We start from the raw sequence: 56,024 nt of genomic DNA on the forward strand, positions 1-56,024 counted from the left end.
TCAACAAAGAAGCACGCAAGGATCTCGCCGCCGACATCTTCGGGCGACTCGCCGACGACGACCTGGAGTTCCTCTTCCAAGCCCAGTTCTTCGAGGACGAGCGGCGCACGCCGATCGAGGACTCCTCGGTCCGCTGGGACGCGCCGTGGCTCACCGTGGCGCGCCTGTGCCTTCCTCGGCAAGCACCTGACGAGGCGTTGGCCGAGACCATCGAGAAGAGCAGCTTCAACCCGTGGATCGCGGCCACCGAGCATCGGCCCCTCGGAGAGTTGATGCGTGCCCGCCAGGCCGCGTATGCGCTCAGCTGGCACAACCGGGGCGTAGCGCCCTGACCGTGATCCATCCCAAAATCGCGAACCTCGTCGGCAACTCCACGTGCCCGCAAGAGGGTTGATGCCGGACCGGCATGCCGAACCCCCGGATAGGCATTGGCGCCGCGTGATCGGCCCGGGCCAGGATGTTCGACGTGCCCCACTTCGACCTCGGGGTCCCGGCGCGGCTGCGGTAACGCACTGCGTGGCGAGGACCCTGCGCGCCTGAGCGCAGCGATCGTCGAGCCGGAGCCGCTCAGACGGAGCGCGCGTCAACGACGGCACACCAACTCCCAGTCGGCGAGGCATCGCCATGCCTTGCCCTGCCCATCCCTCACGAAAGGCCCCTCGATGTCCCACCACCAGGATTCAGCCGTCGCGAAACAGGACCCTCGTCTGGACATCAGCGATGTCTACCTGTTCAAAGGGCGCAACGGCACCGTCTTCGTCATGAACACCAACCCGGTGTCGGCCGACAAGGGCTTCCACCCCGAGGCGCTGTACGAGTTCCACATCGACACCGACAACGACGCCGTGCAGGATCTGACGTTCCGGTTCAGATTCCTCGCGCCCGAACCCGACGGTCGGCAGGCTTGGGTGCTCGACCGGCTGACTGGTGCCGAGGCCGCCGACCGCAACGCCCCGGGGACTCCCGTGGCGACCGGCAGTACGGAGGAGATCGTCACCACGCCCGATAGCCTCAAAGCCTTCGTCGGCCGGGCCGGAGACCCGTTCTACCTCGACGGCACCGTCATCACGGCGGTCGTGACCGCGCTCCGGAACGGCGAAGCGGTGGACCTCTCCGCGTTCGACCCACAGCGGGCCTCGAACCTGTTCGCCGGCACGAACGTGACCGCCATCGTCCTCGAAGTACCTGACGACCTCGTCGGATCGGACACGATCGGTCTCTGGACCACCACCGCGCTGGACGACCACCACGGCGGCTGGCTGCAGATCAACCGGTGCGCGAAGCCGCTCGTCAGCACGCTGTTCGACGTCACCGAGGCCGGCTTCGACGATTACAACGCCACCGATCCGCGGGACGACCTCGACAACTACGGAGACCTCGTACGCCGGAAGGTCGCGGGTCTCGTGTCCGCCAACGACACGCACTCCGATCCGCAGGGCTACGGCGCCGCAACGCGGGACATCATCTTCCCGGATGTCCTGCACTACCAGGTGGGCACCGAAGCCGGCTTCGGTGCGAAGGCCCGCAACGGCAGGGGACTCACCGAGTCCGTTCCCGAAGCGATGTTCGAGATGGTGCTGAACGCTCCCGTCTCCATGGGCTTGGACGCCGGCTACGCCACTGGGACGCTGCGCGCCGAGTTCCCGTACTTGAGCGCACCGGCCTGATGCAACCAGGGCATCGGCCAGACGCCGAGCCCCGAACCTCATGGCACCCGGCCCGGCGGCCCTTTCCGAGTCGATCGCCGGGCCGGCTGCCTCACCACGTCCTCAGGTCCGAGCGGCGAAACCCGCTCCGTACCCGTCCCTTCCGGAACGAGGAAATTCCACCATGTCCCGCCGAATCCTGATCGCCTGCGCGAGCTTCGGTTACCTGTTCATCGCACTGTTCTTCGCTGCCCTGTTGATCGCCCACTGGATACCGCCGATGGCGCCGAACTGGTCGGCGGAGCGGGTGGCGGCCTTCTATACGGACCACGCGAACTCGATCCGTACCGGCCTCGTGGTCATGCTCGTCGGGGCGGTGGCGACCGCCCCCTTCGTCGCGGCGCTGTCGAGTCTGATCCGGCGTATCGACTCGCGGCTGGCGCCGTTGGCTGCCATACAACTCGTCTGTGGTGCCGCGAATGTGGCCGCGATCTTCGTACCGGTCCTGATCTTCACCGCGACGGCTTACCGGCCGGACCGTTCGCCCGACATCACGATGGCGCTCAACGACCTGGGCTGGATCAGCTTGGTCATGAACGCCTTTCCGGCGATCGGACAGGCCACCGTGGTCGGAGTGGCGATCCTGGCCGACAAGCGCCCCACGCCGCTTCTGCCCCGCTGGGCCGCGTACCTGAACTTCTGGATGGCCTTCCTCTTCCTGCCGAGCATCCTGCTGACCTACTTCAAGACCGGTCCCTTCGCCTGGAACGGCATCCTCTCGTTCTGGGTCGCGGCCAGCGCCTTCGGCGCCTGGTTCCTCGTCATGACGTACCTGATGGTGCGGGCCGCGAGCCGGGTGGACGACGACCGGGCCCCGGCCGTCCTCGAACCCGTGGCATGACCGCCACCGCGGCCGAGACCGAGCACTCGGCACCACCGCACCACCGCCACATCCCCGGCGAGCCGGGTCTGTGGATCTTCCTCCTCGGCGACATGATCATGTTCTCGGTGTTCTTCGGCTTCATCGCGGTACTGCACGGCCGCCACCCGAGGATGTTCCGGGCCTCCCAACAGGCCCTCCATCCAGACCTGGGACTGCTGAACACTCTGCTCCTGCTGACCGCCTCGGCGCTGGTGGCCCGCGGGCTGCGACAGCTGCGATCCGGCAGATCCGCGCGAACACTGCCATGGGCGCTTCTGTGCGCGCTCGGCTTCGCCGCCGTCAAGGGTTGTGAATACGCGCTGGTGATTCGCGACGGGCATACACCGAGCAGCAACGACTTCTTCATGTACTACTTCGTCTTCACCGGAATCCACCTGGCCCACCTGACGATCGGGATAGGCGCCCTGACGGTCCTCGTCGTCCTGTCCCGTCGGCAGGCCCTGAGCCCGGGCCACCTGCTGGTCGCCGAGGGGGCGGCTGCGTACTGGCACATGGTGGACCTGCTCTGGCTCGTCCTCTTCCCGCTCTTCTACCTGGTGGCGTGACGCATGTGGGTCTTTCCGGCACTCGTCCTGGCCACGCTGTCGAGTTGGCTGCTGGGCGTCGAAGGCAGCACGTCGACCGCGATCGGCTGCGCGGTCGTGGCGATCGCGCTGATCAAGGTACGCCTGGTCGGCCTGCACTTCATGGAGCTACGCAATGCCCCGGCGGCCCTCCGCGTCGCCTTCGAGATCTATGTCGCGGTCACGGGCACCACCTTGCTCACGCTCTATCTGGTCCTCTGAAAGGTCAATGCCCATTCGGCATGAGCGGCGACATCATCGGCATTGGCCATATTCGACGAATTCCTCAATAATTTCCTCAGCGACTCCCCAATAGAAGGGAGTTGAAGAGAATCGGAGGTGAAAAAATGAGGAAGCAGCACTCCTGGTAAATCGACCGACCGCTCCGGTTCCCTTTCATCGGTTCCGGAGCGGTCGCGCATTCCGCGCAATATCCACCATCGCGAGAAACAGGATCCATCACCTTGCGGGCCCCACGTCCTTCGATGCCGGCGCCGCTGCGCCATTCCGCATTCAGAAAACTCTGGTCCGCCACCACTCTGGCCGCCCTGGGCGATGCCATCTCCTCGGTGGCCCTGCCGCTGGCCGCGATCGAGGTCCTGGACGCCGACGCCGTCCAAAGCGCGGTTCTGTCGGCCGTGATCTGGCTCCCGAGCCTGTTCCTGGCCATACCGGCCGGCTCCTACGCCGACCGGACGGGATACCACCGCAGACTCCTGGCCGGTGCCAATCTCCTGCGGGTCGCCACCCTGAGCAGCGTGCCGATCGCAACGGCCTTCGGCGTGCTCTCGCTCATCCAACTGGCCTTCGTCCTGGCCGTCATCGGCCTGTGCTCGGTGCTGTCGAATGTCAGCGAGAGCGGCCTGTTCGCCACCACCCTGCCGTCCGAGCTCTACGTGGCAGGGCAGGCGGCCTCCTACACAGGCCAGACCGCCGCGATCCTTGCCGGTCCCGCCATCGGTGGATTGCTGGTCCAGCTCGCGGGTGTACCGGCAGCGGTAGGAGTGGACGCAGGCACCGCCGTCACGGCGGCCCTGTTCCTCCTCCGGCTGCGCACGGTCGAGCGCCACCACGAACCCGACTCCACGCAGAGCCGTGACCGGCGGCCGGGTCTGGCCTTCATCCGGCGAAATCCGCTGATCAGAACCGCCCTCTCGGTCACCGCCACCGGCAACTTCTTCAACATGCTCTTCCTGTCGGTGCTCGTCTGGTACTACGTCCACAAGCTGTCCCTGACCAGCGCCCAGATCGGGTTCGTCTTCAGCGTGCAGGCCATCGGGGGACTCGCCGGCGCGGCGCTGGCCTCCCGGCTCGCCCGCCGCATCGGCCTGGGCCGGATGCTCCTGGTCGGTTGCGTGCTGTCACACGCTCCGCTCCTCGTGATCCCCGCCGTCGGCGCCACCGGCAGCCTCGTCTTCGCTCTGGTCCTGGCCTCGACACTGCTGGGCGGCGTCGGTGAGTCCGTTCAGGACATCTCCGTCGGCTCCGTGTTCGCGCTGGTGGTGCCCCCACACCTCCGGTCACAGACCCGGGGCGCGTACCAGACCGTGAGCTTCGGACTCCGGCCGCTGGGCTCGGTCGCCGGTGCCCTCATCGCCGCGACAGCGGGAATCCCCGTGGCGCTGTGGGTCGGCGCGATCGGCGGAACCCTTGCCTGCCTCTGGCTTCTTCCCTCACGCCTGCTGTCGTTCCGCGGACAGGACGAGACGTCCGAGCAGCCGGAAGGCGCCACCGCTCTCTCGCAATGACGCGGGGAACCCCAGGGCGGGCGGCACGCCTGACCCGAGTGGGTAAAGTCCCGGCGAGCCGAACGGAGCCGGGGGCGGTATGAGTAGCTCAATCAGCCAGATCATGGTCGTGATTCTGGGGATCGGCGGCACCCTCGCGTCCGCCTTGCTCACCCAGCGCAGCGCCAACCGCGCCAGGGACCGTGAGCTGCAGCATGCGAGACAACTCCAGGCGGATGAGCGCGAATACGTCACTCGACAGACTCAGCTCGAAACGCGGCGCACCTGCTACGCCGCTCTCAACGCCGGCACTCGCGACTTCGTCAACGTGATGACGAAGCTCGTCCATGCTCTGGACAGGGGCGAGGTGACCGAGGAACTGCGGGCAGAACTGGACCGATCACGCCGGGACCATCGCTTGCGTCACGCGGAGGCCCAGATGGTCCTGCCTGACGCCGTCATGGCGGCAGCCAGCACCGCCAACCGTCATTTTGGTGATCTCTACGGTCTGTTGATGCGGCTTGACAGAGGTATCGCCGAACCGGGAGAGAGCGTCGAAGCCGCCCGGGAGAGCATGAACCGGCTGTGGGACTCCCTATGGAAAATGCGCCACATCATGCGCGTCGACCTCGGGATCACACCACCCGATCCGGGCTCGTAGACCTGTTTCCACAGGCCATCACGGCCCACTGGGCAGGCTCATATGAGTTTGTTGCGGATGGCGTAGGAGACGGCGTGGACGCGGTTGCGCAGTCCGAGACGGTTGATGACTCCGTAGAGGATCTTCTTGATGTTGCGTTCGGAATAGCACATCGTGTCGGCCACCTCGGCGAGGTCCAGGCCCTGCGCCACCAGGCGGAGTACGTCGATCTCCCGGGTGCTCAGGCCGGACGACGTCAGGCCCCTGGGTACCAGCACATTGCGCTGGAGGCGGTCCGCCTGGTCGAGCAGTTCGCCCTGTACCGCGGACGGCAACAGCGCTTCACCGGCGGCGACCGCCAGCACGGCACGGATCAGGACCTGCGGCTGTGCCTCGGCCCGCCAGAGCACGGCCCGTATTCCGCACTGGGCCGCCACCGTCAAGTCGGCGTACCAGCCGTCGCTGACGACGAGCACGATCCGTGTCGGAGGCGGCATGGGCAGGCTCCGCAGGGCTTCCAGAGTGGAGTTGTCGGCGGTCTGGACCGCGGCCACCACGACGTCCGCCTCCGCCACCGTGGTGAGCGCCATTTTCGGTCCGCGGCTCAGCCCGGCCGCCAACCCGGCGTGTGTCACCGGGTCCGCGGCGTCCACGGCCACCGGGACCGAGGTCGTGGGCAGCTGTCTGACGACGTCTGCACGCGGCCGGAGCATCGGTCTGCTCGCATTCTGCGGACGTCTGATCCTCGGCGAGTCGGTGGCTGCCGGGCCGATCGGGGGACGCCGGTCCGTTTCGGCCTGGCGCTGCGTCGGCACCAGCCGTGCCGGGGCTCCCGTCGAGTGGCTGCTCATCGCTGCTCGCTTTCTGAAGTGAACGTGCCTGTCGGGTCAGCGCCGTTGGGCGCGGCCGACAGCCGGTGGGTGGACACCGATCGCGATCCGACCGGTCGGGAGGAGACCTGCGCCCAGACGACCGCGAGCCACACCAGCGCGCGGTCGCTGTGTCTTTGCAGGTCGAGGCCGGTGAGCTTCTCGATCTGCCTGATCCGGTACAGCAGGGTGTTGCGGTGCAGATGAAGGGCGGCCGTGGTGGAGGCGTTGTCGAACTGGTTCTCGGCCAGGCAGGCGAGAGTCGCCGTCAGTGCGCCGTTGTCCCCGCCTGTCAGCGGGCCGAAGACCCGGCGGGTCACCGCGTCCGCGAGTTCGGGAGAGTGCGCCAGGAGCAGCTGGGGCAGGAAATCCTCGACCCGGACCCGTCCACGCCGGTTGGACCGCGACGCGACAGCGACCAGGAGACGCAGATTGTCGACAGCGGTCCGAAGGCCGGTCCGGCCGGTCGGCAAGTCCTGTGCCAGGAGCAGCCGTTGGTCTGCCACGAACACGGACCAGTCGAACGTGAGACTGGTGAGTCCGGTGACGCGGGCGTCCTCGACGAAGGCCAGGGCTCCGGCGCCGCGCAGACGGGCCGCCAGTTCGGCGCGCTCGGCGGGGGCGGACTTGTCGAGCAGCACGACGAAAGGGACGTACGGAGGTGTCAGGTCGAAGCCGAGCCGAGCGGCACGTTCTTGGTCCTCCACCGTGATGGGCAGGTCGGCGCAGAGCCGGTCGAAGACCGTGTGCGCCCGGCGGTCGCCTCGCGCGGACGGCAGGTCGGCCTGGTCCTCGTATGCCTGCGTGTACATCCGCGTCACCATGTCGAGGTAGCTGTCGAGGTGACGCAGCCCCTGGTCTGTCCAGTCCGCCGGCTGCGCGCGTTCCCTCTCGGTGGCCAGGCCGAGCACGGCGTCCCAGAAGGCGCGCACGCCCCTGCGTTGGAGCAGCAGGCCGCCTTCAAGCGGCTGTCCGGCGGCGGCGCACTCCCGCGCCCGCTCGTACATCTCTGACAGGACGCACGAGTCCGGGGGCGTGCCCGTCACCATCCAGTGCAGGAGCAGGCCGACGTGCCGGCGCAGCGAGGCACGAAGAGCGGAAGCCTCACAATGGCGTGCCAGGCTCGCGTATTCGGACGTATGGCGAAGTACGGGTTCCATGCGCTGGGCCACGGCATCGGCGTCGAGATGTTCCAGGACGTCACGCAAAGCCGCTGTCGCGACGGCGGTGTGCTCGGATCCGTCGGTCATGACGGACAGGCACGAACCGGGGAGAGGAGCGAGCGCCACGCGGTGACGTCGTGTGCCACAGCGCTCGGGGTGTGCCCGGTGGACGGCGTGGCCCTTCCCCGGTGCCGGCGCGATCCCATGGTGATTCCTTTCGTGGGGCACATCCGCCCCGCAGGCCCGACGTCCCGGTGTGGGGCCGATGCCCGAAGGCGTGCCTGTCGGGTGTTCGTGCACAACTGCCTTGGCAGCAGCGGCTGTTGCTGCCCTTCGCACCGGTCTGACCATGGTGGACCGGTCGGGCGCGACCGCGCCAATGCCTATCTGTTCGATTCTGAAGCCGTTTCGGCATATGCCGTGATGGGCGTGGCTACGATGAGCCTCATGGACCTCGACATACGCCGGATGCGCTACTTCGTGGCCGTGGCCGAGGAGTGCAGCTTCGTGCGGGCGGCGAGCCGTCTCTACATGACCCAGCCTGCGCTCAGCCGTCAGATCCGCGCACTGGAGGAGGATCTGGACGTGGTCCTCTTCCTGCGTGACCGGCAGGGCACCGTACTCACGCGGGCGGGGCACCAGTTGCTGGAGGACGCCCGGCCGATGCTGGCGATGGCGCAGGCGGTGCAGCAGCGGGTGCGGACGGCGAACCGGGAGGTGAACCAGTTCACCATCGGCTTCATGCCGGGTGTCACGGTCACCCCCATCGTGCGGGAGTTCGCACGCATGGCGCCGCAACTCGACATCGATGTCGTGCACACGTCGATCACCGACCAGGTCGACTTCCTCCTCGACGGGCGGGTCGACGTCTGCTACGTCCGACTGCCCTTGCCGGAAGGCATGTTCGAGGTGGTCCCCCTCTTCCCGGAGCCCCGTGTGGTGGCGCTGTCGAGTGAGCATCCCCTCGCGGAACTCAAGGCGGTGCACGTCGAGGAACTACGGGACATGACCTTGTTGCAGGACCCGCGGGACGTACCGGAGTGGCGGGGGCGTGTCCCGCGCGATCCGGTGACGCCGCAGGGGGACACCGGACGCTTCCCGGCGACGATCGAGGAGTGCCTGCAGACCGTCGCCTTCGGGTCCGGTTGCTATGTCATGCCGGCCGGCACAGCCGGCTTCTACCACCGTGACGACGTCGTCTACCTGACGCTGGAGGGCGTCGCTCCGCGCATGGTCGCCCTGGCCTACTCCAAACACCGGACCATGCCCGAGCTGCTGCAGTTCGCGGAACTCTCGCGTCGCATGCTCGGCCCGGGCCCGGAGTAACGCCCGGCTCCAGTTCCTCACAACAGGGCCCGTGATCGGTGAACGCACGCCACCGGCAAGGTCGTTGTGCCGGTGCCCAAAGAATCGAGATCATGCTGGTCCTGTGCACGTTGCCCATGGCTGTGTCACGCGGCGAGACTGACACACAGGCATCTGCGGTCGTGGGACCCGGCATCTCGGACGGGCGCGCGGCAAGGTGCCCTCACCGTCTCCGCGTCGCGAGGGGGTGACCGGCACCGGACGTCGCTCACGGGCGGCGCAGTGGGCGGGCGCCGAGTCCGCCGCCTCCTGGTCCGGTCGAATGTCGAACGGCAACTGCGCTGGAGTTCCGCCCTCATGTCAACACTCGTCACTGTCGGACGTCACCGCCTGCAGCGCCTTCTTGGCCGCGGAGGTTTCGGTCTGGTCTGGCTCGCCCATGACGACCTGCTCGACGCCCCGGTCGCGGTGAAGGTCATGGCGGAGAAGTGGGTTCACCGGGCCGATCTCCGGGAGCGTTTCCTGGACGAGGCCCGGCTGCTGCGCCAGGCCGCGTCGGATCGTGTGGTGCAGGTGTACGACATCGGTCAACTGCCGGACGGGCGGCCGTACTTCGTCATGACCTACGCCGACAGGGGAACCCTGGCCGACCGCGTGGCCCAGGGGCCCCTGGGCGTGGACCAGGCGCTGCGGTTCGCGGTGCAGGCCGCACGGGGCGTGGCCGACCTGCACGCGGTCGGCATCGTGCACCGTGACATCAAGCCGTCCAACATCCTGCTCCAGACGGTGTCGGGCGGCCGTGAGCGGCTGCTGGTGGCCGATCTCGGCCTGGCCAAGAGTCTGGCGCAGTCCGCGGGACTGACACAGGGCGTGGGATCGCCCGGCTACATGGCTCCGGAGCAGGTCCCGGAGGACATGTTGGTCGATGTCGACGAGCGGGCCGACGTCTACGGTCTGGGCGTACTCACCTACGAGTTGCTGACCGGGACCCTGCCGGGCTCGACGCAACAACTCGACTGGCCCGGACCGCCGCACCCCCAGGTGCCGACGCCAGTCCGGCGCGTGACGCGACGCGCCCTCGACCCCGAGCGGGAGCGGCGCTGGGCAGATGCCGCCGAGTTCGCGGACGCACTCGAAGCCGCCGGTGCCACGACCACCCGCAGCCGCCTGTCCCGAACCGCCGCAACCGGCAAGCGCACCCGCGCACGGAGAGTGGGGGCCGCTCTCGCCGGTACCGCCGTCCTCGTGACCGCGGGGCTGGCCACACGCGCGGCCTTCGAAGCGGACTCCGCCGCCGACACGAAACCCCGCGCGGGGGCCGGCGGCACAGCGATCGCCGAGCCGTACGCGACCTCCTCCACGGCCTCGACATCACCGTCCCCGCACCGAGCACCCGCCGTTTCGGCTTCGTCGGCTTCACCCACACCGTCGGCCACACGGCCATCAAGCCCCTCGGCGGGACTGGGCACCCAAGCGACGAAAACGACGAGTCCCACGGGCAAGGCGGCAGCCCCGGACCCGAGCAACCCTGCATCGACCCCGCCCGTATGGACGACGCTGACCGTGCGCCATGACCAGCAGTTGATGCCGGGCGAGTCCTGGCAGACCAACCGGACGACCATGACGATGCAGACCGACGGCAACCTCGTCATCTACGACGAGGACCACCACCGGCGCTGGTCCTCGGGCACCACCGGCACCGGATATCGCGCCATCATGCAGGCCGACGGCAACCTCGTCGTCTACGACAAGGACACCTGGGGCGTCTGGAGCTCCGCCACTTCCGGGCACGACGGCGCCTATCTGTACTTCGGCACCGACGGCGACGTCAGCGTGGTCTACCAGGGCACCACCCTTTGGTCCGCCGACACCCGGCACTGACCCGGTGACGGTGTCAGGGGACATCCAGGGAGTAATTCCTCCCTCCTCCTCCGCACGTCATCGGTGTCATGCTGAGCGGTATGACCAGCAACGTCCCCCTCAACGAGCTGGGAGAATTCCTCAAGTAGCGCCGTACCGAGCTGAGCCCGCGCACCGTCGGACTGCCCGACACCGGACGGCCCCGCCGGGTGGCGGGGCTGCGCCGCGAGGAGGTCGCCCAGCTCGCCAACATCAGCACCGACTACTACACGCGGCTCGAGCAGGGACGTATGCAGGCGTCCGCTCCCGTGCTCGACGTCCTGGCCCGGGTGTGCTCCACCTGGGCGACGACGAGCGCGGTTACCTCTTCCAGCTCGCCGGCAGGGCCACTGCCCGCACCGGGAGCCGAGGCCGGCAGAAGGTCCAGCCGCAGCCCCAGCGGGTGCTGGACGATCTCACCGCGACCCCGGCCATCGTGCAGGGGCGACGCGGCGACATCCTCGCCTGGAACGCACTGGCCGCCGCCCTGGTCACCGACTTCTCCCGGGTCCCGGAGAAGCACCGCAACTATCCCCGGATCCAGTTCACCGATCCGGCGATGCGCACCCTGTACGCCGACTGGGAGATGTCCGCGCAGATCTCCGTGGCGCAGCTGCGGATGGAGGCCGCGAAGTATCCCGAGGACCCCCGTCTGGTCGAGCTGGTCGGCGAACTGTCGCTGCGCGACGAGCAGTTCGCCCAGTGGTGGGGCGATCACCGCGTCGCCGCACGCACCGTGGGCACCAAGACCCTCAACCACCCGGTCGTCGGTGAACTCACCCTGGACTGGGACACGTTGACCGCCAACACCGACCAGGACCAGCACCTGACCGTCTGGACCGCGGCCCCCGGCTCCGCCACCCACGACTGCCTGCGCATCCTCGCCTCCTGGGCCGCCGGCCAGAACCTGCCCGCGTCCGCGCGACCGGCCTGACCACCGGGACGGTGTCTGCCGGACAGGAGACGAGCCGCACAGTGGTCAGGCGGAGTTGCTGCTCCTGACCGCGTGGCCGGGGTCCGCCGCCCAGGAGGCCAGCATGCGGAGGCTGTCGTGGGTCGGGGTGCCGGATTCGGCGGTCCAGACGATGATCTGGAGGTTGGTGTCGGCGGCCCAGGTGACGGCGTTCCAGTCCAGGTGCAGGTCGCCGACGACCGGGTGGCGCAGGTGCTTGGTGCCGGTGTCGCGGACGGCGACGTTGTGGGCGCCCCACCACTTGCGGAACTGTTCGTCCCGGATCGACAACTCGCCTACCAGAGCGGCGAGTTGTGTGTCCCCGGGGTTGTTCGTGTTGTGCATCCGCAGCTGTGCGATGGCCAGCCGGGTGACGCCCTCCCAGTCCGCGTACAGCTCGCGCATCGTGGGGTCGGTGATGAGCAGCCTTATGTAGTAGCGCTGCTTCTCCGGGATCTTCCCGAAGTCGGTGATCAGAGCGGCGCCCATCGTGTTCCAGGCGACGATCTCGGTGCGCGGTCCGATCACGAAGGCTGGGGTGTGCGCCATGTCGTCGAGCATGCGCTGCAGTTGCGGCTGTGCCTTGGGACGCGGCTGACGGCGGGGCGGCCGGAATTCGTCCTTGGCCGCAAGCTCGTACAGATAGGCGCGCTGGTCCTCGTCCAAGTGCAGGACCCCTGCGCCCTGCCTGTCACCTACGGATACTTCTGCGCCTACAGCGGTACGAATTGGCATGGTACGTCCATACCCATGGACAAGTGCGCCCGCTACAGGATCCCGTGGACGGCTGACGGATCGTGGGTCGACAACCAGACCACAGGTACCGTTGCCAACTTCTTGGACGACAGTGGCGTCTCACGCTGGAATGACGGAGGCGCTTTCAACATGGACGACGACGCGCCCTGGTACTGGGTCCACTGGGTGCAGAACTGCTGAGTGGCGGTCAGCAGCCCTCCGAATAGGGGCGCACCTGCACAGGACTCGCCCTGGCCGAGACCACCCCGGGGCCGCTGATCACGGTGGTGCGGTTCGTCGCGTTCGTCGGCGTCTATTGCGATCCGGGCGCCCGCAACCCCTGGGCCGCCGCCCCGCTCGGTCGCCGCCGTCGTCGGTGCCATCGCCAACCTCGCCCTCTGCTTCGCGCAGCACACGCTCTTCAGCAGGGTCGACGACGCCTCGTGGGGAACTCTGCGCCTCCAACTGCTCGGCCTGGCGACCGTTCGGCCCACCGCTCTGTTCATCACGCTCGCGGCCCTCGTCGTGATTTCCGGAACCCGCATCCGGCTCGGCCGGGTGATGCCCGATGATGGTCGGGCCATGACCATGCCCTGTACGACGACGCACCGTGCGCCTCTGCCCGTTCTGCGGGCCGCGGTGTTCGCCGCCGTAGGGACGGTGCTGGGCGTGAGCGCCCATCATCTGATCGCCGAGGGGCCGGCGCCGTGGCGGCAGAGTGCCTGGGCGGCCGCCGTGCTCTTCGGTATCGGGCTCGCCGGTGCCCGGCGTCCGCGCACACTGGGCGCGGTGACGGCGTCGAGCGCCGCCGCCCAAACGGGCCTGCATCTGTGGCTGTCGACGACGCACGCGCACACCGCGATGCCGGCGACCAGGGATGTCCACCACCCCATGGACGCCCATGGTGCCTGGCACGAACGGCTGCACGGTTCGCTCACGATGACCGCCATACACGCCGTCGCCGTCGTATTCGTCGCGGTACTGCTGCACCGCGCGGACGCGGCGTGCTGGTCGCTGGCGCGCGGACTGACGCGGGTGGGGGACGGTGTTCGGGCGCGGATCGCCACGGTCTGGGCGTTGCTGAGCGACCGCGCGGCTCCGCCGACGGGAAATCTGCCGACACTCGACCCCGCGTGGCGGGAACGTCCGCCGCCCCAGGGAGTGGCGCTCACGGATGCAGTGGTGCGGCGGGGTCCTCCGCCGTCGGGGTTCGTCCTCGCCAACTGACCCCGCCGGACGGCACTTTCGCCGCTCCGCGCACCATCACGCCTGGAGACACCCATGTCCCACCACAGCAGTACCCGTATCCTCGCCCGGCGCCTGACGATCGCCACCGCCACGGCCGTCACCGCCGTCCTCCTCACCGCCGGTCCGGTCGCCGCCCACGTGGAGGTCGAGTCGGAGAAGGCCCAGGCCCTCGCCGAGAACGTCGGGATCAGCTTCGACGCCGAGTCTGAGTCCAGCACCGCCGGGATCACCGAGATCCGGGTCGTCCTGCCCGAGGGCATCGACCCTGCCGGAGTGACGTACGGCGAAGGCCCCAAGGGCTGGAAGTTCACCGCCGCCGCCGACGGCTACACCGTCAAGGGCCCCGCGGTGAAGGCCGGCGTGAACGCCGAGTACTCGGTCGTCGTCAAGCAGCTCCCCGACGCGAAGGAGCTGGCCTTCAAGACGCTTCAGTCCTACAGCGACGGGCGCACCGACCGCTGGATCGAACTGGACGACAGCGGCGAGAACCCGGCCCCGGTCCTCAAGCTGAAGGCAGCCGCACCGGGCGCCGAAGCCGCCGACTCCTCTCCCAGCCCGTCGGCGTCCCCGACTCCGTCCCCGACGCCTTCGGCCGAGGAGACCACTACCGCCCCCTCCACCTCGCAGGCGGCCGACACGACGAAGGACGACGACAGCGGGCTGTCGGCCGGTGCCTGGACGGGCATCGTCGCGGCGATCCTCGCCGTGGCCGCGGTCGTCGCCTTCGCCCTACGGCGTCGCGGCGGCGCGACGCAGGAGTGAGCCGTCGCTGAAGCCGCGCTGAGCCGTGGGCTCCGCCACCCCTCACCGTGGAGGGTGGAGCCCACGTACTCCGCACGGTCAACAGTGCTCTCAGCGGCCCGCCGAGACCAGATGTGCCGTGTCCGCCGGCAGGACGGCCGGAGCGATGGCCACCGCCACCGGCAGCAACGCCACCGCCAGCGTCGCGACCAGCATCGTCGCCGACAGCAACCGGCTCGCGGGACGCAATGCCGCGCCGATCAGACGATGGACACGGCCAGCAGGATGGGATCCCGTCATGGCCGGCAGGCCCGGCCCGCCCGGACCTGAGCCGGGCGCGGCGGACATCTCCAGCAGGGCCTTGGCGAGACGCCGTACCTCGTCGGCATATCCGCGCAGCAGTCCGGTCCGGCCGAGGGCGGCGGCGAGTTCGTCGCCGGAGAGCAGCTCCAGGGCGGCAGTGGTCACGACGATGCGGGAGCCGCGGCGCGAACCGGGGATGCAGAAGGCCGCCGGGGCGGGATGGTCCAGGACACGGACCGCGGGCTCGGATCCGTCTCGCTTCCCTTCGGTGCACGCGCCTTGCCCGGACTGCGCGTCGGCGGTCAACCGGTACCGGTCGCGGTCATGGCGCGGCCGCAGTGAGCGGCGCAGGGTGAGTACGGACAGAGTTCCGGCACCGAGCAGCAGAGTGGGTACGGACAGAGTTCCAGCACCGAGCAGCAGGGCGAGGAGGGCCGCCTCGGCGATGCCGGCGGCCTGCCAGGCGTCCCCGTAGGCGGCGTGGACCTGGTACTTGTCGGCTTTGAAGAGCCAGACCATGCCGTGTTCCCACTGGTTATGGGTCGTCAGGACGAGGGCGAGGGGAAGATCCTCCAAGGGGGTTCGGTCTGGCGGACGTTCGTCGACGAAGGCTGGATCTGGCAGGACATCGGCGTGGCGGACTCCATGCACTTCGACACCGGCTACCCGTCGAAGCCGTACGCCGGTCCCGCGCCAACTCGCCGTCGCGGACCGCCGATCCGACCTCGTGAACATGTGCGGTACCTGAGAGTTTCCGCGGCGGAGTCACGCGCCGGGAGCGACAGGAACAGCCCAGCGCCCACATGCCGACCGCGCCTGACCCGCCTCTCGTGAAATCCCTGTGCCCGCGCTGTCCGCTCCTCACAGCCGCGCGTGCCATCAATGTGCGGTGACGTAGATCCCCGGGTCTTCGCCGTCGCGAACATCTCACGAGAGCGGGTGCGCACAGCATGCTGAGTCTCCTCAAGCCGGCCGCCGGGCTCGCCTGTCTGGTGGCTCTCGCCTGTGCGGGCTGTTCGTCGGGCGGCGGTGGGTCCTCTGCCACGGCGACGCAGGCAAGCACGCCGGCCTCTTCCCCGCCGCGGCAGTTGTCGAGCGGCTTCCAGCCGTACGTCAGCGCCATCACGGCCTCGGACCTCGACTCCGCCGGCTCCCCGTCGACGTACAACCTGGCCTTCGTGCTGGCCGGCGGCAGCGGCTGTACGCCGAAATGGAACGGCAACTACGCCATCGGCACCAAGGCGGTGAAGTCGAGGATCTCGGCTCTGACGCGGATCGCGAACTCGAAGACGCCGGACGCCTTGGTGCGTGTCTCGTTCGGCGGGGCCACCGGTACGGAACTGGCCCAGACCTGCGACAGCGCGGCGGACCTCGCGAAGGCGTATGGGACCGCTCTGGACGCCGCGGGTGCCGCCCAGGCCGACTTCGACATCGAGGGCACCGCCCTCACCGACACCGCCTCGATCGAACTGCGCTCCAGGGCGATCGCGCTGCTGCGGAAGCAACGGCCCGAGCTGAAGGTGTCGTTCACCCTGCCCGTCACTCCGACCGGCCTGACGGACGACGCGGTCGCCGTGCTCAACTCGGCGAACGACAACGGGGTTTCGGTCTCCACCGTCAACATCATGGCGATGAACTACGGCACTTCGTACACCGGCGACATGGGCGACTACGCCGTCTCCGCCGCGAAAGCCGTCCATGACCAGCTGGCCCATGTCTTCGGCCTCTCCTCGGCCGCCGCCTGGCGGGGTCTCGCCGTGACGGTGATGATCGGGAAGAACGACGTCGCCGGAGAGACGTTCTCCCTGTCCGACGCGGCCCAGGTGCACGCCCTGGCGACCGAGAAGAGCCTGGCCCGGGTCTCGATGTGGGCGACTTTCCGGGACCGGCAGTGCGCCGACAGTTCCTCGTCCGGTACCGCGAGCAGCGAGTGCAGCGGAGTCAGCCAGCAGGACGGCGCCTTCGCGAAGGCCCTGGCGGGCTGAGCAACGCGAGAACGGGCGGGCGGCGCAGGCACGAGCCCTGCGCCGCCCGCCCGTTTCATCGCCGCTTCCTCCTCAGCTCAGCAGAGCGACCGGTCGCGGCGAGGTGAGATGCCCCACCCGGTGCAGCCGCGCCACCAGCCCCGCGCACGCGAAGCCGGTACCGGCGAGCGCCGCCCACGGCAGCCAGCGCACCCCCGTGTCGAACAGCGCCCCGACGGCGAGGTTGCCCAGCGAGATCGCGATGCCGGAGGCGGTGTTGTAGGCGCCGTAGTACGTCGCCACCAGCCGGTCGCCGGAGAGCCGTACGACGGTGTCCATCTCGAAGGGGTAGAGCAGGGCCCCGCCCCAGGCCAGCAGAGCCGCACACACAGCGAGGGCGAGGACGCCGGTCACCACACCCGGCTCACCGGGCAGCAGCGGCAGGAAGGCAGCCCCCATCACCACCAGCCCGCACACGATGGCACGCGGACCGGACAGGGTCCGTTTCGCCCACGCCGTCAGTTTCAGCTGGCCCGACAGCGCGGCCAGCGCCGAGACCGCGAAGACCGCGCCGGTCACCAACCCCGTGCGCTCGCCGAAGAGTTCACGGGCGCGCAGCGGGAGGGCGAGATAGACCTGGAAGGCGAGGACGTACGAGCCGGTCATGGCGGCGGCGAAGAGGAGGAAGGGCCGGTTGGCGGCGACGGTACGCCAGTCGGCGGCGACCGCGCGCCAGGCGGGTTCGGCGCTCCGGTCCTTCGGTGGGCGGGCCGGGAGCGCGCGGGCCTGAAGGACGGCCAGGGCGCCGAAGATGAGCGCGGCGACCGCGCACACCGCGCCGAAGTCCCAGGCCAGCAGGGCGAGTCCGGCGAGGGGTCCGACGAGGATGCCGGCCTGGTAGAAGACGTTGAAGGCGGCGAAGGCCTCCACTCTGCGCTCCTCGCCCGCCTCGGCGGCGAGGTAGGCGCGGACCGCCGGGTTGAACAGCGCCCCCGCCAGACCGGTCAGCGCCGAGGCGACGATCAGCACCGGCAGGCTCCCGGCGACCGCGAGCAGCCCGAAGGCGACCGTCCGCAGGGCGCAGCCGGCCAGGATCATCGGCTTGCAGCCGTAGCGGTCGGCGAGGGTGCCGCCGACGAGGAACATGCCCTGCTGGGAGAGGTTGCGCACGCCGAGGACGAGCCCGACCGTCCAGGCGGCCAGGCCCAGGCCGTGTGCAAGGTGGTCGGCGAGGTACGGCATCAGCATGTAGAAGCCGAGGTTGATGGCGAACTGGTTGACCATCAGCAGCCGCGCCGGCCGGTCGAAGGAGGCCACCTGGGCCCGCAGTCCCCTCATCGGACGGCACCCGCCTTCGCGTTCGCGGCCCGGTCTCGTCCGAGTGGGTCGCTGACCCGGCGGCACCGGGTCCAGCCGGTCACCACGCACTCATCAGGGGCGGCGATCTCGTCGGGTTCCCGAGGCACATGCTGCCCGAGCAGGCCGTGCTCGTGGCACCAGGCGTCGTTGTAGACGGTCTCCAGATAGCGGTGCGGCCCGTCGGGGAAGATCGCGGCGATCCTGGTCCCGGGCGGATACGTCCGCGCGGCCCAGCCCGCGACCAGGGCGACCGCGCCGACACTCCAGCCGCCGGAGGCGTAGTGACGGCGGGCCAGCTGCCGACAGGCCCACACCGCCTCGCCCGCCGCCACCCAGTGGACCTCGGTGAAGGCGTCGTAGTCGACGTTGGACGGGTGGATGCTGGAGCCCAGGCCGCGCATCAGGCGGGTCGCGGCGGGCTGGCCGAAGATGGTCGAGCCGACCGCGTCCACGCCGAGCAGCCGCAGCTCGGGGCAGTGCTCGCGCAGCCCCGTCGCGATGCCGGCCGAGTGACCGCCGGTGCCGACCGCCGCCACCAGGACGTCGATACGGCCGAGTTGGGCGATGAGCTCGGCGGCCAGTGGGCGGTAGGCGGCCACGTTGTCGGGGTTGTGGTACTGGTCCGGGCAGTAGGCGCCCGGGGCGCGGGTGAGGAGTTCGGCGACGCGTTCACGGCGGGCCTGTTGCCAGCCGCCGTCCGGGTGCGGGCGGGTGACGTGGTCGACGTGCGCCCCGAGCGCGGTGAGCAGGCGGACCATGGCGGGTTCCATGCCGGGGTCGGTGACGACGGTGACCGGGTGGCCGTACGTCAGTCCGGCCAGGGCCAGCCCCAGGCCGAGGGTTCCGCTGGAGGACTCGACGATCGGCGCGCCGGCGGTGAGTTCTCCGCGGCGCCGGGCCCCGCGGACCATGTGCAGGCCGGGACGGTCCTTGATACCGCCGGGGTTGGTGCCCTCCAGCTTGGCGTAGAAGCCGCGGCCGGGCGGGGCGAAGGGCTCGTCGATCCACAGGACCGGGGTGTTGCCGACGAGTTGGGCCGGGCGGCGGGCGACGGTGGGGAGGGGCGCGTGCGCACCGGGCGGTTCAGGGGATTCGACGGTTTCGAGAAGGGAAACGCGCATGACTGTACGGCTCCTTCGCGCCCGGGTTTCGGGGCGGGCGCGGTGCTGGTGGGTCGGTGGACGCACGGGCACACCCCCTGTCGGGGCGGGGTGTGCGGGGTGCGTCTACTGCCGCCGGACGCAGTGGAGTGCGAGGGCGGAGCGGCCGTACGGGGAAAGGACGGTGGGCGGGTCCCGGGGTGCGCCGGCGCGGGCGAGGTCCGATGCTGCGACCGGAATCAGGGCGGGCCCGCCGCGGCCGTGCCCGCCGGTGGTGGAGCCGTCGTCGGCTGATGTACCGCCGCGCGGACGGTCCGACGCGTGGTCGATGTGGCCGTCGGAGTGGTGATGGTGTACCGGGGCGCCCGTGAGGCTCTCTCCGAGGTCAACGGTGGTGTCCTGGGCGCACATCACCGCCGGCACGTTCAGGTGCGATCCGTCGAAGGCGGCGGTGTGCGTATGGCCCGAGAGATGAGCGGTGATCAGCAGGACGAGACCAAGCAGCGAGCCGACCCGGCTCACACGCTCGGCGGCCCTCGTAGCACCCCGCAATCCGATCACATGCACACCGTAGTCGATCAGCTACTTTGTGCGACGTTCCGATGACTCGGCGGGGAATGCACCGATACGCCGGGACGCGCACCGCCTCAGTCGTGGGGCGCCTTGCCGCTGACCCGGTGGTCGGCGTGACTGAGCGCCTCCATCACGAGGCGGCGCAGATGCCCGTCGCCGAGGCGGTAGTAGATGTGCCGGCCGTCCCGGCGGGTGTCGACCAGTCCGGCGAGCCTCAGCTTGCCCAGGTGCTGGCTGACCGCCGTGCGTGATGCCTCGGTGCGTTCGGTGAGGGTGCCGACGTCCGACTCGCCCTGCGCCAGCAGCCACAGCAGGTGGAGCCGGGTGACGTCCGAGAGCATCGTGAACACCCCGGTCGCCTCGGCCAGCCGGGCACTGTCCGGGACGCGCAGATGCGCATCGGCCGCAGGTGAGATCGCTTGGCTTTCGGACATGGGGCAAGCCTAGGGCCACCGGGCCACGATGCGGGCACGGGCGGGAAGCGACACCATTCAGCACACATGTGCGCAGGTGCGCACTCTTTGGCTAGACTGGGTGTGCCGAGCCGGTCAGGTTCGCCGTTGCATCGTCATGTCCAGGAGCCGCCGGCATGCTCGCCGTCCTGCGCAACCGCACCTACCGCCACCTCTTCGCCGCCCAGGTCGTCGCCCTGGTCGGCACCGGGCTGGCCACGGTCGCCCTCGGCCTGCTGGCCTACGACATCGCGGGCGCCGACGCGGGCTCCGTCCTCGGCACCGCACTCGCGATCAAGATGGTGGCCTACGTCCTGATCGCCCCGGCGATCGGCGCGGTCGCGGACCGACTTCCACGCCGGGCGCTCATGGTCACCGCGGACCTGACCCGGGCCGGAGTCGCCCTGTTCCTCCCCTTCGTCGACCAGGTCTGGCAGGTGTACCTGCTGGTCTTCCTTCTCCAGTCCGCATCGGCCGCGTTCACCCCGACCTTCCAGGCCGTCATCCCCGACGTCCTGCCCGAGGAGCGCGACTACACGCAGGCACTGTCGATGTCACGTCTGGCGTACGACCTGGAGAGCCTCTTCTCCCCCGCGCTGGCGGCGGCCCTGCTGTCCGTCATCACCTACAACTGGCTGTTCACCGGCACCATGCTCGGCTTCCTCGCCTCGGCGGCGCTGGTCGTCTCCGCCGCACTGCCGAAGCCGATCACCGCGCCCACCCCCGCCGCCGCACCCGCCCCGCGCACCGGCGGCGCGTACGCGAAGGCGACGGCGGGCACCCGTCTCTTCTTCGCCGTCCCGCAACTGCGCGCCCTGCTCGCCCTGAACCTCGCGGTCGCCGCCGCGAGTGCGATGGTGACCGTCAACTCCGTCGTCTACGTACGCGACTTCCTGGGCCTGTCGGCCGCAGTCGTCCCCTTCGCGCTCGGTGCCTACGGCACGGGCTCGATGATCGTCGCCCTGATCCTGCCGCGCGTGCTGGACCGGGTCTCCGACCGGGCGGTCATGCTGGGCGGCGCACTCCTGCTCGGCCTCGTCTTCGCCGGACTCGGCGCGATCACCGCGGCGCAGAGCGGGAGTTGGCGCCGGCCCGCCCTGCTGGGTGTCTGGGCCGCCTTCGGCGCCGCCTGCTCGATGGTCCTCACCCCGACCGGCCGGCTGATCCGGCGCTCGGCACCCGCCGAGCAGCGCACGGCGGCCTTCGCCGCCCAGTTCTCCCTCTCGCACAGCGCCTGGCTGCTGACGTACCCGCTGGCCCGATGGCTCGGCGCGGAGGCCGGACTCCAGGCGGCCGTCGTCTCCCTCGGGGCGATCGCTGTCATCGCGTCCCTGCTGGCCACGCGTCTGTGGCCGGCTCGGGAGCCGGTGACCGTCGAGCACGAGCACACCGGCCTTCACCACGGCCACCCGCACCTCGTCGGTGCCACGCAGGTGGCGGCGGGCTGGTGGCACAGCCACGGCGTCTTCGCCGACGCGTTGCACCCCACCACCGCCACCCGGGCCGCCTCCCACTCCGTCGGCTCCTGACAGCGCCGGTGGGGCCGCGTCGCCCCAGAAGTTCTCCACGAGCCAGATCGCTCCCCACAGCAGGACGGCCAAGGCGGCCAGCAGTCCGATCGCCTGGACGATCCTTCGGGAGACCCTGCGCATCGCGTCCGTCCTCACCCTGGATCCTGCTCTGCTTCTACCTCCCGGCTGGGCGCCCCGCAACGGCCGCCGCCAGCCGGGGCGCGGCGAACGCGGTCCCGCAGGTGAACCGCATCAACGGCCCGAACGTGGCCGCCGCCTGGATACCCGTGAAGTACAGGCCGGGCACGGAGGACTGGAGCCCCGCGTCGAGATGCGGGAAGCCGGCGGTGCGGGTGAGTCCGGCGCGCAGTTCGGGCGCCAGGAAGTCCAGCCCGTCCAGGCGGACTTGGTATCCGGTGGCGGCCAGGACGTGCTGCGCCGCGACCCTGTGTGTGCGGCCTTCGCCGTCCCTGGTGGTGAGCAGGATGCCGTCGCCCTGCCGCCGCGCGCCGGTGATGTGCTCTCCCAGCCGTACGGGGACGACACCGTCGAGGCGTGGCTTGAGCCACCACGACCCGAACGGGCCGAGCACCCGCTTGACCAGCCGCAGCCGGGTGGCGGCGGGCAGGAACCGGAAGGCGGCGGCCTGGTGCACGACCCCGTACAGCCCCCAGGACCGTCCGAGCGGGGTGTCGGGCTGCCAGTGCGGGGCCGGAGTCGGCCCCGCTCCGAACACCAACTTCCCCGCCCGCACCAGCAGTTGGACCCGCACCCCGGCCTCGTGCAGCAGGGCGGCGCTCTCCTGCGCCGACTGACCGGCGCCCACCACGACCACCTCACGCCCGGCGAACGCCGCCAGGTCCGCGTGCTGCGAGCTGTGGGAGACGAGCCCCTCGGGCACAAACTCGGCGAGCGGCTCGGGGACATGCGCGAAGCCGTCCATACCACTGGCCACGACGACGGCCGCCGCCCGGAGTTCCTCGCCCGAGGCGAGCTTGAGGTGGAAGCCGTCGGCCTGCCGGTCGACGCCAAGGACCCGTACCTGTTCCACCTCGGGCACCAACTCCTCGGCGAACCAACGGCCGTAACGCACGAACATCTCGACCGGCACCTGGTCGTGCCCGGTCAGCCGGGGCTCGCCCACTTGCCTGGCGTAGTCGTCCAGCGTGAACCCCGGACGCGGCGCGGACAGCATCGACGCGTTCGGCGGTGACTTCAGCAGCATGCCCGCGGGCATGTTCTCGGCCCAGCTCGCCATCGGCGAGCCGAACACCCTGACACTCAGGCCACGCGCCTTCAGATGCGCGGCGGTGGACAGGCCGTAGGGGCCCGCCCCGATGACGACGACGTTCTTGGACATGATGGGAATTCCCCCCTGGCGCGGCGCAGTTGGGCAGCCCGCGCTCCGGAATGGCATGGCATGAAAGATCGGAACTTCAGATGCACACCGAGAGCCGCCGCATCAGCGGCGGCCGGGAGGAAGGAGAGGGCGGACCGCGCCGGACGACCGTGTCCGCGAGCAGGATCTGGAACGGGACGCCGGGCGCCGGCCCCGCGTACGTGCGCCACCCGGCACGGACAGACGCGGTCAGGTCGACGGGCGTACGGACCGGAGCGAGCAGCCTGCGCATCAGCTCACGCAGGTGCTCCCACTCGCGGCCCGCGACATAGAGCACGCGCCGGCGGCAGGTGTCCACACCGCGCAGCAGCACCGCGCACAGCACGGTCAGCAGCACATGCGCGACCACCACCGGCCAGCCCGCGTGCACGGAGGAGGGCCACACCGCGTGCGCCGGAACGGAGACCGCGCCGTCGGCCCGCACGAACCAGTAGCCGACGACCAGCTGCGCACCGGCCGCCAGCACCAACTGCCGTGCCAGCGGCTTGTCCTGGCCCGCACCCGGCAGCGCGATGCCGAAGAGGAGACACGCGGCGAGAGCGCGCACCAGCCACGAGGGGCTGGAGTCGAACGCCAGATGATGGACCGTGGAGGCGACCGCGGTCCCGAGCACGGAGAACAGCCCCGCCCGGGCAGCCGCCACCGGCACCACCCGCGGCCCCCGGCCGTGGCGGCGCACACCGGGCAGATGCACCGAACCCCCCATGACCCACCCATCATGGGGCGCGGGCCGCGCCCGTGTCACCACCGCGTCCGCCACCGACCTTCGATGTCACGCAGTCGTTCCGGCCGTGCCGGACTGCGGTCGTTCCGGGCGCACACCTTGCACGTACCGCAGCCAGGGTCGTACGCCCCCGCGGCCCCGCACCTCGAAGCCCGCCTCCGTGACGAGTCCGTCGAGGAGGTCCACGCGGTAGTCGGCCATGACGTGTCCGGCGCTCGCGGCGACCAGGTGGCGTACGGCCCGGGTGCGCGGCGGCCGGAAGTCGGCGACGAGCAGCCGCCCGCCGGGGCGCAGGACGCGGTACATCTCCTGGAACGCCGCCGGACGCAGGTCTTCGGGGAGGTGGTGGACGGCGAGGCTGATGACGACGGCGTCGAAGGAGGCGTCGGGCGCGGTCAGGCCCTCGGCGACGCCGGTCTCGTACGAGCAGTGCGCTTCGCGCGTCTTCCCGCGGGCGTACTCGATCACCTCGACGGAGGGGTCGATGCCGAGCACGGAACCTGTGGGGCCGACGGTCCTGGCCATGCGCCGGGCCAGGTAGCCCGTGCCGCAGCCCACGTCCAGGACCCGGTCGCCGGGCCGGGCGCCGCTGAGGCGCGCGAGACGGCCGTACGCGCGCGGGCGCATCCCGCCGAAGCAGATCGCGCCGCACAGTTCGTAGCCCCGCGCGTGGGCGATGGTCAGGCCCTCGGTGTCCGGATGCGGGTGTCCGTGCTGGAGAAGCTGTCCGAGATTCTTCACGATCGAGCCCCTTACTTAGTCGTGACTAAGTCTACGTTCGCAGCTTAGTCGCGACTAAGTAAGGGCGGCAAGAGGCCGTACCATACGGGTGTGAGCGAGTCGACGAAGCAGACGCGGCGGAGCACCGGGCGGGTGCGCATGACCCCGGCCGAGCGCCGGGAGACGATCCTGAACGCCGCCACGGAACTGTTCGCCGACACCGGCTACCAGCGCACCAAGGTCTCCGCCGTCGCAGCGCGCGTCGGTGTCAGCGAACCGGTCGTCTTCCAGAACTTCGGCACCAAGTCCGCGCTGTACCAGGCGGTCCTGGAACGGGCCGTCGCCCACGTCTGCTCGACGCTCGCCGAGGCGGTGGCGGCCGGCCGGTCCGTGACCGACCTGCTCTCCGGATTCCTGGAGCCGGAGCACATGGTCCGCTTCCACTCCAGGGGAGCGCTGGGCTTCCTCTTCGCGGACGCGTTCACCCTGAGCGGCGAGCCCGACCTGCGTGACGCCGTAGGGGCCGCGCACCAGCGTTTCGCCGACACCTTCGCGGAGTTGGTCCGCGAGGGGCAGCGGGAAGGCGTCCTTCGCCAGGACCTCGACCCGGACGCCGCCGCCTGGTGGCTGATGTCCCTGCTGCACGCCCGCACCTTCCGGACGGCCTTCATGCCGGAACAGCAGGCTCTGGAGGGCCAGTTGGTGTCCATGACGCTGGAGACACTGACCGGCCACTGAGTTCGAGTCGTCGTCAGAAGGATGCGCACGATCTCCGCCACGGCCTGGGGACGTTGCCCCGCCGAGCATGTTCGCCTGGTCCTGGGCCACGGCCGATCAGCGCGACCGTCTGGACGGTCCGCGCGATCAGGCGTCGTCAAGACGCGCTTGAAAGGGGGCAAGACCGAGGCCAACAGGAGGGAAAGAGTGACAAGTCGTGCGGTAAGGCCCATGATGGACGAGTTATGGGGGGAACATCGCGCGTTCTCGATGTACGCCGCCGTGGCCACGTGCCACCCGCGGCGGTGATGGCGGTTGTCCGCGCGGGCATGTTCTCCCTGCTGGGGACCATTGTCACGGTGATCGTGCATGACCTGGCCTTCGCGTCGAACCCGTCTCGCCTCGTGAAGGCGCTGGCGGCCTGTTTCCTGTTCGCCGTGGCACTGCCTGGTGCCGGGGGCGACAAGTCGCTCCGTACTCAAGTGCTGTTGGCGTTCGGCTCTCAGGCCGTCATCGGGTACTGGTTAGTCCTCACCGACGACTCTGTCGCGTTCCGCGAACACGGACTGCTGCCGTCAGCCGTTCTCGCGGGCTGGCCCGTGGTCGTCGGCCACATTCTGCTGGCCCTGCTCTGCGCCGTCCTGCTGCATGGCCTCGACGACAGTGTGCGCCGCGTGCTGTACGCAGCCGGGAAGGAGTGGTGCGCGTTGCGCGCACTGCTGCGCAGGCTTCTGGTTCCCGGTTGCACCCCTTACGAAGTAACGGAGTTCGGGGCCGCATGGCGCGTGAGCTCCGGGCCGACGCGGGCTCCCCCGTCATCGGTTCTGCTGGCCGGCGCGGTGGTGCGCCGCGGCCCGCCGCTGCTTCCCCTGCCGTACGCCGTCGCCTGATCCGTCACGGCGGTACCCGTACGGCTTCCGGTGTGTTCACCCGTCCCTGTCGGGGACGGTTCTGTCCGCCATTCCGGCACACGGGTTCCGCGCGAGTCCCGTGGCAGGGGGGAAGTCCTTTGAACCACATGTCACATGCGGCGCGAGCGCTTGCGCCCGTCGTCACGGCGGGCCGTACGGGCCCGTCCACCGCAGCGCATCTGAAGGTCCGAGGCCATGGTGCTGCCCAGGTCCTCGCTGAGCGCGTCAGCGCTCGCTCAAGGCGTACGTACGAGTTGTGCACCGAGCACGGCCGGGCGGCGATGGCGGCCCGGGAAGGAGTGGACCGATGACGGCAGCAGGCAGGGCGAAGTCCGCCGTGAGGTCCGGGGCGAAGCGGCTCCTGGAGCGCGCGGGGTTCCAACTCGTGCGCAGCACCACCCCCCAGGGTGGCGTCGATGACTTCATCCCGTTCGAACCGACGATGCGGGCCGCGCGGGCGGCCGGTCTGTCGGTCGGCGACTACATCGACGAGGTCATGAACGGGACCCCGGGAGCCACCCGGTCCACCGTCGACGAACTACGGGCCCTCGGCGTCTTCGCCGCGATGCCGGACACGGTCCTGGAGATCGGCCCCGGGTCCGGGCGGTACCTGGAGAAGACTCTGAAGGAGTGCTCGCCGACCCGCTACGAGATCTACGAGACGGCACAGCCCTGGGCCGACTACCTGGTGGACACGTTCGGAGTGGTCGCCCAACCGGTGACAGGATTCAGTCTCGACGCGACACCGGACAACAGCGTCGACCTCGTCCAGGCCCACAAGGTCTTCAACACCCTGACCTTCCTCGGCACCTGCCGCTACTTCTTCGAGATGGCCCGCGTCACGCGACCGGGTGGACGGATCGTCTTCGACGTCATGACGGAGACCTGCCTCGACCCGGAGACGATGCGCGTCTGGGCGACGAAGGGCGGCTCCGGGCACGACTCGTTCCCGGCCGCCATGCCCCGCCGCACGTGCGTGGACCTCTTCGCGACGCTCGGCTTCAGCCTTGAGGCCGCCTTCCTGGCTCCCCTGGGCGTGGCGTCCACGGAGATGCTCGTCTTCAAGCAGACGGCCTGACCTACGACAGACCCCTGTCCTTGCCGACCGGCGGGAACGTGTCACGCGGAGCATCAGCAGCTCGGCGTGCACGTCCCCGCCGACCCCACCAGGGCCGTTGACACGCCACGCACCGAACTCGACGCACATCCTCGACGAGGTCCGTGACCGAGCCTGCGCCCAACACCCTTCGACGCCCGTGCAGTTGGACTCCGGCGTGGTGGGGAGATCGCGCATGGGGCATTTGTCGGCTGAAATGCACATGCAGTGGATTACAGGCACTCTGCTGCGAAAGGCTTGTCAAATCCCGGTTTTGAGGACGCTGCCTGAGGAATTCCCGTCGCACGGCGGAAGTTGGCCTCGGCAGTATGAACGGAATGGCGCAGCCTCCCGCTTTACGGAGGCACCGGTGACGCTTCCGGCCAGTGCATGGGCCCGGCTCATGCTGATGGTGCGCCTGACACTGCTGATCACGGTGATCGGGCTGATCTGGATGATCGCGGTAGTCGTGCCAGTCCGCAGACCGAGTCGAAGCCGTGCCCGGTCGGGGCCTGCCCCACGATCATCGGCGGTTGCGACTTCCCACCGGGCAGCAGTTGCGACCGCGCCGAGGACCCGCGAACGCCCCGAGCGCACCACACCAATACCCCCAGGGGGTAAGATGCCCACACGGGCGCCCGGGCGCACGGTGAAGGTGGGGCTCATGGAGATACGGACAGCGCGCAGCGGCGGTTCAGCCGTTCGCCGGCTGTACGGGGTGTTCCTCACCTTGTGCCTCGCGCTGGCCGTGCTCGCCCACCATGAGATATGCGGGATGGGCACCTCGCCGATGCAAGGCGCGGTCCGCGCCGTTCACATGGCGTCGGCCGAGGCAGGGCCCTCCCTCTCGGACTCCGCCCCGCACAGCGCCGACGACAGCGGATGCGCGACGCCCGGGACCCAGCACTGCACCACCGCGAGCATCCCCTCCGTACAGCTCGCCCTGCCAGGCCAGAGCGCCTTCGACCTGTCGGCGGATCTCCTGCCGGCGCTGTCCGGACGCGCACCGGGTGCCGTGGCGAGCAGAGCCCCGCCCGATCTCTCCGTCCTCTCGCAACTGCGCATATAGGCCGCCCTCGGCGGCGCGCGATGTGCCGCCGTCGTTCCGCGACCACATCAGCAGTTACGACACAGAGGACAACACCACGATGAATGGCATCAACCGCCGTTCCATCCTGCTCGCCGGCATGGGAATCGCCGGCGTCGGCGCACTCGCCGCGTGCAGCAGCGGCTCCGACAGCGGCAGCAAACTGGTCAGCCCTACCGCCTCGGCCGTCACCGCCGCCGACATGAAGCGCAAAGCCACGGGGCGACGGCACAAACTCACCCTGACCGCGGCACCCGCCATGATCGACCTGGGCGGCGGGGTCATGCCCAGGACCTGGGCGTTCGACGGCCGGACGCCCGGCAAGGAGGTCCGGCTGTCCGCGGGTGACACCGTGGTCGCCGAACTGTCCAACCAGCTCCCGGACAGGACGACCACATCGATCCACTGGCACGGCATCGCGCTGCGCAACGACATGGACGGCGTACCGCCTGCCGTCCAGACCGCCGTACGGGCCGGCTCCACCTTCACCTACTCGTTCATCGCCCCCGACCCCGGCACGTACTTCTTCCATCCGCACGTCGGCGTGCAGCTCGACCGCGGCCTGTACGCCCCACTGATCGTCGAGGACCCCAAGGAGCCGCTGTCGTACGACGACGAGTGGGTCGTCCTGCTCGACGACTGGGTCGACGGCGTCACCGGCACCCCCGACGAGGTCTTCGCCGAACTCAAGCAGGGCATGGGCAGCATGAGCGGAATGGACATGGGCGGCAGTTCGGCGAGCCCCACCGACTCGGACGACGGCATGGGGAACATGGGCGGGATGGACATGGGTGGTTCCGCGTCCGCGTCCGCTTCGGCCTCCGCCTCGGGCGGCATGTCCAAGAAGTTCATGCTCATGGACGCCACCAGCAGCCTCCTGGGCGGAGACGCCGGCGACGTGAAGTACCCGCACCACCTCGTCAACGGCCGCGTGGCGACCGACCCGGACGTCTACACCGGCAAGCCCGGCGAGAAGGTACGGCTGCGCATCATCAACGCCGGCTCGGACACGGCCTACCGGGTCGCTCTGGGCGGCCACAAACTCACCATCACCCACACCGACGGCTTCCCGGTCCAGCACCAAGAGGTGGACGCCCTCCTGGTCGGCATGGGCGAACGCTACGACGTCCTCGTCACCCTCGCCGACGGGGTCTTCCCGCTCGTCGCCCTGGCCGAGGGCAAGAACGCCAACGGTCTGGCTCTGGTGCGCACGGGCTCGGGCAACGCGCCAAAGGCGACGGTCCGCCCGAAGGAACTCGACGGCATGATCATGACGGCGTCCGAACTGCGCGCCGCCGACGATGTGCGACTGAAGTCAGCCAAGACCGATGTCACGCACCAGATCAGGCTGACCGGCGGCATGGGCACGTACAACTGGGCCATCAACGGCAGGCCCTTCGACATGAAGGATCCCGAGGCGAACCCGATCCTGGTCCGGGAGGGGCAGCGGGTACGGCTCGACTTCGTCAACACCACGACCATGTGGCACCCGATGCACCTGCACGGCCACACCTACCAACTCGGCGCCCTGGGTCCGCGCAAGGACACCACGATCGTGCTGCCCAAGAAGACCGTGTCCGTGTTCCTCGACGCCGACAACCCGGGCCAGTGGATGCTCCACTGCCACAACGCCTACCACGGCGAAGCCGGGATGATGGCGAACGTGGCCTACCAAGCCTGACATCCGGGCGGCACCCGGGACAGCGACAGTCCCGGGTGCCGTCCTGCCAACTCGCGGCGATTCAGCTGACGTTGACCGCCGACCAGGCCGCCGCCACCGCGTTGTACTCCGTGGAACCGGAGCCGTACAGGTCGGCCGCCGCCGAGAGGGTGCCCGAGCGGGCACCCGAGTAGTCGGTCGTCGACGTGAAGTACTCGGTCAGCGCCTTGTACCAGATCTGGAGCGCCTCGGCGCGGCCGATGCCGGTGACCGTCGAACCGTCGTACGTCGGCGAGTCGTAGCTCACCCCGTTGATCGTCTTCGAACCGCTGCCCTCGGACAGCAGGTAGAAGAAGTGGTTCGCGACGCCCGACGAGTAGTGCACGTCCAGGTCGCCGACCGAGGACGACCAGTAGTCCGCCGAGCCGCCGTCCTTGCTGGGCTGGTCCATGTAGCGCAGCGGGGTGCCGTCGCCGTTGATGTTGATCTTTTCGCCGATGAGGTAGTCACCCGGGTCGGACGAGTTGGCGGCGTAGAACTCGACGCCGGTGCCGAAGATGTCGGACGTCGCCTCGTTGAGACCACCGGACTCGCCCGAGTAGTCCAGCCCGGCCGTGTTGGCGGTGACGCCGTGGCTCATCTCGTGGCCGGCCACGTCGAGCGAGGTCAGCGGGTGGGTGTTGCTGGACCCGTCGCCGTAGGTCATGCAGAAGCAGTCGTCGTCCCAGAAGGCGTTGACGTACGAACTGCCGTAGTGGACACGGGAGTAGGCGCCGACGCCGTCGTTCTTGATGCCGCTGCGACCGAACGTGGCCTTGTAGAAGTCCCAGGTCTCCTGGGCGCCGTAGGCGGCGTCCGCGGCGGCGGTCACGTCGGTGGTGGAGCTGGACGCGGCGCCGGTGCCCCAGGTGTTCGTGGTGTTGGTGAACAGGGTGCCGGTGCCGGAGCTGGTGGTGTGCTTGAGGTTGTACGTCTTGTGGCCGCCGCGCGAGGCGTCGGTCAGCGAGTACGTCGTGCCCGACAGCGTGGTGGTGAGGCTGACCGTGCCCGAGTACAGGGTCTTGCCGGTGCCGGTGGCGTTCTCGATGCCCTGGTACTCGAAGAGCTTCTTGCCGGTGGCCGCGTCGGTGATGACGTGCAGCTTGTTCGGGGTGCCGTCGTCCTGGAGGCCGCCGACGACCGTCTCGTAGGCGAGGACGGGGCTCGCGCCGCCGGCCCAGATGACCTTGCGGGCACCGTCGGCGGCGGACTTCGCGGAGCCCAGCGTCCTGGCGGCACTCACCGCCTGCTTCTCGGCTCTGGCCGCGGTGATCTTCGGCGTGACGGTGGCGACCTTGATGGCCGCCTTCGTCGCCTTGGTCACGCGCTCGGTCCTGCCCGTCTTGCTGGTGGCGACGACCAGGTCGCCGCCGAGGACCGGGAGGCCCGCGTAGGTCCGCTCGTAGCGGGTGTGCACCGTGCCGTCGACGTCCTTGACGACGTCCTTGACGACCAGCTTCTCCTTGGTGCCGAGACCTATCTGCTGGGCGGTCGCGGCGACGTCGGCCTGGGCCTTCTGGATGAGCGAGGCGCGAGCGGCGTCGGACAACGCGGCGGGTGAGCCGGCCGTGCGGGCCGCGGCCAGGGACCCTGCCGGGGCCGGGGCAGCGGTCGCACCGGTGGTCAGACCGGTGGTGAGGAGGGCTCCGGCGGCAACGGCGGTCGCGATGGCCAGAGTTGTGCGCTTGTGGCGCGCGTAGAGGGGGGTCACGCAAGCTCCTTGGTGGGGGGAGCCCGGTCGGCGTGGGGGCGCCGGCCGGGTTGGATGTGACGTTGCTGAGCTCGTGCGGCGGGTGGAGTGAGAGTGACATTTGCGACGCGTACATGTCATGACTCCTTGAGTGATGTTGGTTGAAAATTTGCTGTTCGGTTAACGTCGCGGGAATGTGAACGGGCGCTGCCCCGGAGGGGGGAACTCCGGGGCAGCGCCCTGCTGTTGCACCTCGGCGCACGGTCTGCGGGAACGCCCTCTTACAGCTGGTGAACCTGATTCCGGGCCAACGACACTCACCCGGCTCGCCGCTGTGCGGACGGAAACCGGGGACGGTGCGCGCGAGTTGGGTTCAGGGCCTGCTGGCGGCGTAGAACGGCATCGAGTCGAGCTGGGCAATCTCGATGTTCTTGCCGGTGCGCGGGGCGTGGATGGCCTTGCCGTCGCCGATGTAAAGACCGTTGTGCTGGCTGTCGTTGTACCAGTAGATGATGTCGCCGGGCTGCAGGTCCGCCTTTGCCACCTTGCGGCCCGCGTCATACATCTGCTTGACCGTGCGCGGCAGCGAGACGCCCGCCGACCGCCACGCCGCGCCCACCAGGCCTGAGCAGTCAAAGGAGTTGGGGCCGGTCGAGCCCCACTCGTAGGGCTTGCCGAGCTGGGCGTACGCGAACTCGATGGCGGTCTTCGCGCGACCGCCGGCCGGACCGTTGTAGCTCGCGGTCGCGTCACTGGTGCCCGCGGCGGCGTCCTCGCGCTCCTGGGCGGCGGCCACCTTGGCGCGCTGTTCGGCGGTCAGACTGTTCAGGAGCCTGCGGGCCTTGGTCAGCTTGGCCTGGACCTCGTCCTTCTTCTCCTTGGCCTTGGTGCGCGCCTCCTTCAGGGCCTCCAGCCGTTTGGCGGCGTCAGAGCGTTCCTGGGTGAGTTCCCGCTGCTTGCCCTGGAGCGCCCGCAGGGCGGCGGCCTGCCGGTCACCGGTGCGGCCGAGCACCTCGGCCTTTTCGAGGTAGTCGTCGGGGTCGCTGGACAGGAAGAGCTGCACGCTCGCGTCGATGCCGCCGGTGCGGTACTGCGCCGCCGCCAACGGGCCCGCCTGCTCGCGCAGTTCGTTGATCTCCTGCTGCTTGCGGGCGAGTCGTTCCTGCGCGCTGTCGACCTCGTCCTGCAACTTCTGCTGCTGCTCGCGGATGCCGTTGTACTCCTCGGTGGGAGCCTCGGCCTCCTCGTAGAGCTTCGCCACCTGCTTGCGCACCTCGTCCGCCGAGGGCTCCGGGGCCGCCTGACTCTGCGTCGGCAGCAGGCTCACCGCGCCGGCGGCGATGCCGAGCGTGGCTATCCGGGCACGGCCGGGCGGCTTGGGCCGACGGTGGGTTCCCATCGTGGGGTGACTCCTCTGCGCGTGGTCGACCGAGGGGCGGGCGCGGTATCGGCCGGGACAAGCAAGCGCGTTAGAACTTAGTAGCTTAGTAGTAGCGGTCGCAAGTGAGTCCGAAATCCAGTGGACTTGTGCGGGGTGGCCGTCAGCCGAGGCCGGGCGGACAGGCGACGAGCAACGGCAGGAGCGGAACCACCACGGCCAGGACTGCCACGGAGACCCAGAGTGCGGGGTGAGCGGTCGCACGAGGGCCGAGGACTCGCCTGAGGCGGATCAGGACCGTGTGCCCGCCCGCCGCGAACGCGCCCTTCGGCGTGCGGGCCGCCGCCATCGCGTACATCGCCGTGGCCAGCGCGTCACCGGAGTATCGGCGCAGCGCACGGTCGTCGGCGACCATCTCCAGCAGGAGCGCGGTCTGTTCCCGGGCGTGACGGGCCAACGGCAGCCCGCGGAACACCGATTGGAACGCCTCCACTGCGGCCAGGGCCAGATGATGGCGCCCCGCGATGTGGCCCCGCTCGTGTGCCAGTACGGCACCGAGCTGTTCCGGCGCGAGTTCACGCACGGCCGCGTCACTGACCACGATCCGGGGCCGACGGCCCGGCAGGCAGTACGCGGCGGGGACGTCGTACGGCAGGACGGTGGCACTCAGCCGGGCGGAGCGGCGGCCGACCAGGTCCACGGCCGCGCGGTGCCGCGTCCGCGCGCGGCGGGCTCGTACGACGTGGAAGGTGAAAGCTGCGACCGAGGTGAGCCCGAGGGCGACGGGCAGGGCGACGGCGAGCCGGTCCGCCGCGTGGGGATCACGCTCGCCCGTACCGGCTCCCAGTCCGCAGGAGTGCAACAGCCCCACCAGGCCCGCTTCCAGGTGCTCGGCCGGCATGGCCAGGTTGTGCGCGGTCAGCGCGACCCCGATCGAGAACGAGATCAACAGGGCCTGCCACACCGCCACCGCCAGGGCCGGGGCCCGGTGCGGCCAGCCCGCGCGCAGGAGCAGGCGGGGAGCGATGAAGCCGACGGCTGCCGTGTAGCCGACCAGGACGGGGACCGCGTTCACTGCTTCGCCTGTCGTCCCACGTTCCGCAGAGCCTTGCGCAGGGCGGCCACCTCGTCCTCCGACATGTTCTCGACGAAGTGGACCAGTGCGGCGGGGCGGTCCTTGCTCTCCCCCAGTCCGTCCTCCATCAACGCGGCGGCGTACGCCTCGCGGCTGCGGACCGGCGAGTACAACCAGGCCCGCCCCTGCTTGCCACGCAGCAACCACCCCTTGCCGTAGAGGATGTTGGTGACGGTCATGACGGTGGTGTACGCGACGGGACGGGTCCTGTTGATGTCGTCGACGACCTCGCGCACCGTCGCCGGACGGCTCCACGTCCAGAAGCGATCCATGATCTCCGCTTCGAGATCCCCCAGCCGCCGCATGCGTCCGACTCCCTTTCGCCGCCATGTACGTAAGGCCATAGTAGAAGGCTGACGCCCTCGACCACATAATGATCAAGTCCGGGTCATAGGGGGGTTCGGCGCGTATGTCCCGTGTGTGCCGCCCCGGCTGGGTACCGCATATGGTGCCGGTGGTGGTCCTCCGGGCGGGATTGTCTTCATTGCCGGGTAAGGCAGTTGCTGCTCGCCGCCGCGCAAGCCTGGCCAAGGTCATCGCCACTCCGTTCACTGGCACCGTCTTGTACGGGCTGACCTTCGCGCAGGTCTTGGACTCGTCGGCCGTCAGGGCGATGGCGTCGGAGGCGGCTGCCCGGGGGGCGGCGGAGTCGGGGGCAAGTGGCCGACCCGTGGTTCAGGGCGTACCCCTCGGACCAGACGGTTGCGCGGTATAGCAATTGTCGTCGTTTCCGACGGAGCGCACTCCCCCTTCCTCGGCCCCCGACTCCGATCGGGAGAGGCCCTGTTCGAGGTCGTCCAGTGCCCGGCGGGCCGTGGCGATGCGTTGCAGAAGAAGTCCGCGGTCCTCGTTCTCCGCCGCCCGCGGGCCCCTGCGCGACGGCTCGTCCTGCTCCGTCGCACGAGCGTCGTCCAGGGACGTGAGGACCACACCGATGAGGACGTTGACCAGGACGAAGGACGCGAGGAGCACGTAGGAGGCGTAGTAGAGCAGGCTCCAGCGGGAGATCTCCAGGCCGGTATGGACGGCGTCGCCGATGCCGTCCAGGGTCATGAGGAGGAACAGAGTCAGGACGGCACGGCCGATGGAGCCGTAGTGCTGGGGGTCCTCGTGACTGAAGAAGACCCAGCCGACCATGGCGTAGACGTACAGCACCAGCCCGCCGACGAGCAGGAAGCTCAGCGTGCCGGGCAGGCTGCGAGCCACGGCGACCAGTACGACCCGGAGTTGGGGCAGGAAGCGGGCGGTGCGCAGGACGCGAGCCAGGCGCAGCAGGCGTAGCACGGTGGTGTTCTCGCGTACGACGGGCAGGAAGGCGCACAGGACGACGGCGAGGTCGAAGAGGTTCCAGGGATCCTTGGCGAAGTCCCGGGGGCGGTCGACGTGGGCGGCCAGGCGCAGCAGGATCTCGACCGTGAAGGCAGCCAGGCAGGCGTGCTCGGCCAGCCGTAACCAGTGGTGCCAGTCGGCGGCCAGCCCCGGATATGTCTCAACGCCGAGCAGGGCGGCATTGGTGAGGATGACGGCGAAGACGGTGAGGGCGAACCAGCGGGCCTCCGTGACGGTGCGACAGCGGCCCGCCAGTTGCCGGCGGGCGGATCGAAATGCCGTCTCGGCTCCGTTGTCGTGCTGGTCTTGCATCCTGCTGTCTCCGCTCCCTCGCGCAGGCTCTCGACCCCGCCAACCGGACTGGGTGGCGGGGCTGTTGAGCGATCACTCTTCAGGAGAGACTTCTACAGCACTGTAGATTTTGGTGTGCGGCCGGGACTGGTGCCGGCCTGGACGCTCTTGTCGACCGGAACACCGAACTGTCGGGCACGCGACATGCACACGTATGCCGACGCCAGCGTCGGCGAGCCCTCACGGTTACGCCTCCTGGGGATGCAGCAGGCGTGCGAGCAGGTCGTCGAGGGTGACCATGCCGGTCAGGGTGCCGGTGGCGCCGCGGACCACGGCGAGTGAGGCTCTGTGCCGACGGAGTTGCTCGATGGCGTGGCTGACCGTGTCCTGTTCGGTCAGTTCCGGTATCGGGCGGGCCAGGTCCCGGGCCGTGACCGTGCGTCCGCGGGTGCGGGCGATGAGCGCGTCGCGGGCGTGCACGGAGCCGAGGACGCTCGTTCCGTCGCGCACCAGCAGGCGGCTGCGGTCGTGTTCGGCTGCCAGGGCGAGGATCTCGTCCACGTCTGCGCCTGCGGGAACCGAGTTGATCCGGCCTGCGGGGATCTGGAGGGCGCCGACCGGGTTCTGCGGCTCGGTGAGTGAGCTGGTGAGCAGTTCCGAGTCGGTCTCGCTGATCAGGCCGAGGCGCTTGGACTCCTCGACGAGGTGGGTGAGTTGCTCACGGTTGTGAACCTCGGCGAGTTCGTCGCGCGGGGTGACCCGGCACAGCCGTACCAGCGCGTTGCTCGCGCGGTTGAGGAGCGAGAGCAGTGGACGCGCGGCCTTCACCACGGCGCGGAAGGGCGGGGAGAGGAGCATCGCGGAGCGCTCGGGGTGGGCGATGGCCCAGGACTTGGGGGCCATCTCACCGACCACCATGTGCAGGAACACCACGACGACCATGGCGACGGCGAAGGAGACGCCGTAGCTTAGCCCGCTCGGCAGGCCCAACGTGTGCAGCAGCGGGTCGAGTTCGTGCGAGATCGCGGGCTTGGACACCGAGCCGAGGCCCAAGGTGCAGATGGTGATGCCGAGTTGGGCACCGGCCAGCATGAGGGACAGCTCGCGCATGCCCGCCAGGGCCGCCTTCGCGCCGCGCTGTCCCTCGGCCGCCACCTTCTCCATGCGGTGCCGCTTCGCGGCCACGAGCGCGAACTCGGCCGCCACGAAGAAGCCGCTGCCGATCAGGAGCAGGACGGTGACGAAGAGCGCCATCGGGAAACTCATGCCTGCTCCTCCGCCCGCGACTTGGCCGGCCGCTCGATCCGGACGCGCTCGGGGACGTGGCGGTCCAGGGTTCGTACGTCGATCACCGCGTGGCCGTCGTCCGGCAGTTCGACGGTGAGTTGGTCGCCGATCGCAGGGAAGCGGCCCAGCCGGTCCACGATCAGGCCGGCCACGGTGTCGTAGTCGTCCTCCTCGGGCAGTTCGATGCCGGTGGCCTCGGCCACCTCGTCCAGGCGGCGGCCGGCGTCCACCAGCCAGCCGTCCCCGTCGGCGACGGCGAGTTCGGTGACCGTGTCGGACTCGTCCGCGATGTCGCCGACCAGTTCCTCGGCGATGTCCTCGTAGGTGACGATGCCCGCCACTCCGCCGTGTTCGTCCAGGACGACGGCGTACTCGTCGTCCTGCCTGCGCATCTGCTCGACCGCGTCCGGCAGGGGCAGGGTGTCGGGCAGCAGCAGGGGGCGGCGGGCGAGGGCGCCGGCGGTCGTGGTCGTGAGGCGGTCGGCGGGCAGTCGCATCAGCTCGCGCACGCCGAGCACGCCGGTGATGTCGTCGGGGTGGTCGCCGAGGACAGGGTAGTTGGAGTGGCCGTGCCGGGCGATGAGGTCGACCGCCTCGGCCGCACTCGCGTCCTTGCGCACGAACACGGCGTCCGCGCGCGGCACCATCACCTTGTCGAGGGTGCGCTCGGAGAACTCCAGGGCGTGGTCGAGGAGTTCGGCGGTGTCCTTGGGCAGCTCGCCCTGTTCGTGGGACTCGCCGATGAGGTGGCCGAGTTCCTCCAGGGTGGCGCCGTGGTGCAGTTCCTCGACGGGCTCGATGCCGACCTTGCGCAGCAGGCGGTTCGCCGCGCCGTCGAAGACCCGGACGAGGGGGCCGACGACCTTGAGGTAGGCGAGCGTGGAGGGTGCCAGTGCCTTGGCCAGTCGTTCCGGGACGGCGATGGCGAGGTTCTTCGGGGCCAGTTCACCGAGCACCATCTGCACCACCGTGGCGCCGACGAAGGCGAGGACGACGGAGATCGCGCCGACGGCCGCGTCGGGCAGGCCGAGGCCGGACAGGGCCGGCTTGAGCAGCGCGGACACGCTCGGCTCGGCGATGAAGCCGACGACCAGACCGGTCACGGTGATACCGAGCTGCGCGCCGGACAGCATGAACGACAGCCGTTCCAGGACCTTCAGCGCGCGTGCGGCCTTCTTGTCCCCGGCCTCGGCCTCACGGGCGAGGGCGAGCCGGCTGGCGGAGACGTAGGCGAATTCCTGGGCGACGAAGTAGCCGGTGCCGGCGGTCAGCACGAACACGGCCAGCAGGCCCAGGGCGGCGGTTGCGGCACTCATCGAACACCATCCCACCGTGTGCCGTGCTCACGCTTGCCGTGGCGGGATGGTCGGGGACTGTGCCCCGAGGGGTCCGTCGATCTGGCGGACAACGTCTGTGCTCCTCTGATGATGGTCGGATCCGTGGAACGATTCTGGACACATCCGGGTTCCCCAAGCCACCGGGAGCCGCGCGCCGGACCGGTCGGAACGCAGCGAGAACCCGCCGCCCGCGCACGAGGATGGGAATGGGGACGGGGGCAGGCGGGCGGGCAGCGGGTGCTTGGGGCTGCGTCAGACGTTGACGCCGAAGTCGGACGCGATGCCGGCCAGCCCGGAGGCGTAACCCTGGCCGACCGCGCGGAACTTCCACTCGCCGCCGTGCCGGTACAGCTCGCCGAACACCATCGCCGTCTCCGAGGAGGCGTCCTCCGACAGGTCGTAGCGGGCGATCTCCCCGTTGTTCGCCTGGTTCACCACCCGGATGAACGCGTTGCGGACCTGCCCGAAACTCTGGCCGCGCGCGTCCGCGTCGTGGATGGACACCGGGAACACGATCTTGTCGATCCCGGCGGGTACGGCAGCGAGGTCGACCTTGATGGACTCGTCGTCGCCCTCGCCCTCACCGGTGAGGTTGTCGCCGGTGTGCTCCACCGAGCCGTCCGGGCTGCGCAGGTTGTTGTAGAACACGAAGTGCTGGTCGGAGACGACCCTGCCGGACGCGTTCAGCAACAGCGCCGAGGCGTCCAGGTCGTAGTCCGCTCCCGTCGTGGTGCGCACGTCCCAGCCCAGACCGATCAACACCGCGCTCAGCCCCGGCACTTCCTTGCTCAGCGACACATTGCCGCCCTTGCCCAGGGAAACTCCCACCGCTCATTCCTCCCGACTGCGCGCCGTCCGTACGTCACTGGATTCCAACGCGGAGCCTAGCGCGACAGTTCCCATACTTGCGCAACAGCTAAAGTGACATCACCGGGGTGGACCCCGGCGACAGCGATCCAGGCGGCACGGACAGCGAGGAGCGGCGGATGTTCCCGGACGTAGGACTGCCGGAACTGGTCACACTGACGATCCTGGCCGTCCTCCTCTTCGGCCCGGACAAGCTGCCGGAGATCATCCAGACCGTGGCGGAGTTCATCCGCAAGGTACGGGCGTTCTCCGACAGCGCCAAGGAGGAGATCCGCTCCGAACTGGGGCCGGAGTTCAAGGACTTCGAGTTCGAGGACCTGCACCCGAGGACGTTCGCGCGCAAGCACGTCCTGGACGGCGACGGCATCGGCCCCGACCTGGGCCTGGACGACATCCGCAGCGCACTGGACCCGAGGAAGGAACTGACGGAGGTGGCCGACGCCGTACGGGCTGCCGCGGACGACACGGCCTCGCAGGCGGCGGTACCGCCGGTGACGCTCAAGAAGAGCGACCACCCCGAGGCGTCCGCCCGCTCCGCCTTCGACCCCGACGCCACCTGAGAACCTTCGCGCATCACGTGATCCACTTCACGAATGTCACATACTTGCGCAACCTTTAAACTGATCGCGTGGAAGACAGCAGCACGAAGAACTGGGAAACCGCGGTGCTGGACGGAGGTCCCGCGGACGGCAAACGGACGCGCGTCACCGACCGGCCACGAGTGATCCAGGTGACTTACCCCTGCCTCCCGGACGGACCGGAGGACGGCGCGCGCATCGAGGCCCTGTATCTCTATCGCCGTGACTGTGGCGTGACGACCGAACCCCTTCGCTACGGCTTCGACGCGGCGAGCCCTTGACGGACTCGGGCGCGCGGCTCAGACGGCAGTGGTGCCCTCGGCGACCGGGCGGGCCGAGGTCGTATCACCCGGGGCGGCCTGGATGAGACGCGCGTCCGGCACGTCGGAGGCGGAAGCGCTGTCGGAGCGCTCGGCGGTGGACGGGGAGGCGTTCTCGTCCTTCATCGCCTTGGCCTCGCTCTTGAGGATGCGCATCGACTTGCCCAGTCCGCGCGCGGCCTCCGGCAGCTTCTTCGAGCCGAACAGCACGATGACGACGATCGCCACGACCAGCAGGTGCCACGGTTCCAGTCCGTTGCGGAGCATCCCGCCCACCTCATCCTCTCCACCGGACGGGTGGCATCCGCGGAACGCGGGCACCACCCGTCATGATTGCCATGTTGCGCAACCGTACAACCATGAGGCGGGAGCGGTCTCTTGCTCAACCCACCTCCGGATGAACATTTTCCATTGCCTTGTCGGTCGATTCGGGAGGGGCAGCAGCCGGTGCACAGCGTCAACAAGGGGCTCGGGAAGATCGAAGTGAAGCTCAAATGGGACCCGAGTCCCTGGAGCCGGCCGCCCCACCATCTCGACATCATCGCCACGACGTACTCCGCGGACGCCCCCTACGGGCGGCCCGTGTACGTCGTCCACCACGACAGCCGCTCGCCGGACGGCACCATCAACATGCCCCGGCACAGCGAGACCGGCCTGGGCTTCGGCTACGTGGAGGTGATGGTCCTGGAGCTCGACCGCCTGGCGCCCTCCTTCGCGCGGGTGGTCGTGGGGGTGGCCATCCACCAGGAAAGCGGCCCCAAGACCTTCGGCGACCTGTCGAACGCGGGAGTACAGGTTGTCGAGGGCTACCAGAAGCTGCTGGAGGACGACTTCACGCAGGTCGCCGGATCCACTGCCACGACGGTCGCGGAGTTCACCAGGGACGCTTCCGGCACGTGGGGGTTTCACGCCATGATCCGGGGGTCCGACAGCGACCCTGCGGTCTTCACCGCGGAGATGGGCAGCACACGGCAGCCCTGAACCGGATCCCGACGGCGACCGGTGGCACCGGGCGCCGACGCGGTCCCGCGCTGCACGCCTCGGAGTTCTCGTCAGCGCTTCACTCGTCGGAGTCGGGCTTGCCGCTCGCGGCGGCGTACGCCTGCGCCGGGGTCATGGCGACCCCGTCGAGGCTGACCGTCCTGTAGGGGCTGACCTCGGCGCACGTCTTCGACTCGTCGGCGGTGGATGCGTTGGCGTTGGACGTGGCGGCCTTCGTGTCGGCGGGGGCCGGCGAAGCGGTGCTTCCGGAGTAGGTGGTGCCGCTGGGCCAGTCGGCGCCGATCACCAGGGTCAGGCCGGTGCCGGTGCTCTGTTCGAGGTGCGCGGAGGACAGGCCCAGCGTCTTGGCCACGGTCTGCGCTTCGGCCCTCTGGCCGGTGCCGTAGGTGAGCGTGGTCGTGGCCGCCGAACTCGGGGCGTTGGCCGTGGTGGTGGCTGAGCTGAAGCCCTGGTCGGTCAGGGCCGTGGCGACCGCGGAGGCGCGGCCGGTGATGCCGGTACCGTTCTCCACCGTCACGGCGATCCGCGACGCGGGAACCGCCGAGGCGGTGGCGGTCGCGGAGGCCGCCGAGGACTTCTTGCCGGAGCCGGTGGTCAGGGACTGGTCGCCCGCGATCGTGGCGAAGAGTGCCTTGGCCCCCGCGCCCACCACCACACGGTTGCTGTTGCCCGGGTCGGGGCTGGTCTGCATCGTGGTGAAGGTGATCCGCTTGGCGGGGACCTTGTTCAGGTCGGCCGCCAGGCCGATCAGCTTGCCGACGCTGCCGAGTCCGTCGTCGACGGTCAGCGCCTTGGTGGCCGCGTCCGCGAGGTCGTAGACGGCGGTCGGGTTGGTCAGCGTACCGGCGCTCTTGAACTTGCGGATCATCGCGCTGAGGAAGATGTGCTGGGAGACGGTACGGCCCAGGTCGCTGCCGTCGCCGAAGCCGTGCCGGGAACGGACGAACTCCAGCGCCGCCTCACCCTTGAGGGTGTGGGTGCCCTTGGACAGCTTGAGGTGCGAGTAGGTGTCGTAGACGTTGTCGCTGACGCAGACCGAGACCCCGCCCACCGCGTCGGACATCTTCACCACACCGGAGAAGTCGAGTTCGACGAAGTGGTCGATGGTGATGCCGGTGAGCTGGTGAACCGTGGACACCTGGCACGTCGGGCCGTACTGGAGCGCGCTGTTGATCTGCCCGTAGTAGCCGGCCGTCGACTGTCCGCTCTCGCTGTCCTTGCAGGCCGGGATGTTCGTCATGGTGTCCCGGGGGATGCTCATGACGGTGGCGTTGGAGCGGTCGGCGGAGATGTGCACCACCATCTCCACGTCCGCGTTCCCGTTGCCCGACTGCACGCCGGTCCGTGAGCAGCCGCCGCCCAGCTTGCAGTCGGCCGCGCTGGTGCGGCCGTCGGAGCCCATGACCAGGATGTTGATCGGGGTGCGGCCGAACGCGTCGGCCTTCTCCGTGCCGCCCTTGCCATCGAGCGAGAGGCTGTTGATGTTGCCGTTCAGATGCTGGTAGAACCACCAGCCGGCACCGGCGGTGGCAAGGATCAGGACGGACAGGCAGGTCGCGGCGATCTTCAGGACCCGCCTGCCGCTCCGCACCGCCTGGGTACGACGCCGCGACCGCGGGCCAGTGCTGTTGCCGGTGACCGCCCGAGCCGCGGCCCGACCGCCCGGAGGACGCACTCCCTGCGACTCGGCCGTGCGCTGTCCGGACACCCGGGCGCTACGACTGCGCGTCGCCTGCCCGACCGGGCCGTCCCAAGGGTCGCTCATCCCCAACTCCCATGAAACGGTCGACGTCACTTGCATGATTGCGCAATCTAGCAAGCGTACGGCCTGTGCAGCGCAGGCCCCGCCACATTTCACAGGTGAGGGATCTCATGGAACCCGCGGCCTCGTTACCCACTCCGCCCGTACCGGGCGATGATCCACGCGGCACCGCGCTCGGCCAGCACACGTCGCCGCGCACGACGGGAACCCCGCGGTCCGCCCCTCGCCGAAGGCACCTCGGGCGCCGGCGCCTCCGCCAGAACGGCGAGTCGGCCGGCGGCGCGTGCCAACTCCGTCAGCAGCCGCTCCCGTCGCCGCGACGAACCCGTCCTCAACAGCGCCGTATAGAGCCCTTCGACCTCGGACAGGGCGGCACCCAGCCGCAGATTGGCATCGCGCACTCGCTGCATGTCCCCGCGCGGCATCGCCGTCCCTCCCCCGAAACCGGGACTCCACCCGGTCACTTCAAGTATTGCGCAATGCAGCAACTCAAATCAGCGCACACGGATCGTCCCTCCCGCCCCAGCCCGGTTCGCGTGCGGCTTCGCCGGGCAGGACTGGGCCCGGCCGCCGCGGGATACGCCACGCGCCCGGGACGGCACCCGCCGCGGTGGGCGACCTGCTGGCGCAGACCCGTACCGTCCACCGGATGCTGCGCCACCGCCTGGACACCAACGCGGCCTACGTCAACTTCCCCGACCCCGACCTCCGCGACTGGCGGCGCGCCTACTACGGCGCCGACTACGAGCGCCTGGTCGAGATCAAGCACCGCTACGACCCCACCGGGCTGTTCCGCTACACACAGGCCGTCGGCGGGAACTGACGGCACGCCAGACTCCGTCCCTCCGGGAACGCCTTGACGTGCTCAATTCACGTTTGGTTCAAAGGTCGTTCACGGAATACATGGACTCTGGCGATCATGACTTCTCGCAAAGCCTCGAAGAGGCTGGCTCTGCCCATGGGAATCGCCGCCTTCATGCTGAGCGTCGCCGGTGCTCTGACCCCTGCCTCCGCAGCAGGAGCCGACTGGGTCTTCTACAGCGGTGCCGACAACCTGAAGTGTCTCCACAGCTCGACCGCGAGCAACAGGGTCTGGGTGGAGAACTGTGACGATTCCGGCGCGGGCCCCCTCTGGCACTGGGGCACGGAATCGAACCAGTGGGACGGGCACACCATGAAGCGACTGGTGAGCAACGCCAACGGCGACTGCCTCACGACCGACTCCGGATCCGCGTCGAACGACGTCTACGCGGCGCCGTGCGGGAACGGCCGCAGCGGACAGTTCTGGACGGCCGACGGCAAGCACCTGCAGAACCAGAACCACTCGTACCTCAGTTTCTCCGGCACTGGTGCCGCCGTCTACACCGTCACCACGCTCGACGACACCACGTGCCAGTGGTTCGACTACGTGGTCTGACGCGGACCTGCGGCGGCCCCGGCACCTCATCGCGAGGCGCCGGGGCCGAATCCGTACGGCATGGGTGAGGATCTCCACCGAGCCGCCACGGCCTGGCCTGCCTGGTCTTCCTCTCCCCGGAACACCCAGCCGAACTAATCGGCTCGTCCGCGCCGCTCGTACCGCGACCTCGCCGCGAGGAGTCCGACGGCGTAGAGCACGAGAACGGCGGTGAGCAGGAGGTAGTACTCGATCGGCAGTGCGGTCAGGCCGAGCAGCGGTCCGAGCGGCGAGGGCGGCAGCAGCACTCCGATCACGGACAGGACCACCGCGGCCCAGGCGACCGGGCCCGGCTTGTGCCCTTCCGCGCTCCGCCGGCCGAAGCGGAGGAGCAGCATCACCAGGGCCTGGGTGATCAGGTTCTCGGTGAACCAGCCGGAGTGGAACACCCCTTCGTCGTCTCCCGTCCCCAGCCCGTGGAGAGCGAGCGCGAGAACGCCGAAGGTGGCCAGGTCGGCGACCGCGTTGAGGACACCCAGGCCGGCGATGAAGCGCAGCAGATCGCGTGGGCGCAGCAGGATCGGGCGACGCAGGACGGACGGGTGCGGCCGGTCGTAGGCGAAGGCGAGTTGGGCGACGTCGAAGCACAGGTTCTGCGCGAGGACCTGGGCCGGGAGCATCGGCAGGAAGGGCAGGAGGAGGCCGGCGGCGAGCATCGCGATGACGTTGCCGAGGTTCGAGGAGAGCGTGATGCGCAGATACGCGGCGATGTTGCCGCCCGCGTACCGCCCCGCCGCGATGCTGTGGCCGATCGCGGTGAGGTCCTTCTGGGCGAGCACCACGTCCGCGCTCTCCCGGGCGACGGCCACGGCCTCACGTGGGGCGATGCCGACGTCGGCGGTGCGCAGGGCGGGCAGGTCGTTGACGCCGTCGCCCAGGTAGCCGACGGTGTGCCCGGAGGCCCGGAGTGCTCGGGTGACCCGCGCCTTGTGGTCGGGGGTGCAGCGGGCGAAGACCGTCGTACGGCGGGTGAGGGCCCGGAGTTCGACGTCGGTGAGGCCGTCGACGCGGTCGGCGGTGAGGATCTCGTCGGCGGCGAGCGGGATGCCGAGGTCGCGGCAGGCGCGGGCGGCGGTGCCGGGGTGGTCGCCGGTGAGGATCTTGACGGTGACACCGCGATCGGTGAGGGCCCTCAGTACTTCGGCGGCGGTGGCGGCGAGCGCGTCGTTGAAGGTGACGAACCCCCGGAAGGACAGGCCGCGTTCGTCGGCCGGTGTGCAGTCGCGGGTGCGGGCGGGGCGCTCGGCGGTGGCGACCGCGAGCACGCGCACGCCGTCGTCCGCGAAGCGTGCGGCGAGGGCGAGCAGTTCCGCGCGCCGCTCGTCCTCCAGGGCACACCGCTCCAGTACGGCCTCGGCGGCTCCCTTGGCGACCAGGGTGTGCGTGCCCAGCCGGCCGGGCGTGCGGACGACGGCGGTGGCGAGGCGCCGTACCGGATCGAAGGGGAGCGCGGCCAGGCCGTCGCAGGCCATGAGGTCGTGCTCGTCGACGGCGTCCAGGACCGCTTCGTCGAGGGCGTCCGGGGTGGGCAGATCGGCGAGTTGAAGGGTCCACCAGGCGTTCACCGCGGCCCAGCGCAGCACTTCGGGGTCGTCCCGGCCGTCGGGTCCGAGGGCGCGGTCGAGGACGGGGCGGTCCTGGGTGAGGGTGCCGGTCTTGTCCAGGCACAGCACGTCGACCGCTCCGAGGTCGTGCAGCGCGGGCAGTCGCTTGACGATCACCCCGTGGGTGCGGGCCAGCAACGAGGCGGCTCGCGCCAGACAGGTGGTGACGATGACCGGCAGCATCTCCGGGGTCAGTCCGACGGCCACCGCGACGGCGAACGGCAGTGTCTCCAGGCCGCGGTCGCGCAGGGCCGCGTTGGCCATGAGGACCAGCGGCGGGGTCAGCAGCATGAACCGGATGAGGATCCAGGAGATGCCGTGCATGGAGCGGTCGAAGGAGCTGGCCTCGCGCGCGGTGTCCGCCCGGCCCTGAGCGGCGGCGAACCGCGTCCGCGCACCGGTCGCCACGACGACGGCGGTGGCGCTGCCGGCCGCGACGCTGCTGCCCTGGAAGCAGAGCTGCGGCTGGTCGAAGCCGTAGTCGTAACCGTCGGCCGCATCGGCAGCGTCCTTCGCCACGGGCACCGACTCGCCCGTGAGCCCGGCCTGATGCACGGTCAGCGCCTGCGCCCGCAGCAGCCGTACGTCGGCCGGAACCAGGTCGCCCGGCCCGAGTCGGATCACGTCGCCCGGCACCAGCTCGTCGACCGGGATCTCCCGGACCTCCGGCGGCAGACCCTCGTCGGCACGGCGCAGGACGGTTGCCGTGCCGGCGACCAGATCGCGCAGCCCGGCCATGGACCGGTCGGCCCGATGTTCCCCGGACGCCCGGAGCACACAGCTGACCGTGACCAGGAGAAGGATCACCGAGGCGGTGCCCCATGAGGCGACGGCCGCCGACACCAGCCCCAGACACAGCAGTACGGCGGTGAAGGGATCGCGCAGACTGCGCAGCAGCGCTCTCGGCCAGGATTCCTCGCGATGCGCCGGCAGGACGTTGGGCCCGGAGCGAAGCTGCCGTTCCCCGGCCTGTGCCTCCGTCAGTCCCCGCGGACCGGTGTCCAGGCGGCGGAGCACTTCCAGCACGGTCGGCGGGGCGAGGTCCGAAGCGGGTCGGGAACTCCCGGCGGGAGAAGGGGACTCGGCGTCCTGCCCCGAGGCCGCGGTGGTCTCAGCCACCGGCCCCGTGCAGCCGGCGTACCGGCGCGAGGGTCTGATGCGAGCGTGCGGTCAGCTGCCCCACCATCACCCGCACGACCGTCACGATGTCGGGATCGTCGACGTAGTAGACCTGGTGCCGGCCCTCCCGGCGGGAGCGGACGAGGCCGGCGAGCTTCAGCTTCGACAGGTGCTGACTGACTGACGGCAGCGCGCCGCCCACCCGGTCGGCGAGGTGCGTGACATCGCATTCCCCCTGGGACAGGGCCCACATGATGTGCAGCCTGGCCGCCGAGGCGAGCAGCCCGAACGCCGCGGCCGCCTCCACCAGAACCTCGGCGGACGGATCCCCGTAACCACCGGCCTTCTCCGCCACAGTCCGCTCTCTCCCGTCGTGCCCACGTCACAGCCGATACTCACGCGCCCACCCAGTGTAGGGGCGAAGCGTTACGCGCCGACACGTCGCCACCCGTGGCCGGGACACACTGACCAACTCCCCCAGTTCCCGACTTGCGCAATGTCTTAACCATGAGACAGAACCTCAACGACCAGGTCGCAGCTGGCTATGAGCCCTCATCCCAGCATCAAGGCATCCCTAGACTTGCGCAAACAAGCAACCCACACTCTCCGGAAGGACCTCACCGTGGGCATCATCGGCTGGATCATCCTCGGCCTGCTCGCCGGAGCCATAGCCAAGATCCTGCTGCCCGGCCGCGACCCGGGTGGCCTGATCGGCACCACCCTCATCGGTATCGCAGGCGCCTTCGTCGGCGGCTGGCTCTCCTCCCGCTTCCTCGACCGACCGGTTGAGAACCACTTCTTCGACCTCTACACCTGGGGCTCGGCGATCGGCGGCTCACTGGTACTGCTCATCGGCTACCGACTGCTGTTCGGCAACTCCCGCGACTGACCGGCGTATCGGCCCACGCCGGTCACGGGTGTGCGGACGCCTACGAGTACTGCGGCGCCGGCCCCCTCAACCGCTACGACCCCGACGGCACGAGCTGGTGGTCGAGAGCCAAGTCATGGGCGGTTCGTCAAGAACCCACGAAGAGTCGGCCGCACATGCACCTGCGGATTCAAGCACGCCGGGGGCCGCGCGTCGGGCTTCATAGGGGGGCAGGGCCATCTACATGGGCGGCGATTGGGTGCTCGGGTATCCGTTCGCCATCGTCCTGATGACGGTTGTCGGCACCAGTCTGTACGTCCCCTTCAAGCGGAAAGACTGGCTCTGAGCAATCGTCCTGGGAGACGTTGAGGATGGGGCCGTGCGCCTCACCCCGTCGTCGGGTGCCGCGCCGGGCAGATCGTGGTGCGGATGCCGGGGAGTGGGGGGACGGTCGTGCCCGGTGGAACCTGGCGCAGGACGAGTCGGTGGAGGTTCGGCAGGGGGGCGGTCATGGTCGGCAGGTCCGCTTCCGGGGACCAGTCGAGGACGACCGAGCGGAGGCCGTCCACCTCGTCGAACCGGATTCTTCGGGCGCCGGACACCAGGCTGAGGTGACGGACCCGCAGTCCGGCGGGGAGGCGGGTCAGGTCGCGTGGGCGTGATTCCAGGCGCAGGCTGTCCAGCCGTACGCCGGACAGGCCGGCGAGGTCCGCGCGGGTGGTGATGCCGGCGATGACGAGCCGGGAGAGCCGTAGTTCGCGGAGCGGGGAGAGGTCCACGGGCAGGGCGCCCGCGTTCCTGGCGCACCGGTCCAGGACGAGGACCCGGAGTGAGCGGGCCCCGGTCAGGGGGCGCAGGGAGGTCATGTCGTTGTCGCGCAGGGTGAGGCGGCGCAGGTCGGGCAAGGCGGTGAGCGGGGTCAGATCGAAGACGCTGTTGCGCAGGGTCAGGGTGACGATGGACTTCAGGTGGTTGACGTGGTCGATGCGCCGGCCGTTCTGGAGCTCGACGTCGAACCGGCTGAAGTCGATCTCGCTGAGCACGTCACGCGCGTACGTCTCGTAGTCCCCGTGCCGGCCCCACGCCTCCAGCAGTTCGTTGATCATGCGGCCCGGGGCGCCGGCCACGGTGTACTGGAGGATCTTCTCCACGGCGCCGGGCGGGTTCTCCCAGCGGGCCGCGATCCGGGCCGCCGCGCGCACCACCAGTACGGCCTGCTCGTCGGTGACGTTTCTCGGTTCGGGCAGCAGGTCGAGGACGAACGGTCCGGCCGCGGCGAGCTGGTCGGCGGCGGGCCGGTCGCGGGGCGGGATCAGCTCGGCCAGGTCCTCGTTGACCTGGTCGCGTACGTCGGGCGAGCTGCCGTCCTCCTGCGGGAGGACGTCGGTCTGCTCCAGGATGGCGGCCGCGAGCAGGAAGAGGGCGTCCTTGTGGGCTGGCTCGGTCCGGCCGCGGTCCAGCAACTGCCGCAGCAGCCAGATCCGTTCGGCGGGGCGGGCGTGCGCACCGGCCATGACCGCCACGTCGTGCCAGTGCGGCTTGTCGGCGTTGTCCACCAGCAGCGGCAGGTTGTCCTCCTCGACGACCTCCTTCGCGGCGAGGTGGTCGCGGAAGGTCCGGTGGACGAACTCCAGGGAACCGTCCGGCAGTTCGCGTACGACGCCGCTCTGGTGGGCCAGGTACTGGAGCACGCGTTCCGGGTCGCCGTCGCCGCGCAGGCCGAGCATGGACGACTGGACGCGGCGCCGGGCGAGTTCGGGCGTCAGCACCAGCTGGCGGTTGGTGACCAGCCAGAACGCGATCCGCTGGAGGAGTTTCGTCATCCCCTCGCCGCGCAGCGGGGGTTGGGGGTCGGTCTCCGGCACGAACCCGGAACCGGCCCGCTCGCCGTCGTCCGCCGCGCGGTGCCGGCGCCGCAGATGCGGCCAGCGCACCAGGAGCAGGTCGAGCGCGGCGTCGTAGACCTGCTTGCGGCTCTCCGGGAGGTGCTCGGCGCGTTCCAGGTGCAGGGCGCACAGCAGTCCGCACAGCAGGGGGTTGGCGCTCATGCCGCGCAGGGCGGGGCGGTTGGAGAGGGTGATGAGCAACTGGCGTTCGCAGCGCGTCAGTTCTCTGCGGACCTCGTCGCCGAGGGCGGTGGCGGGCTGGTCGTCGCGGGCGGCGTCGTGCCAGGAGTGGACGAACTGGTCGATGCTGTGGCGGCTCATCGGCAGCAGGTCGTAGCGCTGGAAACCGCGGTCCGCCCACCACTGTTCGGCCACGACGGAGGGGCGGGTGGTGACGATGCACCGGGTGCCGGGGTGCGCGTCCACGTGTTCGTCGACCCAGTCCTCGACGTGTACCCGTTCCCTGGGCGGGATCTCGTCCAGGCCGTCCAGGAGCAGCACCACGCGGCCCGCCGCCAGCATGCGCCGCACCCAGCCGGCCGGCATCTCCGGGCGCAGCACGGGAGCGATCAACCGGTCCAGGGAGGGCGGCCGGCCGCCGCCGAACCGGGCCAGTTCGAGGACGAACGGCACGGGTGCCCCCTCGCCCATGCCGTCCGCGGTCCGCGCGGCGCGCACGCCCAGCCAGCGCAGCAGTGTGCTCTTGCCCGAGCCGGCCACCCCGCGCACCAGGGCGCGCTCCTGGTCGCCGAGGGCCTGGTCGGCGCGGACTCCGGCGGTCACGGCGTTCTTCGCCTCGTCGCCGGTGTCCCGTGGGCTGACCGTCAGGGGGACGTAGCCGGTGGCGAAGGTGTGGCGGCGCGGTATGCCGCGCGGGTCGACGCCGAAGAACTCGAAGCGGTTCAGGGTACGGGCCATGAAGGCGCGGTATCGGTCGGCGAACTCCTCGTCCGCCTGATCGGCGGCCGGTACGACGTCGGGCAGTTGCGCGGACCGCTCGGGGACGGGCAGCAACTGCCGTAGCCCGGGGGCGAGTTCGTCGAGCGCGAGGTCGAACCGCGCGGCGGTCAGGACGCCGAGGTCGTCCCCCGGGTGGTGCTTGGTGACCACGCCGACGACCCGGTCCTCCGCCCACAGCGCGGCCCCGGACATGCCCTCCCACGGCGACACCGCGCCGCCCGTCCCGGGGGCGAGGAGGGCGGGCCGGGCGGTGACGACGATCTCCAGGGTCCGCTCCCGCCAGTGCGACAGGAGCGCCACCGATCCGACGACGTGCGCGCTGTCCCGGAACCAGGTCGCCGCGCCTGACCCCGTCGATCCCGTGGCTCCCGCTCCGGTGTTCCCGCGCAGCTTCCACCGGGGGAACCCGACTGCCTGCACCGGCAGTTGGGCGGCCCGCGTGCCGATCCGCCCGAACCGGGCGTCCACCGGCGCCGGTTCGCCCGGACGGGGCGTGATGGTCACCACGGCGATGTCCGAGGCGGCGTCCGCGGACCAGGACAGCGCGTGGGCGGTCCACTCCCCCGGCAGGTCGGGCTCGAACCGCACCTGCACGGATACGGCGCCCTCCAGCACATGGGCGGCGGTCAGCACCGCGTCCGCGGTGACCCGGTAACCCGAACCGCGCCGCCGCCCGCCCGCGTGGGTCACCAGCAACTCGGCGACGCGGGCGCGGTCGAGGCCCTCGGAACTCATACGCGCGCGCTCATCGCTCGCCGGCCACTTCCTCGCCGGAGATCAGCGGTCTGCGATCCGGCACGCCGGTCTGTCGGGGATCCAGCACCAGCTTGATCCGCTGGGTGGAGGTGCTGGACGCCTTGCCCTCGGTGCCGAGTTCCGCGACCCAGAACCTGACCTTGCCCCCGGCCCCGCCCTCCTTGCCCACGGAGAGGGCCAACTCCAGCTCGACCGGGCCGAGTTCGAACCGCAGTCCGGCGTTCTCGCCGGCCCGCATGGCCTCGGTGAGTTCCGCCCTCAACTGGGCTATCAGTTCCGCCAGTTCCACGCCCGCCATCACAACCATCCCCGTTCCCGGCAGTGTTGAGCCGGACGCGTCACCATGGGCCCGAATTCAACGTACAACAGTCCGTCGTCGGACAGACGCCGGGCCTGTTCCTGGTCGGAGTACGGCCTACTTGGCGGCGGCAGCCACGAGGCCGTCGAGCCATGCCTGGTGGCCGTTGAGCATCGGGTTCGGGCGCTCGGTCGCCAGTGCGGCGGCCGGCTCGCCGATCTGGGTTTCCTGGGTGAGGATGCGGACCCGTTCCCCGGGGAGGTCCTCGACCAGCCAGGCGTGGAGCACGTCGAGCCGTTCCTCGGGCCCGCCGTCCTGCTTCGCCGTCCAGGACAGGCGGCCGGGGACGCCCTCGGACGGGGGCCGGAACTCGACGACCCGGGCGGCCAGCGGCGGGAAGCCGAAGGTGCCGAAGCTGAAGTCGAGTCCGTCCTTCAGGTCGGGGCCGCCACCGTGCGGGAAGGAGATGTCGGCGACGTTGTCGTAGTAACCCTCCCACTCGGAGGTGTCGGTCAGGGGGCGCCACACCTGCGCGGCGGTGATGCCCTTGACGATCACCTCGTTGGAGACGAAGTTGTCGCCGGTGCCGGGCAGGTACTTCTCGGGCCAGTTGATCGCGTTCTGCGTGGTCACGGGGGCGCCTTTCGGTGGGTGCGTTGTCGAACGTTCACGACCGTAGGCCGGGTATCCATCCGCTGACCAATAGGAAGGCCGATCCTCGATATCGGAACTCCGATACCGGGAGTCGATATGCTGGACGACATGACGAAGCAGCAGTTGCCGCCGCACGCGGATCTGAACCTGCTGCGCACCTTCCTTGCCGTGTACCGCGCGGGGTCGTTCACCGCGGCGGCCCCACGGCTCGGGCTGTCGCAGCCGACCGTGACCGCGCAGATCCGCACCCTGGAGCAGCAGGCCGGGCGGGAACTGTTCACCCGGCTGCCGCGCGGGGTGGAGCCGACGCCGTACGCGCACGAACTCGCCGGACAGCTCGCGGGCCCGCTCGACGCGCTGGCCGCGCTGGAGGACGCGGGCGAGACCCTCGCGCCCGTGCATCTCGCCGGGCCGTCCGAGCTGCTCTGCGTACGCGTGCTGCCCGCCCTCGTGCCGCTCGTCGCCGACGGCGTCCGGCTCCGCGTCACACAGGGGCTCCCGGAGCCGCTGCTGGAGGAGATGCGGGCGGGGCGGCACGACCTGGTGATCACCACCCGGCGGCCCCGCGGCCGGGCGCTGGAGTCGGTGCCGCTCGCGGACGAGGAGTATCTGCTGGTCGCGAGCCCGGTCTGGGCCGAGCGCGTCGAGCAGCACGCGCGGGCCGACGACCTGTGCGCCGCGCTGCGTGACGTCCCGATGGTGACGTATGCCGAGGATCTGCCGATCGTCCGCCGCTACTGGCGCAGCGTCTTCGGCAAACAGCTCACCGCCCGCGCCGCCGTCACCGTGCCCAATCTGTACGCGGTACTGTCGGCGGTCAACGCGGGCGCCGGTTTCAGCGTGCTGCCCCGTTCGCTGTGCCAGGAGTATCTGGACTCCGGGCGCCTCGTCCTCCTCCATGATCCGGAGGAGCCGCCGCTCAACACGCTCTTCCTGGTCCAGCGGCCCGGTGCCGACACCAACCCCGCCGTGCTCCGCGTACGCGACCGGCTCCGGCAGGCCGCCCGGGAGTGGTAGCTCGCGTGCCGTACTGGAACCAGTGCACCTGCCGATGGACGGCAACACTCCCTGGTGGTGGAGGGTCCACGCCAACGCGACTGTCTCCGGGTGGCCCAGGTGACCCGGCCGACCGTCGTGCCGTACGCCCTCCGCCGAGCGGGCGGAGCAGCCGCGAGCCTGCGACGACCGCTGAGCAGTCGCGTCGCCTCACGCGCACGAGCCGGTGGTCCGACCTCTGCGGCTCAGCGGCCGGACCACCGTCCGTCCGTGCCTGCCTACCGTTCCCCGTGTGCGGTGCCTCGCTCCAATTCCCTTGCCCAGTGCCGTAGTTCCGGTGCGGCGAGGGTGGTGCCCAGCCAGTCGTGGTCGAGGACGGTTCCCGGCAGGGACGGTACGACGGCGACGTACAGCCCTGCCGCGCGTGCCGCGGCGATGCCCGTGGCCGAGTCCTCGAAGGCGACGGAGTGTTGCGGGGCCGCGCCGAGCGCCTCGCATGCGGTGAGGTAGAGGTCGGGTGCGGGTTTGGGGTAACACACCTCGTCGGCGGCGAACGAGTGGGCGAAGCAGTCGGCGAGGCCGGCCGATCCCAGTGCGGCATCGAGCAGTTCCCGGGGACTGTTGCTGGCGACGGCCACCGGCACGGCCGCCCGGCAGGCGCGTACCAACTCGACTGCGCCGGGGCGGACTTCCGCGCCCCGGGCCAGCTCCTTGCGGACTCCTTCGAGGAGTTCGGCGGCGAGTTCGGCACCCGCTTCGGGTCGCCCGAAGCAGTCGGCCATCGCTGCTGCCGCGTCCTCCACGCTGCGGCCGATGACCAGCGCCTTCTGTTCGGGGCCGAAGGCGTGTCCGTGCGCCGCGAAGAGGGCCGCTTCCGCGACGCTCCAGCAGACCTCCGTGTCGACCAGCAGGCCGTCGCAGTCGAAGACCACGGACTCCACACCGGTGGGGAGCGAACTCATGGGTGGCGCCTTTCACTTGGGGCGAGCAGGGCAGGCAGGTCTCCCGTCCGGCTCAGTCGCCGAGCGCGAGGCGGAGACCGAAGACGGCGATGGCCGCGCCCGTGACCCGGTCGAGGCAGCGGCGTACGGAGGGCCGTTGCAGACGGCCACGGAGCACACGCGCGAAGGCGATCAGCGCGCAGGACCAGAGGACGGCCAGAAGAATGTGAACACCGGTCAGGAGAAGGCCCGTTGGGAGGTGGGGGGCACCGGCGGGGATGAACTGCGGGAGCACCGCGACGTAGAAGGCGCCCATCTTCGGATTGAGGAGGTTGGTCGCACTCCCCTGCCGCCAGCCACCGAACACCGTGTCGTCGGCGGCGGCGCGCAGCCCGCGGCCGACGTCAACCCCGTCCGCCTTCGCGTCCCCGTCCGCCGCACTGCGCCAGGAGGCCCACAGCAGCCTGCCTCCCATCCACACGAGGTACGCGGCTCCGGCCCAGCGGAGGATCTCGTAGGCGAGGTGGGAGGCGGTCAGGAGCGCGGTCACGCCGAGCGAGGTCAGTACGCCCCAGATCAGCGTGCCGCACTGGATGCCGAGGACCACGCCCCAGGCGCGACGGCGGTGGCCGAGTCCGGCGGTGCGCAGGATGAGCGCGGTGTCCAGTCCGGGGGTGAGGGTGAGCAATCCCACCATCAGGGAGAAGGTCCACAAGGCGTCTATGGCGATCACGAACGACGACCATAGACACCGAGTCGCCGAACCTCCATTATTCTGCCCGATATCGGGCAGGGTCCGCCCGTAGATTTCGCGGGACGAGCGGTCGGCTACTCTCCCGTGGCACCGTCGACGGCCTCGCGGAGGAGGTCCGCGTGGCCGACATGGCGGGCGTACTCCTCGATCACGTGCTCAAGGACGAACCGCACGTCGGTGTCACCGAATTCCGGGTTCGGCACGATGCGCGCGAGGTCGGCGGTCACCCCCGCGAACACCTGCCGCGACTCCTCGCACGCCTTCAGATAGTCCGCGTAGACCTCCCCGGCCGGCGTGGCGTCCGACTCGTCGTACCACTCGTCGCCGCCAGCGGTGACATAGGTCCGATACGGGAAGAAGTGAGGCGTCGTACCGGCCAACGTCCGCTGGAACCAGGCTCGTTCGACCCCCTGGAGATGACGCATGAGCCCCAGCAGGGTCAACGTCGAGGATCCCAGGGGGCGTAGCCGCAGTTGCGCCTCCGAAAGGCCCTCGCACTTCCACAGGAAGGTCGCCCGGTGGTAGTCGAGATTCGAGGCGATCACCTCCAACCACGGTCCCGATACGGTGCGTTCGGGCCTGACGATCTTCTGGACGACGACGGAGTCACGAGTTCGCATGCCCAAGAAGACCTCTTTTCGCGTCGGAACTCATCGCCGGCCGAACCCCTGGGTCGCCGCACCGGCGACCGCGAAGCACACGACTCGACC

General features: G+C 69.9%; 55 protein-coding genes and 1 pseudogene (1 of these 56 cut by a window edge). 26 read left to right on the forward strand and 30 right to left on the reverse strand.

Features of this window, described 5'->3' with window-relative positions:
- The 7 genes from ACQHII_RS10860 to ACQHII_RS10890 form a co-directional block, all read left to right on the forward strand.
- Nucleotides 1–332, forward strand: partial view of a hypothetical protein gene (locus tag ACQHII_RS10860; protein WP_427919093.1) — the 3' portion only. Its footprint begins 607 nt before the window's first position; 332 of the gene's 939 nt are visible here — the last part of the coding sequence; the start codon falls outside the window, past its left edge; it ends in the stop codon at nt 330–332.
- Nucleotides 333–662: 330 nt separating this feature from the next.
- On the forward strand, nt 663–1,667 hold the full coding sequence (locus ACQHII_RS10865) for a DUF4331 family protein (RefSeq protein WP_427919094.1): 1,005 nt from the start codon (nt 663–665) through the stop codon (nt 1,665–1,667).
- Nucleotides 1,668–1,830: 163 nt separating this feature from the next.
- Nucleotides 1,831–2,547: a hypothetical protein gene (locus ACQHII_RS10870; protein ID WP_019070430.1), complete on the forward strand. Its 717-nt coding sequence runs from the start codon at nt 1,831–1,833 to the stop codon at nt 2,545–2,547.
- A complete protein-coding gene (locus ACQHII_RS10875; protein ID WP_427919095.1) occupies nt 2,544–3,134 on the forward strand; it encodes a cytochrome c oxidase subunit 3 in 591 nt (196 codons plus the stop codon). Before ACQHII_RS10870 ends, ACQHII_RS10875 begins: the two co-directional genes overlap by 4 nt.
- Nucleotides 3,135–3,137: 3 nt before the next feature.
- Nucleotides 3,138–3,374 (forward strand): cytochrome C oxidase subunit IV family protein, encoded by a 237-nt coding sequence (locus ACQHII_RS10880; RefSeq protein WP_019070432.1) that lies wholly within the window; start codon nt 3,138–3,140, stop codon nt 3,372–3,374.
- 263 nt (nt 3,375–3,637) lie between these two features.
- The gene (locus tag ACQHII_RS10885) at nt 3,638–4,900 is read left to right on the forward strand and encodes an MFS transporter (protein WP_427919096.1); all 1,263 of its coding nucleotides are present in this window, start codon (nt 3,638–3,640) and stop codon (nt 4,898–4,900) included.
- Nucleotides 4,901–4,979: 79 nt separating this feature from the next.
- Complete coding sequence (locus ACQHII_RS10890) at nt 4,980–5,540, forward strand: hypothetical protein (protein WP_427919097.1); 561 nt, start codon at nt 4,980–4,982, stop codon at nt 5,538–5,540.
- 38 nt (nt 5,541–5,578) lie between these two features.
- On the opposite strand, the gene ACQHII_RS10895 is transcribed toward ACQHII_RS10890, so the two are convergent.
- Both ACQHII_RS10895 and ACQHII_RS10900 read right to left on the reverse strand, forming a co-directional pair.
- On the reverse strand, nt 5,579–6,370 hold the full coding sequence (locus ACQHII_RS10895; protein WP_427919098.1) for a response regulator transcription factor: 792 nt from the start codon (nt 6,368–6,370) through the stop codon (nt 5,579–5,581).
- The gene (locus ACQHII_RS10900; RefSeq protein ID WP_427919099.1) at nt 6,367–7,638 is read right to left on the reverse strand and encodes a PucR family transcriptional regulator; all 1,272 of its coding nucleotides are present in this window, start codon (nt 7,636–7,638) and stop codon (nt 6,367–6,369) included. The genes ACQHII_RS10895 and ACQHII_RS10900 overlap by 4 nt, the downstream gene beginning before the upstream one ends.
- Nucleotides 7,639–7,998: 360 nt before the next feature.
- Here ACQHII_RS10900 and ACQHII_RS10905 point away from each other — a divergent pair, with 360 nt between their 5' ends.
- From ACQHII_RS10905 to ACQHII_RS10915, 3 genes and pseudogenes are all read left to right on the forward strand, one after another.
- Entirely contained in the window at nt 7,999–8,877 is an 879-nt protein-coding gene (locus ACQHII_RS10905) for a LysR family transcriptional regulator (RefSeq protein WP_200679577.1), read from the forward strand.
- Between the two features lie 336 nt (nt 8,878–9,213).
- Nucleotides 9,214–10,737, forward strand: a complete 1,524-nt coding sequence (locus ACQHII_RS10910) for a protein kinase domain-containing protein (RefSeq protein ID WP_427919100.1) — start codon at nt 9,214–9,216, stop codon at nt 10,735–10,737.
- A 140-nt stretch (nt 10,738–10,877) separates the two neighbouring features.
- Nucleotides 10,878–11,689, forward strand: a pseudogene (locus tag ACQHII_RS10915) (helix-turn-helix domain-containing protein).
- A 45-nt stretch (nt 11,690–11,734) separates the two neighbouring features.
- Here the strand turns inward: ACQHII_RS10915 and ACQHII_RS10920 are convergent.
- Entirely contained in the window at nt 11,735–12,373 is a 639-nt protein-coding gene (locus ACQHII_RS10920; protein WP_427919101.1) for a transcriptional regulator, read from the reverse strand.
- A 651-nt stretch (nt 12,374–13,024) separates the two neighbouring features.
- On the opposite strand from ACQHII_RS10920, the gene ACQHII_RS10925 reads away from it, so the two are divergent.
- Together ACQHII_RS10925 and ACQHII_RS10930 are read left to right on the forward strand one after the other, a co-directional pair.
- A complete protein-coding gene (locus ACQHII_RS10925; protein WP_427919102.1) occupies nt 13,025–13,669 on the forward strand; it encodes a hypothetical protein in 645 nt (214 codons plus the stop codon).
- Nucleotides 13,670–13,723: 54 nt separating this feature from the next.
- Nucleotides 13,724–14,452, forward strand: a complete 729-nt coding sequence (locus ACQHII_RS10930; RefSeq protein ID WP_427919103.1) for a DUF1775 domain-containing protein — start codon at nt 13,724–13,726, stop codon at nt 14,450–14,452.
- A gap of 90 nt (nt 14,453–14,542) precedes the next feature.
- Here ACQHII_RS10930 and ACQHII_RS10935 read toward each other — a convergent pair whose 3' ends face one another.
- Nucleotides 14,543–15,310: a hypothetical protein gene (locus ACQHII_RS10935; RefSeq protein WP_427919104.1), complete on the reverse strand. Its 768-nt coding sequence runs from the start codon at nt 15,308–15,310 to the stop codon at nt 14,543–14,545.
- 374 nt (nt 15,311–15,684) lie between these two features.
- Here ACQHII_RS10935 and ACQHII_RS10940 point away from each other — a divergent pair, with 374 nt between their 5' ends.
- The gene (locus ACQHII_RS10940; RefSeq protein WP_427919105.1) at nt 15,685–16,719 is read left to right on the forward strand and encodes a chitinase; all 1,035 of its coding nucleotides are present in this window, start codon (nt 15,685–15,687) and stop codon (nt 16,717–16,719) included.
- 72 nt (nt 16,720–16,791) lie between these two features.
- On the opposite strand, the gene ACQHII_RS10945 is transcribed toward ACQHII_RS10940, so the two are convergent.
- The 4 genes from ACQHII_RS10945 to ACQHII_RS10960 all read right to left on the reverse strand — a co-directional run bounded on the left by ACQHII_RS10945 (nt 16,792) and on the right by ACQHII_RS10960 (nt 20,164).
- On the reverse strand, nt 16,792–18,036 hold the full coding sequence (locus ACQHII_RS10945; protein WP_427919106.1) for an MDR family MFS transporter: 1,245 nt from the start codon (nt 18,034–18,036) through the stop codon (nt 16,792–16,794).
- Nucleotides 18,033–19,178 (reverse strand): PLP-dependent cysteine synthase family protein, encoded by a 1,146-nt coding sequence (locus ACQHII_RS10950; protein WP_427919107.1) that lies wholly within the window; start codon nt 19,176–19,178, stop codon nt 18,033–18,035. Before ACQHII_RS10950 ends, ACQHII_RS10945 begins: the two co-directional genes overlap by 4 nt.
- Before the next feature lie 105 nt (nt 19,179–19,283).
- A complete protein-coding gene (locus ACQHII_RS10955) occupies nt 19,284–19,718 on the reverse strand; it encodes a hypothetical protein (protein ID WP_427919108.1) in 435 nt (144 codons plus the stop codon).
- Between the two features lie 86 nt (nt 19,719–19,804).
- Nucleotides 19,805–20,164 (reverse strand): ArsR/SmtB family transcription factor, encoded by a 360-nt coding sequence (locus ACQHII_RS10960; protein WP_427919109.1) that lies wholly within the window; start codon nt 20,162–20,164, stop codon nt 19,805–19,807.
- 155 nt (nt 20,165–20,319) lie between these two features.
- Between ACQHII_RS10960 and ACQHII_RS10965 the strand changes: the two genes are divergently transcribed.
- Complete coding sequence (locus ACQHII_RS10965; RefSeq protein WP_427919110.1) at nt 20,320–21,711, forward strand: MFS transporter; 1,392 nt, start codon at nt 20,320–20,322, stop codon at nt 21,709–21,711.
- A 157-nt stretch (nt 21,712–21,868) separates the two neighbouring features.
- Here ACQHII_RS10965 and ACQHII_RS10970 read toward each other — a convergent pair whose 3' ends face one another.
- From ACQHII_RS10970 to ACQHII_RS10980, 3 genes are all read right to left on the reverse strand, one after another.
- The gene (locus ACQHII_RS10970; RefSeq protein WP_427919111.1) at nt 21,869–23,053 is read right to left on the reverse strand and encodes an FAD-dependent oxidoreductase; all 1,185 of its coding nucleotides are present in this window, start codon (nt 23,051–23,053) and stop codon (nt 21,869–21,871) included.
- Between the two features lie 76 nt (nt 23,054–23,129).
- Nucleotides 23,130–23,798 carry a hypothetical protein gene (locus ACQHII_RS10975; protein WP_427919112.1) on the reverse strand — a complete coding sequence of 223 codons (669 nt, stop codon included), beginning with the start codon at nt 23,796–23,798 and terminating at the stop codon, nt 23,130–23,132.
- A 66-nt stretch (nt 23,799–23,864) separates the two neighbouring features.
- A complete protein-coding gene (locus ACQHII_RS10980; protein WP_427919113.1) occupies nt 23,865–24,557 on the reverse strand; it encodes a class I SAM-dependent methyltransferase in 693 nt (230 codons plus the stop codon).
- Nucleotides 24,558–24,647: 90 nt separating this feature from the next.
- On the opposite strand from ACQHII_RS10980, the gene ACQHII_RS10985 reads away from it, so the two are divergent.
- From ACQHII_RS10985 to ACQHII_RS11005, 5 genes are all read left to right on the forward strand, one after another.
- Nucleotides 24,648–25,274: a TetR/AcrR family transcriptional regulator gene (locus tag ACQHII_RS10985; RefSeq protein ID WP_427919114.1), complete on the forward strand. Its 627-nt coding sequence runs from the start codon at nt 24,648–24,650 to the stop codon at nt 25,272–25,274.
- 269 nt (nt 25,275–25,543) lie between these two features.
- The gene (locus tag ACQHII_RS10990) at nt 25,544–26,143 is read left to right on the forward strand and encodes a hypothetical protein (protein WP_427919115.1); all 600 of its coding nucleotides are present in this window, start codon (nt 25,544–25,546) and stop codon (nt 26,141–26,143) included.
- 328 nt (nt 26,144–26,471) lie between these two features.
- Nucleotides 26,472–27,242: a methyltransferase domain-containing protein gene (locus ACQHII_RS10995; RefSeq protein WP_427919116.1), complete on the forward strand. Its 771-nt coding sequence runs from the start codon at nt 26,472–26,474 to the stop codon at nt 27,240–27,242.
- Between the two features lie 682 nt (nt 27,243–27,924).
- The gene (locus tag ACQHII_RS11000) at nt 27,925–28,329 is read left to right on the forward strand and encodes a hypothetical protein (RefSeq protein ID WP_427919117.1); all 405 of its coding nucleotides are present in this window, start codon (nt 27,925–27,927) and stop codon (nt 28,327–28,329) included.
- A gap of 79 nt (nt 28,330–28,408) precedes the next feature.
- Nucleotides 28,409–30,028 (forward strand): multicopper oxidase family protein, encoded by a 1,620-nt coding sequence (locus tag ACQHII_RS11005; RefSeq protein WP_427919118.1) that lies wholly within the window; start codon nt 28,409–28,411, stop codon nt 30,026–30,028.
- Nucleotides 30,029–30,089: 61 nt separating this feature from the next.
- On the opposite strand, the gene ACQHII_RS11010 is transcribed toward ACQHII_RS11005, so the two are convergent.
- The 8 genes from ACQHII_RS11010 to ACQHII_RS11045 form a co-directional block, all read right to left on the reverse strand.
- The gene (locus ACQHII_RS11010) at nt 30,090–31,757 is read right to left on the reverse strand and encodes a M4 family metallopeptidase (RefSeq protein ID WP_427919119.1); all 1,668 of its coding nucleotides are present in this window, start codon (nt 31,755–31,757) and stop codon (nt 30,090–30,092) included.
- A gap of 352 nt (nt 31,758–32,109) precedes the next feature.
- Nucleotides 32,110–33,135 (reverse strand): NlpC/P60 family protein, encoded by a 1,026-nt coding sequence (locus ACQHII_RS11015; RefSeq protein ID WP_427919120.1) that lies wholly within the window; start codon nt 33,133–33,135, stop codon nt 32,110–32,112.
- Nucleotides 33,136–33,277: 142 nt separating this feature from the next.
- Nucleotides 33,278–34,189: a M56 family metallopeptidase gene (locus tag ACQHII_RS11020; protein WP_427919121.1), complete on the reverse strand. Its 912-nt coding sequence runs from the start codon at nt 34,187–34,189 to the stop codon at nt 33,278–33,280.
- Complete coding sequence (locus tag ACQHII_RS11025) at nt 34,186–34,554, reverse strand: BlaI/MecI/CopY family transcriptional regulator (protein ID WP_427919122.1); 369 nt, start codon at nt 34,552–34,554, stop codon at nt 34,186–34,188. The genes ACQHII_RS11020 and ACQHII_RS11025 overlap by 4 nt, the downstream gene beginning before the upstream one ends.
- Nucleotides 34,555–34,924: 370 nt before the next feature.
- On the reverse strand, nt 34,925–35,890 hold the full coding sequence (locus ACQHII_RS11030) for an ion transporter (RefSeq protein ID WP_427919123.1): 966 nt from the start codon (nt 35,888–35,890) through the stop codon (nt 34,925–34,927).
- Nucleotides 35,891–36,115: 225 nt separating this feature from the next.
- Nucleotides 36,116–37,135 (reverse strand): hemolysin family protein, encoded by a 1,020-nt coding sequence (locus ACQHII_RS11035; protein WP_427919124.1) that lies wholly within the window; start codon nt 37,133–37,135, stop codon nt 36,116–36,118.
- A complete protein-coding gene (locus tag ACQHII_RS11040) occupies nt 37,132–38,472 on the reverse strand; it encodes a hemolysin family protein (protein ID WP_427919125.1) in 1,341 nt (446 codons plus the stop codon). The genes ACQHII_RS11035 and ACQHII_RS11040 overlap by 4 nt, the downstream gene beginning before the upstream one ends.
- 273 nt (nt 38,473–38,745) lie before the next feature.
- Nucleotides 38,746–39,321 carry a TerD family protein gene (locus ACQHII_RS11045; RefSeq protein ID WP_427919126.1) on the reverse strand — a complete coding sequence of 192 codons (576 nt, stop codon included), beginning with the start codon at nt 39,319–39,321 and terminating at the stop codon, nt 38,746–38,748.
- A gap of 158 nt (nt 39,322–39,479) precedes the next feature.
- Between ACQHII_RS11045 and ACQHII_RS11050 the strand changes: the two genes are divergently transcribed.
- Nucleotides 39,480–39,920 carry a sec-independent translocase gene (locus tag ACQHII_RS11050; RefSeq protein WP_427925286.1) on the forward strand — a complete coding sequence of 147 codons (441 nt, stop codon included), beginning with the start codon at nt 39,480–39,482 and terminating at the stop codon, nt 39,918–39,920.
- A gap of 68 nt (nt 39,921–39,988) precedes the next feature.
- Entirely contained in the window at nt 39,989–40,219 is a 231-nt protein-coding gene (locus ACQHII_RS11055; protein WP_427919127.1) for a hypothetical protein, read from the forward strand.
- An 18-nt stretch (nt 40,220–40,237) separates the two neighbouring features.
- Here ACQHII_RS11055 and tatA read toward each other — a convergent pair whose 3' ends face one another.
- Nucleotides 40,238–40,525, reverse strand: a complete 288-nt coding sequence (tatA, locus tag ACQHII_RS11060) for a Sec-independent protein translocase subunit TatA (RefSeq protein WP_427919128.1) — start codon at nt 40,523–40,525, stop codon at nt 40,238–40,240.
- Nucleotides 40,526–40,705: 180 nt separating this feature from the next.
- Between tatA and ACQHII_RS11065 the strand changes: the two genes are divergently transcribed.
- Nucleotides 40,706–41,239, forward strand: coding sequence for a TerD family protein (locus ACQHII_RS11065; protein WP_427919129.1), 534 nt, complete (start codon nt 40,706–40,708; stop codon nt 41,237–41,239).
- A gap of 79 nt (nt 41,240–41,318) precedes the next feature.
- Here ACQHII_RS11065 and ACQHII_RS11070 read toward each other — a convergent pair whose 3' ends face one another.
- The gene (locus ACQHII_RS11070) at nt 41,319–43,025 is read right to left on the reverse strand and encodes an LCP family protein (protein WP_427919130.1); all 1,707 of its coding nucleotides are present in this window, start codon (nt 43,023–43,025) and stop codon (nt 41,319–41,321) included.
- A 125-nt stretch (nt 43,026–43,150) separates the two neighbouring features.
- Nucleotides 43,151–43,447, reverse strand: a complete 297-nt coding sequence (locus tag ACQHII_RS11075; RefSeq protein ID WP_427919131.1) for a hypothetical protein — start codon at nt 43,445–43,447, stop codon at nt 43,151–43,153.
- A 185-nt stretch (nt 43,448–43,632) separates the two neighbouring features.
- Between ACQHII_RS11075 and ACQHII_RS11080 the strand changes: the two genes are divergently transcribed.
- Both ACQHII_RS11080 and ACQHII_RS11085 read left to right on the forward strand, forming a co-directional pair.
- On the forward strand, nt 43,633–43,845 hold the full coding sequence (locus ACQHII_RS11080; RefSeq protein ID WP_427919132.1) for a BBE domain-containing protein: 213 nt from the start codon (nt 43,633–43,635) through the stop codon (nt 43,843–43,845).
- A 96-nt stretch (nt 43,846–43,941) separates the two neighbouring features.
- Nucleotides 43,942–44,439, forward strand: coding sequence for a ricin-type beta-trefoil lectin domain protein (locus tag ACQHII_RS11085; RefSeq protein WP_427919133.1), 498 nt, complete (start codon nt 43,942–43,944; stop codon nt 44,437–44,439).
- Between the two features lie 134 nt (nt 44,440–44,573).
- Here the strand turns inward: ACQHII_RS11085 and mgtA are convergent, their stop codons facing one another.
- Entirely contained in the window at nt 44,574–47,201 is a 2,628-nt protein-coding gene (mgtA, locus tag ACQHII_RS11090; RefSeq protein WP_427919134.1) for a magnesium-translocating P-type ATPase, read from the reverse strand.
- The gene (locus ACQHII_RS11095; protein ID WP_427919135.1) at nt 47,194–47,556 is read right to left on the reverse strand and encodes an ArsR/SmtB family transcription factor; all 363 of its coding nucleotides are present in this window, start codon (nt 47,554–47,556) and stop codon (nt 47,194–47,196) included. Before ACQHII_RS11095 ends, mgtA begins: the two co-directional genes overlap by 8 nt.
- A 267-nt stretch (nt 47,557–47,823) precedes the next feature.
- On the opposite strand from ACQHII_RS11095, the gene ACQHII_RS11100 reads away from it, so the two are divergent.
- Nucleotides 47,824–48,090, forward strand: coding sequence for a GlsB/YeaQ/YmgE family stress response membrane protein (locus ACQHII_RS11100; protein WP_427919136.1), 267 nt, complete (start codon nt 47,824–47,826; stop codon nt 48,088–48,090).
- Between the two features lie 365 nt (nt 48,091–48,455).
- Here the strand turns inward: ACQHII_RS11100 and ACQHII_RS11105 are convergent, their stop codons facing one another.
- From ACQHII_RS11105 to ACQHII_RS11115, 3 genes are all read right to left on the reverse strand, one after another.
- A complete protein-coding gene (locus ACQHII_RS11105) occupies nt 48,456–51,650 on the reverse strand; it encodes an NACHT domain-containing protein (protein WP_427919137.1) in 3,195 nt (1,064 codons plus the stop codon).
- 10 nt (nt 51,651–51,660) lie between these two features.
- Entirely contained in the window at nt 51,661–51,969 is a 309-nt protein-coding gene (locus ACQHII_RS11110; RefSeq protein ID WP_427919138.1) for a trypco2 family protein, read from the reverse strand.
- Between the two features lie 117 nt (nt 51,970–52,086).
- A complete protein-coding gene (locus ACQHII_RS11115; RefSeq protein WP_427919139.1) occupies nt 52,087–52,602 on the reverse strand; it encodes an SRPBCC domain-containing protein in 516 nt (171 codons plus the stop codon).
- Between the two features lie 129 nt (nt 52,603–52,731).
- On the opposite strand from ACQHII_RS11115, the gene ACQHII_RS11120 reads away from it, so the two are divergent.
- Nucleotides 52,732–53,640 (forward strand): LysR family transcriptional regulator, encoded by a 909-nt coding sequence (locus ACQHII_RS11120; protein ID WP_427919140.1) that lies wholly within the window; start codon nt 52,732–52,734, stop codon nt 53,638–53,640.
- Nucleotides 53,641–53,897: 257 nt separating this feature from the next.
- On the opposite strand, the gene ACQHII_RS11125 is transcribed toward ACQHII_RS11120, so the two are convergent.
- The 3 genes from ACQHII_RS11125 to ACQHII_RS11135 all read right to left on the reverse strand — a co-directional run bounded on the left by ACQHII_RS11125 (nt 53,898) and on the right by ACQHII_RS11135 (nt 55,934).
- Nucleotides 53,898–54,581, reverse strand: coding sequence for an HAD family hydrolase (locus ACQHII_RS11125; RefSeq protein WP_427919141.1), 684 nt, complete (start codon nt 54,579–54,581; stop codon nt 53,898–53,900).
- Nucleotides 54,582–54,633: 52 nt separating this feature from the next.
- Entirely contained in the window at nt 54,634–55,257 is a 624-nt protein-coding gene (locus ACQHII_RS11130; RefSeq protein ID WP_427925287.1) for a LysE family translocator, read from the reverse strand.
- 131 nt (nt 55,258–55,388) lie between these two features.
- Nucleotides 55,389–55,934, reverse strand: a complete 546-nt coding sequence (locus ACQHII_RS11135) for a DinB family protein (RefSeq protein WP_427919142.1) — start codon at nt 55,932–55,934, stop codon at nt 55,389–55,391.
- Nucleotides 55,935–56,024 lie beyond the last annotated feature (90 nt).

The organism is Streptomyces sp. cg40 (assembly GCF_050320165.1).
Lineage (GTDB): Bacteria > Actinomycetota > Actinomycetes > Streptomycetales > Streptomycetaceae > Streptomyces > Streptomyces hokutonensis.

Excerpts from the sequence above, each read along its gene's own strand:
- ACQHII_RS10905 (WP_200679577.1), top strand. The coding sequence starts at position 7,999 with ATGGACCTCGACATACGCCGGATGCGCTACTTCGTGGCCGTGGCCGAG.
- ACQHII_RS10995 (WP_427919116.1), top strand. The coding sequence starts at position 26,472 with ATGACGGCAGCAGGCAGGGCGAAGTCCGCCGTGAGGTCCGGGGCGAAG.
- ACQHII_RS10930 (WP_427919103.1), top strand. The coding sequence starts at position 13,724 with ATGTCCCACCACAGCAGTACCCGTATCCTCGCCCGGCGCCTGACGATC.
- ACQHII_RS11120 (WP_427919140.1), top strand. The coding sequence starts at position 52,732 with ATGACGAAGCAGCAGTTGCCGCCGCACGCGGATCTGAACCTGCTGCGC.
- ACQHII_RS10910 (WP_427919100.1), top strand. The coding sequence starts at position 9,214 with ATGTCAACACTCGTCACTGTCGGACGTCACCGCCTGCAGCGCCTTCTT.
- ACQHII_RS10950 (WP_427919107.1), bottom strand. The coding sequence starts at position 19,178 with ATGCGCGTTTCCCTTCTCGAAACCGTCGAATCCCCTGAACCGCCCGGT.
- ACQHII_RS11015 (WP_427919120.1), bottom strand. The coding sequence starts at position 33,135 with ATGGGAACCCACCGTCGGCCCAAGCCGCCCGGCCGTGCCCGGATAGCC.
- ACQHII_RS10960 (WP_427919109.1), bottom strand. The coding sequence starts at position 20,164 with ATGTCCGAAAGCCAAGCGATCTCACCTGCGGCCGATGCGCATCTGCGC.
- ACQHII_RS11105 (WP_427919137.1), bottom strand. The coding sequence starts at position 51,650 with ATGAGTTCCGAGGGCCTCGACCGCGCCCGCGTCGCCGAGTTGCTGGTG.
- ACQHII_RS10970 (WP_427919111.1), bottom strand. The coding sequence starts at position 23,053 with ATGTCCAAGAACGTCGTCGTCATCGGGGCGGGCCCCTACGGCCTGTCC.
- ACQHII_RS11035 (WP_427919124.1), bottom strand. The coding sequence starts at position 37,135 with ATGAGTTTCCCGATGGCGCTCTTCGTCACCGTCCTGCTCCTGATCGGC.
- ACQHII_RS11070 (WP_427919130.1), bottom strand. The coding sequence starts at position 43,025 with ATGAGCGACCCTTGGGACGGCCCGGTCGGGCAGGCGACGCGCAGTCGT.
- ACQHII_RS10975 (WP_427919112.1), bottom strand. The coding sequence starts at position 23,798 with ATGGGGGGTTCGGTGCATCTGCCCGGTGTGCGCCGCCACGGCCGGGGG.
- ACQHII_RS11125 (WP_427919141.1), bottom strand. The coding sequence starts at position 54,581 with ATGAGTTCGCTCCCCACCGGTGTGGAGTCCGTGGTCTTCGACTGCGAC.
- ACQHII_RS10925 (WP_427919102.1), top strand. The coding sequence starts at position 13,025 with ATGACCATGCCCTGTACGACGACGCACCGTGCGCCTCTGCCCGTTCTG.
- ACQHII_RS11135 (WP_427919142.1), bottom strand. The coding sequence starts at position 55,934 with ATGCGAACTCGTGACTCCGTCGTCGTCCAGAAGATCGTCAGGCCCGAA.
- ACQHII_RS10940 (WP_427919105.1), top strand. The coding sequence starts at position 15,685 with ATGCTGAGTCTCCTCAAGCCGGCCGCCGGGCTCGCCTGTCTGGTGGCT.
- ACQHII_RS10945 (WP_427919106.1), bottom strand. The coding sequence starts at position 18,036 with ATGAGGGGACTGCGGGCCCAGGTGGCCTCCTTCGACCGGCCGGCGCGG.
- ACQHII_RS11000 (WP_427919117.1), top strand. The coding sequence starts at position 27,925 with ATGGAGATACGGACAGCGCGCAGCGGCGGTTCAGCCGTTCGCCGGCTG.
- ACQHII_RS10900 (WP_427919099.1), bottom strand. The coding sequence starts at position 7,638 with ATGACCGACGGATCCGAGCACACCGCCGTCGCGACAGCGGCTTTGCGT.
- ACQHII_RS11030 (WP_427919123.1), bottom strand. The coding sequence starts at position 35,890 with ATGCAAGACCAGCACGACAACGGAGCCGAGACGGCATTTCGATCCGCC.
- ACQHII_RS11050 (WP_427925286.1), top strand. The coding sequence starts at position 39,480 with ATGTTCCCGGACGTAGGACTGCCGGAACTGGTCACACTGACGATCCTG.
- ACQHII_RS10965 (WP_427919110.1), top strand. The coding sequence starts at position 20,320 with ATGCTCGCCGTCCTGCGCAACCGCACCTACCGCCACCTCTTCGCCGCC.
- ACQHII_RS11005 (WP_427919118.1), top strand. The coding sequence starts at position 28,409 with ATGAATGGCATCAACCGCCGTTCCATCCTGCTCGCCGGCATGGGAATC.
- ACQHII_RS10880 (WP_019070432.1), top strand. The coding sequence starts at position 3,138 with ATGTGGGTCTTTCCGGCACTCGTCCTGGCCACGCTGTCGAGTTGGCTG.
- ACQHII_RS10875 (WP_427919095.1), top strand. The coding sequence starts at position 2,544 with ATGACCGCCACCGCGGCCGAGACCGAGCACTCGGCACCACCGCACCAC.
- ACQHII_RS11040 (WP_427919125.1), bottom strand. The coding sequence starts at position 38,472 with ATGAGTGCCGCAACCGCCGCCCTGGGCCTGCTGGCCGTGTTCGTGCTG.
- ACQHII_RS10865 (WP_427919094.1), top strand. The coding sequence starts at position 663 with ATGTCCCACCACCAGGATTCAGCCGTCGCGAAACAGGACCCTCGTCTG.
- ACQHII_RS11110 (WP_427919138.1), bottom strand. The coding sequence starts at position 51,969 with ATGGCGGGCGTGGAACTGGCGGAACTGATAGCCCAGTTGAGGGCGGAA.
- tatA (WP_427919128.1), bottom strand. The coding sequence starts at position 40,525 with ATGCTCCGCAACGGACTGGAACCGTGGCACCTGCTGGTCGTGGCGATC.
- ACQHII_RS11085 (WP_427919133.1), top strand. The coding sequence starts at position 43,942 with ATGACTTCTCGCAAAGCCTCGAAGAGGCTGGCTCTGCCCATGGGAATC.
- ACQHII_RS10885 (WP_427919096.1), top strand. The coding sequence starts at position 3,638 with ATGCCGGCGCCGCTGCGCCATTCCGCATTCAGAAAACTCTGGTCCGCC.
- ACQHII_RS10895 (WP_427919098.1), bottom strand. The coding sequence starts at position 6,370 with ATGAGCAGCCACTCGACGGGAGCCCCGGCACGGCTGGTGCCGACGCAG.
- ACQHII_RS10890 (WP_427919097.1), top strand. The coding sequence starts at position 4,980 with ATGAGTAGCTCAATCAGCCAGATCATGGTCGTGATTCTGGGGATCGGC.
- ACQHII_RS11025 (WP_427919122.1), bottom strand. The coding sequence starts at position 34,554 with ATGCGGCGGCTGGGGGATCTCGAAGCGGAGATCATGGATCGCTTCTGG.
- ACQHII_RS11075 (WP_427919131.1), bottom strand. The coding sequence starts at position 43,447 with ATGCCGCGCGGGGACATGCAGCGAGTGCGCGATGCCAATCTGCGGCTG.
- ACQHII_RS10870 (WP_019070430.1), top strand. The coding sequence starts at position 1,831 with ATGTCCCGCCGAATCCTGATCGCCTGCGCGAGCTTCGGTTACCTGTTC.
- ACQHII_RS11130 (WP_427925287.1), bottom strand. The coding sequence starts at position 55,257 with ATGGTGGGATTGCTCACCCTCACCCCCGGACTGGACACCGCGCTCATC.